Here is a 56,902-nt window from a genome sequence, read left to right as displayed (position 1 = left end):
CGGGTGGCCTTCTCCGACGGGATCGCCGAAGGGTTGTGTGCCGCGACGGACAAGATGGTGAACGGCGCGGATATGGACACCTATCGCGCCTGGCAGCGGGGGATGGTGCTGAAACTGATCGAGGAGCCCGTCGCGAGCGGCCCGCCGCGGGTGCTGGCGACGGTCGACGCCGGGCCGGGTCGCGGACCGCTGACCGTCGAATGGGACAGTTGCGAACGGCGGCTGGCGTTGGTCGCGCGGATGGCGCGGGCGGGGGTGTCGCCGGTGGCGATCTGTGATCGGCTGCTCGCGGATCTGTCGGTGTCCTCGCCGCTGCGTTATTCCGTGCGATGAGCTGCCGGGGGTGTGGCAAAGCCGATAGCGGATAGACCAAGCAAATGCTTGGTTGTACTATGGGCGGGTGCCCACACCCGACGCATCCAAATCCGCACGTCGCGCCGAACTGCTCGCCATAGCGGCAGGTCTGTTCGCCGAGCGTGGGCTGCGCGCGACCACGGTCCGCGATATCGCCGACGCCGCCGGAATCCTGTCCGGCAGTCTCTACCACCACTTCGATTCCAAGGAATCCATGGTGGACGAGATCCTGCGTGGCTTCCTCGACGACCTGTTCGGGCGGTACCGGGAGATCGATGCGGCCGGTCTGCCCGCGCGTGACACGCTCGAGGCGTTGGTCACCGCATCCTTCGAATCGTTCGATCGATCGCACGCTGCGGTAGCGATCTATCAGGCCGAAGCCAAAAGGCTCAGCGGCACAGCGCGTTTCGAATACATCGACGAGTACAACCGGGAGTTCCGGGAGCTGTGGCGGCGGGTGCTCGACAAGGGTGTGGGTGACGGCAGCTTCCGGCCGGAGCTCGATACCGAACTGGCCCTTCGCTTTCTGCGCGACACCGTCTGGGTGTCCGTGCGCTGGTACCAGCCCGGCGGCCGCATCACCGTGGACAACCTGGCCAAGCAATATCTGACCATCGTGCTGGACGGACTCACCAATCCCGAGCCCGGCGCGAAATCCACAGTCCAGCAAGGTAAGTAGGAGTCATCCATGTCAGCACCTGCCCGTCGTCAGTATTCGCCCGTGCGGGAGGCGTATGTCGTCGATGCCGTGCGCACGCCGGTCGGCAAGCGCGGCGGCGCGCTGTCGGGCGTGCATCCGGCCGATCTCGGCGCTGCGGCGTTGCAGGGTCTGTTGGGGCGCAACACGATTGATCCCGCCGCAGTGGATGACGTGATCGTCGGCTGTGTGGACAATATCGGCCCGCAGGCCGGCAATATCGGCCGCACCATGTGGCTGACCGCCGGATATCCCGAGCAGGTGCCGGGCGTCACGGTGGACCGGCAGTGCGGATCCAGCCAGCAGGCAATCAATTTCGGCGCGCAGGCCATCATGAGCGGCACCGCGGAGGTCATCGTCGCGGCCGGCGTGCAGAACATGAGCGCGATCCCGATCTCGTCGGCCATGCTGGCCGGTAAGAAGTACGGATTCGACTCGCCCTTCGTCGGCGCACAGGGCTGGGATCACCGCTACGGCACCGGCGAGGTGTCGCAGTTCAACGGCGCGCAACTGATCGCCGAGAAGTGGGATATCAGCCGCGAGGATATGGAGCGCTGGGCGCTGCGCAGCCACGAGCGCGCCCGCAAAGCCATCGCGGAGGGCACCTTCGATCGCGAGATCGTGCCGGTCGGCGATTTCTGGATCGACGAGGGCCCGCGCGAGACGACGCTGGAGAAGATGGCCGGGCTGAAGCCGCTCAGCGAGAGCAGCCGCCTGACCGCCGCGGTGGCGAGTCAGATCTCCGATGGCGCGAGCGCGACCCTGCTCGCCTCGGATTGGGCCGTCGCCGAATACGGGCTGAAGCCGCGGGCGCGCATCCACCACGTCAGCGCGCGCGGCGCGGACCCGATCTACATGCTCACCGCGCCGATTCCGGCAACCAAGTGGGCGTTGGAGAAGACCGGGCTGAGCATCGAGGACATCGACGTCATCGAGATCAACGAAGCCTTCGCCTCGGTCGTGCTGGCCTGGTTGAAGGAGACCGGCGCCGACCCGGACAAGGTCAACGTCAACGGCGGCGCGATCGCCCTCGGACATCCCCTCGGCGCGACCGGCGCGAAACTGTTCGCGACGCTGCTGAACGAACTGGAGCGGGTCAACGGGCGGTACGGGCTGCTGACCATCTGCGAGGGCGGCGGTACGGCGAACGTCACCATCATCGAGCGGCTGAGCTGAGTTCCGCCGTGGCCGGGGGAGTGCCGCGACGAGCGACTCCGGCAGGCCGAATGGCGGTCGTGGTGGGTGTGAAGTGGCACAGCTGACCGGGCCGACGGGCGCGGTGCGCGTGCGATCGGATCAATTCCGCGCGCGACCGCGGCATCGGTCGGGCTGACCGAAATCGCGCTCTGGCCTGTCGGTTCCGCCCCGATGGGGTGGAACCGGCGAACGCCGCGGTGCGGCAGGGTGACCGGTGCCGCAGTGGATGGTGGGCGTCGGGGTGTGGCCGAATCAGGGTCGCAGTGTGAACCGGTGCCGGTCGAAGTCCCAGAAGTGGTAGAGGGGCCATTGGAGGGTGTGGGTGAACCAGGCTGCCGAGATGAGAGCTCGGTGGACCGGTTGCACCGGTAAGCCGTGGCGGCGGAGGGTGCGCAGGCCGAGCAGGTGGAAATGCCAGCGGTTGACCGGGGAGTCGCGGCGGCGTCTCGCGGAGGTCCGAGCGCGCAGGTGGACGAGCTGATCGATGCGAATTCCGCTCTTGCACAGGCACAATGCCAGGTCCAGGTCCTCGATGACATCGTCTCGCGACTGGGTGTCGTCGCGCACCATCAGCCATGCCTCGCGGCGGATCGCCATATTGGGGCCGTACATGTTGCCGACTCGACCGCCCAGCTTGCCGGTGCGGACGAGTAGCGATTGACCGAACTTCAGGAAGAAACCGATCGGGGAGTCGCGGTAAGTGCACAGGCCGGTCAACGCGCCCGTCTCCGGATGCTCGATGAAGTAGTCTCGAATCGTCGCCGCCCAGTCCCGTGCGACGAGCGTGTCCGCATCGGTGCGGGCGATGAATTCACCGCGCGCCGCATCGAATCCGGCATTGCGAGCAGGAGCGATACCGCGAATCGGTTCGTGGACGAGTTCGACCCGCGGATGATCGGCACGGAAATCGCGGACGATTTCCACGGTGCCGTCGTCACTGCCGTTGTCCACCACGATCACCTCGTCGATCGCCTCCTGAACGACCAGGTGCTCCAGTGTGCGCCGGATGTTCCGGGCTTCGTTGAGAACGGGAACGACGACCGACAGGACCATCGGCGAGTTCTCCACCATCGAATTCCTCCGTCCGAGAAGCCGTGCTCGGTGGAAAGCACCTGGAAGGCGTTGTCCACCAACATTGCTGCTGTCTGTCGTACCGACCGGCAACCGTCGAGTGGGAATGCGGATTCGATCGATCCACAGCTGTGCGACCTATCCCTCGGGGACGTCGCCGAATATGGCGTTCGGCCATCCTCCCAGGACTGGCCGGCACGTGCGGTGATCGGCCACAACCCGGGGTCGCGAGATCGGGCTCGGTGGTTCATATCTGTCGGGACGGCGCTGTCGAAATCGGGGTCGGACTCAATGGGAACATAATTCGCGTCGGTGTGCCGGGTAAGGCGCTGACCGCGTAGGTGAGGGTGGATGTGTATTCGGGCGTGGGATCGTAGCGCGGTGGGACGATGGGCCCGGTCGATAGAATCGACCGGGTGAAGGTGTTCGGGGCTTGTGCGCTGGATTGTCCCGACGGGTGCTCCTGGGAAGTGACCGTCGAGGACGGCGTCGCGGTGGGAATGCGGGGGACCAAGGCGCATCCGGTCACCAGGGGGGCGCTGTGTGTGAAGGTGAATCGGTATCTCGAGCAGTTGAACGCGCCGGATCGGATTCGGTATCCGATGCGGCGAGTCGGGCGTAAGGGGGAGGGGCGATTCGAGCGGATCAGCTGGGACGAGGCGCTGGACGAGATCGCCGGGCGGCTGCACGGAATCATCGATGAGTACGGTGGCGAGGCGATCTGGCCGTTCCTGGGTTCCGGGAATCTCGGATATATCCAGGGGACCGAGGGACTTTCGGTACGGCGGCTGTTCAATGTGCTGGGGGCGTCGCTGCACGATCCGACGATCTGCTCGGCGGCGGGTTCGGCGGGACTGAAGTACACTCTCGGCACGGCAGGGGGCATGAATCCGGAGGATTTCGCGTATTCCGAACTGGTACTTCTCTGGGGGACCAACCCGCTGACCTCGGGGCATCACATCTGGAAATTCATCCAGGACAGCGGGGCGCACACGGTGGCGATCGATCCGGTGCGCACCCGGACCGCCGAGCAGTGTGACGAATATCTTGCGCCACTGCCCGGCACCGATGCGGCGCTGGCGCTCGGATTGATGAACGTCATCGTGTCGATGGGCGCGCACGATGCGGGCTATATCGCCGAGAATACCGTTGGCTGGGATGAATTCCACGGCCGGATAATGGAATTCACGCCGGATCGGGTCGCCGGGATCACCGGGCTGCCGGTCGAGCGGATCGTCGAACTGGGGGAGCGGATCGCCCGCACCCGGCCGACCGCGATCCGCGCCTCACAGGGGATCCAGCGGCATGCCGGGGGCGGGATGGCGCTGCGAACCATGGCCTGCCTGCCCGCAGTGACCGGTGATTGGGCGATTCGCGGTGGGGGACTGCACTATTCGACCAGCGGTCACTTCCAGCTCGACGTGCCGGGGTTGGCGCGGTTCGATCTGCTGCCGCATCCGGTGCGCACGCTATCGCAGACGCGGGTCGGCGCGGGGCTGCTGGAGGCGTCCGATCCACCGGTCAAGGCGCTGTTCGTGATCGCGGCCAATCCGGTGGGTTCCAATCCCGAACAGCGCGCGGTGATCGACGGCCTCTCCCGGGAGGATCTGTTCACCGTTGTGCTGGAACACTTTCCGACCGATACCGTCGACTACGCCGATATCGTGCTGCCCGCCACCATGCAGCCCGAACATACGGATTTCATCGCGGCTTACGGCAATCTGTACCTGGTGTGGAACGAGAAGGCGGTCGAGCCGCCCGACGAATGCCTGTCCACGACGGAGACGTTCCGCAGACTCGCGCGTCGCATGGGCCTGAGTGAGCCCGCGTTGTACGATTCGGACGAGGAACTGCTCCGAATCGTGTTGAAGGGCTACGATATCGACCGTCTGCGCTCGGAGGGGTTCCTCGAGGTCGAGCCCCGGCCGGTTCCCGTCGAGAAGATCAACTTCACCTCTTCCCTCGCCGAGCGAGCCGGGCACGACCGGCTGCCCGGTTACACGCCGCCCGCTGATCCGGGAACCGGCCTGGTACTGATATCCGCTGCGCCACATTACTTTCTGAACACCACGTTCGGCTCGAACCCGGAATTGCGCCGCCGTGCGGGCGAATCCCGCGTCACCGTCAACCCCGACGACGCTGCCGCCCGCGACATCGCCGACGGCACACCCGTTCTGGTCGCCAACGCCCGCGGATCGTTCGAAGCCGTCGCCGAGATCTCCGACCGGGTCCGCCCCGGCGTCGCGGCCACCACCAAGGGCCGCTGGGCCAAGTTCACCAACGGCTCCACCGTCAATGCGACCATCGCCGAACGTGATTCGGATTTCGCCGGCGGAGCGGTGTTCCACGACAACCGGGTGGAGATCACCCCGCGCCGAGCAGGCGGACCGGTCGGCCGAGGCGAAGCGCAGGCCGCCCCGTGAGAGGTGGCCGGGGCAGCCTGCGGTGATCGGTGAACAGTCCGATCACGTTGTGGGGGTGGCGCTTCCCGCGTTGCGCAGTTCGGCGAGGGCGTCGATGCGGGCGACGGCCTCGTCGATGATGCGGTCGATCAGATCGGCCACCGTGGGCAGATCCTCGATGATGCCGGTGACCTGGCCCGCGGCCAGCACACCGGCCTGCGTATTGCCCTCGACCAGACCGGCCTTGAGCAGCATGGGGGTGTTGGCGGCCATGATGACCTGGGACCAGGTGAGGTCCTTCTGCTTGCGCATGGTGAGGCCGTCGCGGATGATCGCCGACCACTTCATGCCGGTCATGGATTTGAACTTCGCGGCGTTCGCGACCGCGGCGGTCAGGCCGCGCCAGCTGCCGGAATGTTCCAGGCGGTCGACGAGTTCGGTGTTGAGCACGCGGTGCGGCATGCCGTCGACCTTGCGGGAGACGACCGTGTCCTGCAGGCCGCGGCGCAGGTACTCCTGTTTCACCGAATCGGGCACGCTGCTGTCCTGGGTGAGCAGGAAACGGGTACCCATCGCGACGCCCGCCGCACCGTAGGACAGGGCCGCGGCCAGTCCGCGACCGTCGAAGAAGCCGCCGCCCGCGATCACGGGAATGTCGACGGCGTCCAGGACCGAGGGGAGTAGCAGGGTCGTCGCGACCGGACCGGTGTGGCCGCCGCCCTCACCGCCCTGCACGATCACCGCATCGGCCCCCCAGGAAGCGACCTTCACCGCGTGTTTGGCCGCGCCGATCGACGGGACGACCACCACGCCGTTGTCCTTCAGGCGCGCGATGAGCTCCTTCTTGGGCGCGAGCGCGAACGAGGCCACCTTGATGCCCTCGCGGATCATCAGCTCGATCCGATCCGCCGCATCGGTGGCGTCGGCGCGAATGTTGACGCCGAAAGGCTTGTCCGTCTTGGCTTTCGTCTTGGCGATCGCCTCCTCGAGTTCGGCGAGCGTCATCGTCGCCGACGCCAGGATGCCCAGTCCGCCCGCATTGGCGGTGCCCGCGACCAGGCTCGGACCGGCGACCCAGCCCATGCCGGTCTGCACGATCGGATGCTCTATGCCGACCAGTTCGGTCAGCGGGGTCCGCAACCGCTGCCCGCTCATGCTGTGCCGATCGGGCATGAGCGGGGGGCCTGCGTGGTGACGCTCCGCTGCCGCCTCCGGCCCTGACCCGCTCATGCCTGGACTTCCTTCTCGCGAATGCCCTTGGGATCCAGAACGTTTCGGATGATGTTCAGTTCCTCGTCGGTGGGCAGCCGGGTTTCGCCCGCCTCCGCCAGGCCCGCGATCTCGAACGAGGTGTTCTCCGCGACCTCCTCGGCGCTCACGCCCGGATGCAGCGACAGCGCGCGCAGCGTGTGGTCCGGTCCGCCGAAGTCGAACACGCCCAGATTCGACACCACCCGGTGCAGGTGGTGGAACCGGTATGCCGGATTATCGGAATCGACCTTGTCGTAACCGATTCCGGAGACGATGTCCACGCTGTCACAGAACACCCGCTTACTGTGCCGGGGCACGAAGTAGCTGGTGGGGTGGTTGATGGTGTTGCCCGGAGCGCCGCGAACCCCGAACATCTGCCGGGTCGGCTGTTGCAGCGGGCCGAACGCGGACAAGTTCTGATTGCCGTGGCGGTCGATCTGATTCGCGCCCATCACCACGTGCCGACGTCCGGAATTCACCACGTCGAACACCTTCGAGAACGGAATCCAGCCCTCGACGGGAGCTTTGCCGCCGATCGGCGGGACCTCGGCGAAGAACAGCGCCTCACCGTCGGACAGCAGCAGATCCGGCTCGAAGGTCAAGCGCGCCAGCCGAGCGCCGATGGTGGTGATGGTGGACATCGGCGATGCCATGATTTCGCCTGCGCCCCGGAAGATCTCGGCCGAGGCGATGACGCAGACCTCGGCCCGGGTGATCGTGTTCGTCTCTGTCATTACTTCTGCTCCTCGGCGAAAGCCTTGACGGCGGCCTGGTATTCGTCCTCGGACACGTCCAGATAGCGGGCCTTGAACTCGGCCCACGACTCGGGAGTCTTGGCGGCCTCGACGTAGTGACGCTGGAACTTCTCGTCGCGGCGGTAGCTGCCGGAGAAGGTGAAGTGCGCGCCGCCGGGCGCCTCGACCACGCCGTCGACCATCATCCGGTTGAGGATGAGTGCCTGCTGCGGAACGGTTTTCACCAGTTCCTCGGTCTCCACCAGCCGATCCACCGACAGATAGCGCTGCTGCGCCGCGAGGGCGTACAGATCGTCCATGTACGGGTCCACGCCGGTGTAGGCGGCGTTGCCGTGCTTGTCGCCCAGATCCAGGTGGAAGAAGGCCGCGTCCAGATTCAGCGCGGGCATGGCGACGAGGGTCTCGGCCTTGCCGTCGGTGGGATACGGCGAGGTGACCGTCTTCAGCTCACCTTCCCAGAAATCGATGACCGCGGAACCCAATCCGGCGCGCACCGGCAGGAACGGCAGCCGCGCCGCCGCGGCCTGCAGGCCGGATTTGACCATGCCCTCGTCCATTTCGCGCACGGTGATCGCGCCCTCGGTGCGGGCCTTGGCGAACCATGGATCGTAGAACGGCGCGGAATCCAGGGATACGAAGCCGTAGTACGCCTTTCGCACCTTGCCCGCCGAGCACAGCAGGCCCAGATCCGGGCCGCCGTAGGTGACGACGGTGAGATCGGTGACGTCCGAGCGCAACAGGGCTCGAACGAAGGCCATCGGCTTGCGCCGCGAACCCCAGCCACCGATGCCGATGGTCATACCGCTGCGCAGCTCGCCGACGACCTCGTCGAGCGTCATTCGCTTGTCGCGCATGCTCTTTACGACTCCTTGTGTTTTGTAGAATGCTGCTGTGTAGAACTCTTCTGTGCGGCCAGATCGTCGTCGAACCGCGCCCGGATCTCGTCGGCCACGCCGGCCAGGTTCAGCTCCATCGTGAAACCCTGCTCGAAACGGTAGGAGCGGTGCACGTCCTGGACGTCGATACCGTTCAGCGCGCGCTTGGCGGCGCGGATGACGCGGCCGTCCTTGTTCGCGATGTTCTTCGCGACTTCCAGTGCGGCAGTGTCGAGTTCGGCCCGCGGCACCACCTGGTACACCGAGCCGAAGTGGTGCAGCTGCTGCGCGGTGAGCTTGCCCGCGGTGAAGAACATGGTGCGCATCAGATGCTGGGGGACCAGGCGCGCGAGATGGGTGGCCGCGCCGAGCGCACCGCGATCCACCTCGGGCAGGCCGAAGGTGGCGTCATCGGAGGCGACGATGACATCGGAATTGCCGACCAGGCCGATACCGCCGCCGAGGCAGAAGCCGTTGACCGCGGTGACGACGGGGACCTGGCAGTCGTAGACGGCCCCGAATGCCTCGAAGCAGCCGTGATTGGCGCGGATCAGCGCGGTGTGCCCGGAATCGGCGTTCATCTCCTTGATATCCACGCCCGCGTTGAAACCGCGACCCTCCGCGCGCAGCACCACCACCCGGGTCTCCGGGGCGCGCCCGGCCTCGCGGATCGCGTCGGCGAGGGCGAACCAGCCGTCGGACGGCAGGGCATTGACCGGCGGGTAGTCGACGGTGACGACCTCGACGCCGTCGGTTTCGGTGTGACGGTTGATCCCCATCTCGAGTCCCATCGTTGGCAAAACAAGCAAGTGCTTGGTAGGTTATCACGGTGGCAATAGAAGTGGACCTCTCCGGATTCGTAGTTCTCGTGACCGGGGGCGTGCGGGGTGTGGGCGCCGGGATCAGCCGGGTCTTCCTGGACGCCGGGGCGACCGTGGTGACCTGCGCGCGCCGTCCCGCCGACGCCCCGGTCGAGAGTTCGGGCCGCGCGGCCGGATATCTGCCCTGCGATGTGCGTGACGGCGAGGCCGTGACCGCGCTCGTCGATGCGATCGTGGCCCGCTACGGCCGACTGGATCATGTGGTCAACAACGCCGGGGGTGCGCCGTTCGCCCCGGCGGCGACGGCCAGCAAGAACTTCCACTCCAAGATCGTCGAGCTGAATCTGCTTGCCCCGCTGCTGGTTTCGCAGGCCGCCAATGCGGTAATGCAGAAGCAATCCGAGGGCGGTTCGATCGTGATGGTCTCCAGCGTCAGCGGGCATCGGCCCTCGCCCGGCAGCGCGGCCTACGGCGCGGCCAAGGCCGGGGTGGACAGCCTGGTGTCCTCGCTGGCCATCGAATGGGCGCCGAAGGTGCGGATCAATTCCGTGATCGTGGGCATGGTCCACACCGAGAGCAGTCATCTGCACTACGGCGATCAGGCCGGAATCGATGCGGTCGGTGCGACGGTGCCGCTGGGACGTCTGGCCACCCCCGAGGAGATCGGCCGGTGCGCGCTGTTCCTGGCCTCGCCGCTGGCCTCCTACGTCACCGGCGGCACCCTGCTCGCGCACGGCGGCGGTGAGCGCCCGGCCTTCCTGGATGCCGCGACGGTCAACGAACCGGCCACCACACCGCGCTGAAATACACTGCACCACAACGGAAATGAGAGCAGGAAAGATGGCTGACCAAGACAAGCTCTGCGCCGGACGCACCGTCATCGTGACCGGGGCCGGTGGCGGCCTCGGCCGGGCGCACGCGCTGGCCTTCGCGGCCGCCGGGGCGAATGTGGTGGTCAACGATATCGGCGCGGAACTCGACGGCACCCCGCGCTCGGACTCCCCGGCCGCGCAGGTGGTGGAGGAGATCCTGGAACTGGGCGGCAAGGCCGTGGTCAACGGTGACGACGTCGCGGACTGGGCGGGTGCCAAACGTCTGATCACGCAGGCCGTGGAGACCTTCGGCCGGCTGGACGTGCTGGTCAACAATGCCGGAATCGTCCGGGACCGGATGCTGGTGAACCTGTCCGAGCAGGAGTGGGACGCGGTCGTGCGGGTGCACCTCAAGGGCCACTTCGCGACCATGCGGCATGCCGCGGAATACTGGCGCGGGGAGTCCAAGGCGGGCAACTCCGTGGACGCGCGCATCATCAACACCAGCTCCGGCGCGGGCCTGCAGGGCAGCGTCGGGCAGGGCAACTACGCCGCGGCCAAGGCCGGTATCGCCGCGTTGACCATTACCGCATCGGCCGAATTCGGGCGCTACGGCGTCACCGTCAACGCGATCGCCCCCTCCGCCCGCACTCGGATGACCGAGACGGTGTTCGCGGACATGATGGCCAAACCCGAGGACGGGTTCGACGCCATGGCCCCGGAGAACGTCTCACCGCTGGTGGTGTGGCTGGGCAGCGCCGATTCGGCGGGTGTGACGGGACGGATGTTCGAGGTCGAGGGCGGTAAGGTCGCGCTCGCGGACGGGTGGCGGCACGGTGTTCCGGTCGATCGCGGCGCGCGCTGGGAACCGGCGGAGGTCGGCGCGGCGGTGCGCGAGTTGATTGCCGGATCGACGCCGCCGGAGGCGGTCTACGGCGCCTGAATCACGCGTCGGGTCCCGGGGCGTCGAGCCCCGGGACGATGCGCGCGGTCCGGATCGTGCGACCTTCCCCGGCAACGATCCGGTCCCGCTCCGGTGCCGAATATCCCTGTGCAAGTTGCGATGACCGCGCGGGCCGCGCGACCCACGGGGCTGACCGCGCAGCCGGGACGCGCTCGCCGCCGAGGTCGTTGCCGACCGGAGAGCGGGACGCCCGCGAACCACGTGCGCCGACCGCGCCAGTGGGATGTCTCACATAATCCCCCTTCGTGAGCAAACAACCCGCAGTTATGATGATCGACATCCGTTCAACTCCCGGATGATTCGCGACCGGGTACAGATCTGCGCTGAACATGATGAAGGGGAAGGCAAGCGCATGGCCATAGGTCGCATGGTGCGCGTCCTGACAGTGACCGGTTTGGCTGCCGGTTACGGGCTACTGGGGGCGTTCGCCGCCCAGGCGCAGCCCGCCCCGTCCTGTCACCAGTGCACTCCGGCGACGCCGAACGGTCCGGCGAAATCGGGCAATCCACTGAAATTCGGCAATCCACTGTCCTCGGGCAGCGCGTCGACGCCGGACAACGCGGTACAGCCGGACAACCCGTCGGAGCCGGGTGATCCGGTAACGCCGAGCGACTCCTCGAACCCCGGCAACGCGGTGCTGCCGGATAGTTCGCCGGTTCCCGACCAGGGCATTCCCCTGAAGATCCCGGGCCGGTCCACGTCACGGTCCGCCGTGCCCGTGCAGCAGTCGCCGCCGCAGCGGAACTCCCCGGCCGGCTCCACGCCCGCGCAGGCCACTCGCCCGACATCGGGCCTGCCCGTCAAACCAACCCCGGCCGCCGGAATCGAAGGGCTGGCGGGACTGCTGGGTCTGCTCGGCACAGGGTCGGCCGCGGCCGGATCGGCTGCGGCGGGGCCCGCCGTGGCACTGGCCGGTACCGGCTCCGCGGCCGTCGGCTCGGCCGCCGCGGGTACCGGTTCGGCACTGGCCGGAACCGGGTCGGCCGCTGCGGGTGCGGGCGTCGGGCTCGGCGCAACCGGTTCCGCCGCAGCGGGTTCCGCGGCTGCCGGCACAGGTTCGGCGCTGGCAGGCACCGGATCCGCAGCCACCACACTACTTGGCATATTGCTCGGAACCGGTTCCGCCGCAGTCGGTTCCGCCGGTGCGGCCACCGGGGCGGCATTGCTCGGCGCCGGTTCGGCCGCGGGCGCGGCGTTGCTGGGCAGCGGTTCCGCGGTCGGCCCGGTGCTGGCCGCCATCCTCGGAACAGGTTCCGCTGCAACGGGTTCCGCATTGGCGGGACTGGCCGGAACGGGTTCCGCGCTGACCGGTTCGGCGGCGCTCGGTTCGGCCGCTGCCGCCTCACCGCTGCTGCTCCTGCTGCTGTTGCAGCCGCCGCAGTCCCCGCCCGCCCCCTCCGCACCGCTGGCCATACCGCCCGCGGGGCCCGGGGCCCCGGTTCCCTCGGTCCCGATTCCGTCGGCGGCACCGCCTGCCGCGCCCGTCACGGCCCCGCCCGCGCCCGCCGCGCCTCCGGTCGCGTCCGCTGCGCCCACCCCGCAGGCCCAGCCCAACCCGGATGTGCGCCCGACCGCGGCGAGCTCCGCGCTGCCCAAGCCCGCGGTGCTGACCGTGATCGGCGGTCTGGTCGCCATGGCGCTGGCCGCGGCCGCGTCCGGCGCGATCAGTTTCCACAGCGCTTCGGCCGCGCAGGCGCGCATCGACGCCGCACGCGCGGAATTCTTCGGACCTCGGGCATAGGGGGTTGAGGTCGTGACCGAGAGTCGTACCCGGAGCGGTCGGTCGTATCGCCGCGTCGCGGCCGCGGTGGACGCGGTCTGCGCGGTGGCAGCCGATTTCGACGCCACCGATCTGGACGAGGTGGTCCTGGCCGTCTCGGCCGAACGCCGCCGCCCGATCGAGATCGCCAGCGCCCGGCTCGGTCCCGGTGTGTGTGGTCAGCGACGGAGTTATCCGGAGAAGGACGTCATCGTGCTGGCCTCGGCGCTGCCGAGTCGCGAGCACACCCTCGCACACGAGTTGGGGCACATCATCTTCGACCATCCGGGCGAGACGGCCACCGAGGTCACCCTCGAGGCCAGCGACGATCTCATCGCCTACATGCTCAGCCAGCGCTCACATCAGCAGATCGTCGACGACGGCGAGGACGAGCAAGCCGAATGGGAAGCCGAAACCTTCGCCAACATGCTGATGACCCGTCTGCGCGTATTCCGCAATCGCGGCGCGGGCGTCTCGGTCCTGCGTTTCGACGAGGCGCTGGGATGAGCGCGCCCGGCCCACACCCGGCGCGGTGCCGGATGACGCTGCGCCACATCGTTACCGGGGACGAAGCGCGGTTCGCGTGGATGCTCTCGGAAACAAATGCGGCGCCGGGGCACGCAGAGCCGCACCGCACCGAGATTCGTGGCGGAGTACAACTCGGCCGGACACCTGGTCGAACAGCAATGCACCGTGCGGGCATCCGCTGTGCCCGACCGATGGTCGGCAAGACGCCCGAACACTGTGGGGCGCCACGAAATTCACGAGGGGAAGCGGCATGACGTTCTGGTTGACCGCGCTGCTGATCTGGATGGCGGCTGGGGCCCGGGTGGGCCGGGTGCTGGTGAAACCGGCGACGACCGCGCGGGTGGCGATCGTCGTCGCGGTGGCCTCGGTGGCGGCCGCGGCGACCGTGTCGGTCCCGGAAATCGCTCTGGCACTGGACAATCTGGTGCCGCACGGCATTCACGGCATGATGTTCGGCGATCGGATGGCCGTTGCGGCCTGGTTGTCGTTCACCGTGGCCACCTCGGTGGTGGCGGCGGCTGCCTGGCCGGTGGTTTCGCGGCGGAATCTGCGCCAGATCGCCCTGGTGATCTACGGCGTCGGTCTGATCGCCATCGTGTTCACGCTGGCCTGGTCGGTGCTGTTCGGCTGGGTGACGACCCTGGCGGGCTGTGCGTTCATCGCCGTGACAGGCTTGCGGAACCTCGACTGGACCGCGCTGGGCCGCGGTATCGCGCTCTACACCTTCGGCACCATCGTGGTCGGGGTGCTCGCGGGCATGTCGATCCGTCGGCTGGCGATCGGCGAGACGCCCGCGCGGCCCTCGACCGCGGGCTGGTACTGGCCGATCTGGCAGATCGCGAGCCTGCTGATCGCGGTGGGCGCGGTGTGGATCGTCATCGAGCTGTGGGTGCGAGCGCGTGTGCTACTGCGGCAGATTCGGCCGCTGCACCACACCATGATCAAGCGTTTCCCGGAGGTCGTCGCACACGACCAGACCGGTTCCACGGCGCAGCTCGAGGCATCGGACCACGTCGCGCAGATCATGGACGCGCTGTATCTGCAGTCGGGCGGCGGCGTCGAGCTGGCCGCAGCTGGAACGCCGCCGGGCTCGGCCTCCGAACGCGCCGAATTCGTCGCGCGCTGGGCTCATAACCCGCTGGGCGACGTGGTGGTCGACGCGCGCTGGATCGCGCCGCCGCAGGGCCTGAGCCCGCGTGGATGGGTGCAAGCGATTGCCCGCGCATTCGATGCCGAACCGGGTAGTCCGGCCATATAGCGACGCGCATGAAATACCCGGGTTGAAAGTCCGGTATGCATGTTTTGTCTTCCGTGTTTATGGGAACACCAATGGATTTTTTCGTGCTGGGTCACAAACGCTCGGTGTTCGCCGAACCAACCGGTATGGCGGTGCTGATCACATCCACTAATCCGTTGTGCACACGCATGCGTGTGCACAACGGATGAACGGAGCACAACCTCCCGGTATGTGCTCGCACTTGTGACCGAAGCGTGTCCGCTTCGGTTTACGACCCAAAAGCGACACAGTGCGGAAACTGGACTCCGCACTGTGTCGCTTTGTGGGACTTCCTATTCCGTGCCGTCCGGCGGGATCTCGGGTAGACCCTCGCTCGCCCGCAGCTTCTCTGCCATGGAGGTCAGGAGGTTCTGCGACTCTTCGGAGAGATCGAACGCCCTACTCGACAGACGACGCAGTCCATAGCCTTGCAGCTGGGACAGCAGCTCGAGATCGTGATCGATCTTGGCCGCGTAGATGTCGTTGAAGAAGTAGTCCGGTTTGACCTTGAAGAACTTCGCCAGCGCGGCCACCGTCTCATCAGAGGGGTTTGTGCGCTGTCCTGACCGCAGCTGTGAGAGATACGGTTTCGAGATCGGATGGCCGGAGGCCGTGAGCGCGGCCGCCACCTCCGCGTTGGTGTGCGGCTTACGCCCCGGGGGATGCACGGTTTCGAACAGCTTGTTCAGCCGCGCCGCGAAATCAGCCATTGTGAGCCGCCCAATTCCCTTCGCTGTACTAACAGTCGTTATCTCGGATACGTATCATTGATATTAGCGGCTGAGTAACTGAAAACCTACGCCTGATTCGCGATTTCCTTGAAGCTTCCAGACGCCCAGTCCGTGAACCGGCGGTGGCGGCTGCGTTTGCGGGCCACCGCAACGGTTGTCGGGAACCGCTGGTAGACGCCGGTTCTGGCCCGTCGCAAGGGTCCTTCGACCCGCATCTTTGATTGCCAGATAATAGCTGACGTCTCATAGTCCTGTCTGTATCGGAGATTGTGTGGCGTACGACACGTTCGGATAATTCGGGCGTGAAGATTCAACAACGGCTGATAAGAGCGCTGATCGGACTCGCGCGGCTCTGATCTGGGCTGTCGCATGTGCGCCAGCGACGCACATGAGGACCATACTCACAACTCCGCCCCGGCGCGCGGGAAGGGTGCGCGCCGGGGCGGAGATGCCGGGATCTTTGCTGACCGAATTGTCGGTATCAGATCCGCTCGATGATGGTGCCGGTGGCCAGGGCGCCGCCGCAGCACATCAGGATCATCGCGGTGCTCTTGTCCGAACGCTCGAGTTCGTGCAGGGCCGTGGTGATCAGGCGAGCGCCCGTGCTGCCGACCGGATGCCCGATCGCGATCGCGCCGCCGTTGACATTCACCCGGTCGAGATCCGGCTTGTGCACCGAGGCCCAGGACAATACGACCGAGGCGAAGGCCTCGTTGATCTCGAACAGATCCAGATCGCCGATGCTCATCCCGCTGCGCTCGAGCAGCCGCGAGCACGCCTGCACCGGACCGTCGAGGTGGGACTCCGGCTCACCGCCCACCAGGCACTGCGCCACGATGCGGGCGCGTGGGCGCAAACCCGTTCGGCCTGCGGCCTTTTCGTCCATCAGCAGGACTGCCGCCGCGCCGTCGGAGATCTGCGAGGAGGTTCCGGCGGTGTGCACGCCGCCCTCGAGGACGGGCTTCAGCTTCGCCAAGCCCTCGCGGGTGGTCTCGCGCAGACCCTGATCCCGGTTGACGTCCAGTTTCTCGCCGGTGAGGTTGCCCTCCTTGTCGACCTGAGGCGCGCCGGTGACGGTGAGCACCTCGCGGTCGAAACGTCCCTGTGCCCATGCCTGTGCGGCCAGGCGCTGCGACCGCTCGCCCCACTCCTCGACATCGTCGCGAGTGAGCCCGCGCCGCTTGGCAATTCGTTCCGCGGCCTCGAACTGGTTGGGCATATCGATATCCCACGACGCGGGGCGGCGCGGTCCGGCGTTCTCGCCGACGTTGGCGCCCAACGGGACATGGCTCATCGACTCGATACCGCACGCGAGTCCGATCTCGATGGCGTCGGTGGAGATGAGCCCGGCGACCAGGCCGGCGGCCTGCTGTGCGGAGCCGCACTGGTTGTCGATCGTCACCGCGCCGGTCTGCCACGGCAGTCCGGCGTGCAGCCAGGCGGTGCGGGTGACATTGTTGCCCTGCTCGCCGACCTGCATCACGCAGCCGCCGACGACCTGTTCGACGAGGGCGGGATCCACCTGTGCCTTGTCGAGCACACCTCGTTGTGCGACGCCGAGTAGTTCGGCGGCGTGCAGGCCGGCCAGCCAACCGTTGCGCTTACCGATCGGGGTGCGCGCTGCCTCGACGATGACGGGTGTTCCCATAACTATCCTCCCGTACACAAACTGTAACAAGTTCCCCAGATGTCCTGCGAGCATGAATCTGGCTTCTTTACTACTGATACCACCTATGCTGCAATGAAGATAGAACGTGTTTCAGTTAGTCGAAGGAGACAAGCTGGTGGTTGACACTCGCGCTGGATCGGATGCGGCATTCACGGGGTCCTCCGTGGTTACGCAAGCTGCTGCCTCTGGACCCGACGCTCATGCCGGGCCGAACCTGCCCAAGGGCTTCGATGTGACCGATCCGCAGATCTGGGCGGAACGGGTGCCGGTCGAGGAATTGGCCGAGCTGCGCCGTAGCGCGCCGATCTGGTGGAATCCCAAGTCGCCCGAGGTGGGTGGGTTCCACGACGACGGCTTCTGGGTTGTCAGCAAGCACGCTGACGTCAAGGAGGTGTCGCGTCGCAGCGACGTGTTCTCCAACTACGAAAACACCGCCATCCCGCGGTTCAACGACGACATCCAGCGCGAGAACATCGAGATGCAGCGTTTCGTGCTGCTCAACCAGGACGCGCCGCAGCACACCCGGATGCGCAAGCTGATCGCCAAGGGTTTCACCCCGCGCGCGGTCAACGGGCTGCGCGACGAGCTGTCCGCACGGGCCAAGGGGATCGTCGAGGCGGCCGCCAAGTCCGGCGCCGGTGATTTCGTCACGCAGGTGGCCTGTGAGCTGCCGCTGCAGGCCATCGCGGAACTGATCGGCGTGCCGCAAGAGGACCGGATGAAGCTGTTCCAGTGGTCCAACGACATGACCGGATACGACGACCCCGAGTCCACCGCCGACCCGCTGCTCGCCTCGACCGAGATCCTGGGTTACGCCTGGCAGATGGCCGAGGCGCGCAAGGCCAGCCCGGCCGGTGACATCGTGACCGAGCTGGTCAACGCCGATATCGACGGTGAGTCGCTGACCTCGGAGGAGTTCGGCTTCTTCGTGATCCTGCTGGCCGTGGCCGGTAACGAGACCACGCGCAACGCCATCTCGCACGGCATGGTCGCCTTCCTGGAGAACCCGGACCAGTGGGAGCTCTACAAGAAGGAGCGCCCGGCCACCGCGGCCGACGAGATCATCCGCTGGGCCACGCCGGTCTCCTCGTTCCAGCGCACCGCGCTCGAGGACACCGAACTGGGCGGGGTGACGATCAAGAAGGGGCAGCGGGTGGTGCTGGTGTACCGCTCGGCCAACTTCGACGAGGAGGTGTTCGAGAATCCCTTCTCCTTCGACATCACCCGGGACCCCAACCCGCACTTGGCATTCGGCGGCACGGGCGCGCACTTCTGCATCGGCGCGAACCTGGCCCGGCTGGAAATCGACCTGATCTTCAACGCCATCGCTGACCACCTGCCCGACATCTCCAAGCTGGGCGACCCCAAGCGACTGCGCTCCGGCTGGCTGAACGGCATCAAGGAATTCGAAGTGAAGTACTGAGAGACAGCGAAAGGGGCGGGCACCGGATGGTGCCCGCCCCTTTCGTCTCGACACCCAGCGGCCGAATCTGCCTTACAGCGCCGAGAACACGCCGTAGCGAAGCGGAGGCAGATATCACCGCATGGTGCGCATGGCGCGGTCGGTCTCCCAGTAGGCGCGCAGGGCGGCGATCTTGCCGTCGTCGTCGACGCGGTAGGTGAAGACGCCTTCCGCGTCGATGATCTGGCCGCCTATGTGGGTGCGGATGAGGCCGGTGAAGGCCACCTCGGCGCCGCAGGCGAAGGAATCACCGAAGACGAAGTCGATGGACTCCGTCGCGGCGATCGCCTTGTCCCAGAACGCCGAAATCGCGTCCCGGCCGCGGTGCCCCTTGCCCTCGGGGTCGAAGCCGGACGGGCCGATCGGGTCCTCGACGATGCCGTCCGCGGCGAACAGGTCGAGCCATGCCTGCTTGTCGCGGGCGCGTACCGCCGCCTGGGAGGCGTAAGCGGCCCGGCGCGCAGGATGTTCGTCCTGCCCGCTCGCAGCGGTGCTCATTTCGCCCCCTGAATGTACTGATCGGCGAAGCGGCGCAGCGAATCCTGTTTCGCCGAGAGTTCGGAATCGAAGCCGAGGCCGTCGAAGATCCACGGGACCACGATGGAGTCGGTGACCCCGGCCGCGGCCAGCTCCTCGTAGCCCGACTTGCCGAAGCGGTCGATGCAGACCACCTGAATCTCGAACGGTTCCGCCGCACGGCCGTATTCGGCGCGCAGCTTGGTCAGTTCCGCGATGGTGCCGACGATATCGTCGTACTTCATCATCGCCGAGGTCCAGCCGTCGCCCACCCGGGCGGCCCGGCGCAGGGCCGGACCGGTGTGGCCGCCGATGTAGAACGGCACGGGCTCGGCGGGCGCCGGGCTCATCTGCAGTTTGTCGAAATCGTAGAACTCACCGTGGAATTCGACCATTCCGCCGCCCAGGACCAGCTTGATCACATCGATCATCTCGTCCACGCGCGCTCCGCGACGCGCGTAGGGCACTCCACACCACTCGAATTCTTCCGGGGCCCAGCCGATTCCGACGCCGAAGCCGAACCGGTTGCCGCTCAGTGCCGCGACGGAACCGACCTGACGCGCCAACAGCAGCGGATTGCGTGAACCGAGTTTGAGCACGTTGGTGTAGAAGTGGATCTTCTCGGTGGCCGCGGCCATGGCAGTCGCGCCGATCAGCGGATCCACCCACGGCGTGTCCGGCCCCCAGAAGCGGTTGCCATCGGGAGTGTACGGATACTTCTCCGACTGGGATTGCATGTAGAACAGCGAATCCGGCAGTGCGATACTCGAAAATCCGCATTCCTCGGCCGTTTTCGCGAGCTCGGGCAGCTGCTCGAGCGGGCTCATCGCGATTCCGACGGTGAATTTCACGGCTGCACCCTGCCTTCGCGGGACACCCGCACCCGAGTCGCGCCCATGAGCGCTTCGCAATTGTGACTCATGGGTGCTCCGTCCCGACCACCCACATCGAGAAGTACTGCGAACCACCGCCGTACGCGTGCCCGAACGCCTTGCGGGCATTCTCCACCTGGTAGTCACCGGCGCGGCCCATGACCTGCTTGGCCGATTCGGCGAAGCGGATCATGCCCGAGGCGCCGATCGGGTTCGAGCTCAGCACGCCGCCGGACGGGTTGACCGGCAACTTGCCGCCGATGCGGGTCTCCCCGGCGTCGGTCAGCTTCCAGCCCTCGCCCTCCGGCGCGAATCCCAGATTCTCCAGCCACATCGGCTCGAACCAGGAGAACGGCACGTAGATCTCGGCCGCGTCGATCTCCTCGACCGGATTGGTGATCCCGGCCTGCTTCCACAGTGCGGCCGAGGCATCCTTACCGGCCTGCGGGCTCACCTGATCGCGGCCGGAATAGGCCAGCGGCTCGGTGCGCATCGCGGTGCCGTGTATCCACGCCACCTTCTTACCCGACGCCTCGACCGCGCGGCCCGAGGACTCGTCACCGAAGACGATCGCGCACGCGCCGTCGGAGGACGGGCAGGTCTCGTCGAAGCGGATCGGGTCCCAGAGCATCTGGGAAGCCAGCACCTTCTCCAGGGTGATGTCCGACTGCTGCAGGTGGGCCAGCGGGTTGCGCGATCCGTTCAGCCGGTCCTTCACCGCGACCATCGCACCGATGTGCAAGGGGGCGTTGGTCCTTCGGATGTAGGCGCGCACGTGCGGGGCGAAATAGCCGCCGGCGCCGGCGCCTACGGGCTTGGTGAATGGAACCGGATTCGACAGCGCCCACATGGCGTTGGATTCGGACTGCTTCTCCCACGCGACCGCGAGCACCTTGCCGTGCACACCGGCCTGTACGTGGTTGACCGCGACGATCGCGGTCGAACCGCCGACCGAACCCGCGGTGTGCACGCGCAGCAGCGGTTTTCCGGTGGCGCCCAAGGCATCCGCCATGAACAGCTCGGGCATCATCGAGCCCTCGAACAGGTCCGGAGCCTTGCCGATCACGACGGCGTCGATCTCGGCCATGGTGACGCCGGCGTCTTCGAGGGCGCGATCGATGGCCTCACGGCACATGCCCGACATCGAGACATCGGTGCGTTTCGTCACATGATGGGTTTGTCCGGTGCCGAGCACCGCGGCGGGCCGAGTCATCGGGCTCCCGCCTTCGACGCCCGGTGGCCAGCGGTGTGACGGTGCGGGTGGGGAGGTTGTCCGTGGTGCATGCCAAGTTCTTTCGATAGTATGTTCGAGTGGATGAGGTGGTGCGGTACACGTATCGGCTGCGCCCCGGCCGCGCTGCCCAGACCGCCCTGCTGGCCGAATGGGGCCGGTGTCGCTGGCTGTGGAATGAAGCGGTGCACCAGCAGAAATCTGGGCAGAAACCGACGTTCGCGCGGCTGGGTAAGCTGCTCACCCAAGCGCGGGCGAAGCTCACATGGTTGCGCGAGGGGTCGCAGGTTGCCCAACAACAGATGCTCCGCGACTACGCGCAGTCGCTGGACCGCTCGTTCACGGCCGCCGGTCGTGGCCGTCCGAGGATGAAGGCCCGCAAGACTTCCCGGCCGTCGTTGGAGTACACGACCCGTGGCTTCTCGATACGTGACGATCGTTTGGTACTGGCGAAAGGTATTGCGATTCCGGTTGTGTGGTCGCGCGAGCTGCCCTCGCCGCCCACGTCGGTTCGCATCTACCGCGACGGCCTTGGCTATTGGTACGCCTCGTTCGTGGTGCGTCGAGAGGTACCGGCACATTCGGATGGTGAAGGAGGGATCGGTATCGACTGGGGTGTGTCCACCACGGCGACGACCACCGATCCCCTGTTCGACTTGCCATACCGCGGACACCGCAGACGGTGCTCCGCCGAACTGGCCAGAGCTCAACGGAAAATGGCGCGCCGGTACCGTAAAGGCCAACCGCAGTCCCGGGGTTACGGCGAGGCCAAGCGGCAGGCTGGTCGTCTGGCGAAGAAAGCCGCTCGCCAGACGGCCCACGATTCCCGGGTGTGGGCCAAACGAATCATCGACACTCATGACCTGATCGCGGTCGAGGACTTCAAGCCGCTGTTTCTCGCCAAGTCCTCTATGGCGCGCAAGGCCGCTGACGCCGCGATCGGTGCAGCGAAGCGCGAACTGATCGAGCGTGCCGTGCGGGCCGGGCGGAAGGTGGTGATGGTCCGGCCCACATACACGACCATGACGTGCAGTGCCTGCTTTGCGAGAGCCAAGCGAAGACTGGAGCTGCACGAGAGGGATTTCTGGTGCGAGGACTGCGGATTCGCGGACAGTCGCGACCGGAACGCTGCCAGAGTGATTCTGGCCGTGGCAGAACGGGGCCACGTCGGTGTCGAGGATGTAAGACAATCCGATCACCTCCTCCGGGTGGGTAGTTCGGTTGCGGTCTGAGCTGGGAATCTCCTGCCGTCAGGCGGGAGAACCGTTAATTGGCCTCCAGGGTGGCGACGAGGTTCTGCTGCAGGGCCGGGCCGCTCGAGGCGTGCGCCAGGGCGCGATCGGCGGTGCCGTTGATGATTTCGGTTGCCGCGTAACCGATCCGCTCGAGTCCCGCGGAGAACATCGGATTACCGGACAGTGCACCGCCGGACGGGTTGATCCGGGTCTTGTCGCCCAAACCGATGGCCTGCTTCAGAATCAGCTGCTCGTGGCTGTACTGCGCATGCAGCTCGGCCACATCGAAGTCGGCCGAATTCATCGTACCCAGCGCCGCCTTCGCCGCCGCGGCGGTCGAGGGGGAGGTGCTCAGATCACGCGCGCCCAGCATCGGGGTATCGATGCGATGCGCGATACCGGTCAGCCAGGCGGGGCGCTCGCACAGTTCGCGGGCGCGATCTCCGGCCGCCAGCACGATGGCCGCGGCGCCGTCGGTGATCGGCGCGATGTCGTGCTCGCGCAACGGGTCCGCGACGAACGGCGCGGACAGCCGCTTGTCGATTTCAGCGGAGTCGACGGCCGCGGACGATTTCGCCGCTGCCGCGGCGGCGACCGCGGCCATGTCACGTTCGGTCCACCGTCCGGCGTCCAGACCCGCGCGGGCCTGCAGTCCGGCCATCGAGACCGCGTCCGGCCACAGCGGGGCGACCAGATACGGATCGGTCTGTAGCGTCAGCACCTGACGCAGCGTGCCCGCCGAGGCCTTGCCGAAGCCGTACACCAGCGCCGTTTCCACCTGTCCGGAGCGGAGTTTCACGTACGCCTCGTACAGGGCCCAGGCCGCGTCCATCTCCACGTGCGATTCGTTGATCGGCGGCACCGCGCCGATCGAGTCGATCGCCGAGATGAACGAGAAGGCGCGTCCGGCAAGGTAATCCGAGGATCCGGAGCACCAGAAGCCGATATCGGACACGCCGATGCCGAGCTTGTCGTAGATGGTCTGGAAACAGGGGATCAGCATTTCGACACCGTTGGTGGTGCCGTAGGTCTCCGGGACATGCGGGGCGTGGGCGAAACCCACCACCGCGATGTCAGTCGTGTTGTCGCTCACGCCTGCACCTCGCTGGCGCTCGGTTCCGTCGTGCGCGATGCGCGCTGTGTCGATGATTCGTTCGCAAGCTCACTCATTGGCTCTCCTACAGATGCTGCGAGAAGGACTCGTAGTCGGCGTCGGGCTCGCCGCTGGGTTCGAAGTGGGAGACGTTGTCCAGACCGTCGTAGGTCCACTCCTCGCGGGGCTTCCACACCGCCTTGACCCGCATGCCCATGCGGACCTCGCTCGCCTCGCAGCCGAGCACCAGGTGCAGGAACGGGATGTCGCTGCCGTCGAGCAGCACATAGGCGGCCACGTACGGCGGTTTGATGCGCTGGCCCTGGAACGGCACGTTCACGATGCAGAACGTGGTGACGATGCCGGTGTCGGCCAGTTCGACGTAGTCCTCGGTCGGATCGCCGGTGCGCGGATCCGCGCCGCGCGGCGGGAAGTACACCTTGCCGTCGCCCGCGCGTGCGCCCAGCAGGCGGCCCTCGGCGATCGCCTTCAGGAATACCGTCTCCTGAGGCGAGGCGGTGTGCTTGTAACGCAGGTCGATCGGGGTGATGATGCCGGTGACCGGGTCGGCGGCCGCGCCCGGCGCGGCGGGCGCGGCGGAGGTCTCACCGGGTTCGAAGGCGGCGATGTCGTGGATGTCGCCGGTGCGTTCGGCGGCCCAGCGCACCCGCACCCGCAGGCCGGTGTGGATCTGATCGGGGGAGGCGACGTCGACCGCGTGCAGCAGTGCGGTATCGGCCCCGTCCAGCTTGATCAGCGCCCAGGCGAAGGGACGGTCGAACGGCTGGCCCGGCAGTGGATCGGCCACCCAGCTCCAGCTCTGCACCGTGCCGACATCGGCGACGTCGACGAAGTCCGTCAACGGCTCGGCGGTGCCGGGATCGAATTCGGCCGGCGGAACGATCACCCGGCCGTCGGAGCCGCGCACGCCGACGATGCGGCCCTCACGCAGTCCGGTCAGGAATCGTCCGATGGTCGGGCCGACCGATCGGGTGTAGTCGAACTTCATCCGCAGCTCTGCGGCCAGTACTTCGGGAGCGGGTTCCGATTTCGAACCGCTTCCTTTCGCAATTGTGCCGGTCATGGTGTTCCCCTGAGTCACGATATCGAGTAGAACAGGTTCTTATTCTGGTGGCAAGAGTAGCGCGGGCAAGGAGATGATCATGCGGTTCGGGTTGCAGCTCGGATATTGGGGCGCGAGCCCGCCGGTCAATGCGGCACAGGTGGTGACCGCCGCCGAGGAGGTCGGATTCGACGCGGTGTTCACCGCCGAGTCCTGGGGTTCGGATGCGTTCACGCCGTTGGCGTGGTGGGGCGCGGCCACGCAGCGGGTGCGGCTGGGCACCTCGGTGGTGCAGATGTCCGCGCGCACTCCGACCGCGACCGCGATGGCGGCGCTGACCATGGACCATCTCAGCGGCGGACGGCACATCCTGGGCCTCGGCGTGTCGGGGCCGCAGGTGGTCGAGGGCTGGTACGGGCAGCCGTTCGCCAAACCGCTGGCGCGCACCCGTGAGTACGTCGGGATCGTCCGGCAGGTCTTGGCGCGTGAGGCCAAGGTGACCAGCGACGGAGCGCACTATCCGCTGCCGTACAACGGTCCCGGGTCCACCGGTCTGGGCAAACCGCTCAAGCCGATCACCCATCCGCTGCGGGCGGATCTGCCGATCTGGCTGGGTGCGGAGGGTCCCAAGAACGTCGCGCTGACCGCGGAGATCGCCGACGGCTGGCTGGCCATCTACTACACCCCGCGACTGGCCGGAATGTACGACGAATGGCTCGAGGAGGGCTTCGCGCGACCGGGAGCGCGGCGCTCGCGGGAGGAGTTCGAGATCGCCGCGAGCTGCCAGGTCGTGATCACCGACGACGCGCGTGCGGAGATCGACCGGATCAAACCGGTGATGGCGCTGTACATCGGCGGTATGGGTGCGGAGGAGTTGAATTTCCACGCCCAGGTCTACCGCCGGATGGGGTACGGCAACGAGGTCGACGAGATCACCAAGCTCTTCCGGTCCGGGCGCAAGGAGGAGGCCGCCGCGGTGGTGCCGGACGAGTTGATCCTGGACACCATGATCGTCGGCGACGAGGCGCAGGTCCGCAGCCAGTTGCAGGTGTGGGAGAAGGCCGGGGTCGACATGCTGCTGGTGTCGGCGCGCGATACCGAACAGCTGGCCAGACTGGCCCCACTGGTGCAGGGGTAGATCTCGGATGCGTGGCCGAATCCGATGGTGAACATCGGATTCGGCCACGTCGATTCTGGGCGATCAGATCCATCACTCGTTGCGTCACCCGGCTGTCGGCACCTGGAAACGCCAGCTCCGAGGCCGCGGCCCGGGTCGATTCTGGACCGACGGAGCGGGGGAGCGCCAGGAGGGAAGAATTCGGCCCTGGAGGGCCGCGGACCGCCGGAGCGGAGCGGAGGCCAAAGGGTCAGCTCAATTAGTAAACCCCGTAAATCAAGTCTTGTCAGGGCCGAGAACACGTTCTATTTTTGTCGTGTGAGCCATAACATAGCGGACCTTGTCGAACACACGATCGACCTCGTGCCGGAGCGCGTCGCGCTGGCCGATGACACCCGCTCGGTGACCTATGCCGAGTTGGAGGATCGGGCCAACCGGCTGGCACATCACCTGCTGGAGCGCGGTGTGCAACCGGGCGACAAGGTCGGCATCTACTCGCGCAACACCATCGAGGCCGTCGAGGCCATGGTGGCGGTGTTCAAGGCGCGGGCGGTCATGGTCAACGTCAACTTCCGGTACGTCGAGAACGAACTGCAGTACATCTTCGACAACTCCGACATGGTCGCGCTCATCCACGAGCGCCGTTACACCGATCGGGTCAGCGCGGTGCGGCCGAACACCCCCAAGCTGAAGGCCGTCCTCGCGGTGAACGACGGTACCGAGGATCAGTACCCGCTCGCGGCTGCTTCGGTGGAATACGAAGCGGCCCTTGCCGCCTCGCACGGGGAGCGGGACTTCGGCGACCGCTCGCCCGACGACATCTTCATGATCTACACCGGCGGCACCACCGGCATGCCCAAGGGCGTGATGTGGCGGCAGCAGGACTGGTGGCGAGTGCTCGGCGGCGGCATCAACTTCGTCACCGGCGAATACATCGAGGACGAGTGGCAGCAGGCCAAGAACGGCGCGAACGGCGCGCAGATGGTGCGGTATCCGATTCCGCCGATGATCCACGGCGGTTCTCAGGCGGCGACCTTCCACAGCCTGTTCGACGGCGGTAAGGCCATCATGCTGCCGGAGTTCACCGGACACGGCGTGTGGCAGGCCATCGACCGGCACAACGTGAACCTCATCTTCATCACCGGCGACGCCATGGCGCGCCCGATGCTCGACGCGCTCGAGGCGGGCCACCCGGAAACCGGTGAGCCCTACCAGCATTCGAATCTGTGGGCGATGGCCAGCAGTGCGGCGCTGTTCTCGCCCGCGCTGAAGGACAAGTTCATGGAACACCTGCCCAATACGGTCATCACCGATTCGATCGGTTCCTCGGAGACCGGCTTCGGCGGACTGTCCATCGCGGCCAAGGGCGCCACGCACACCGGCGGACCGCGGGTGAAGATCGATTCGGCCACAGAGGTTCTCGACGAGGACGGCAATCCGGTGACGCCCGGCTCCGGTCAGGTCGGCATCCTCGCGCGCAAGGGCCACATCCCGCTCGGGTACTACAACGACCCGGTCAAGACCGCGGCGACGTTCAAGGAGTTCAACGGGACTCGCTACTCCATTCCCGGTGACTTCGCCCGCGTCGAGGAGGACGGCACCGTCACCATGCTCGGCCGCGGTTCGGTCAGCATCAACAGCGGTGGCGAGAAGATCTATCCCGAAGAGGTCGAGGGTGCGCTCAAGTGCCACCCGGAGGTCTTCGACGCGCTGGTGATCGGCGTTCCGGACGAGCGCTGGGGGCATCGGGTGGCCGCGGTGGTGCAGTGCCGCGGTGCGGTCCGGCCGACGCTGGAACAGCTGCGTCCCGTTCTCTCGCAGGAGATCTCGTCCTACAAGCTGCCGCGCAGCCTGTGGTTCGTGGACGAGATCAAGCGCTCGCCCGCGGGTAAGCCCGACTACAAGTGGGCGCATGCGCACGCGGAGTCGCGTCCCGCCGACGAGGAAGCGCACGCTCCCGCGACGAAGTAGTTCTCGCGAGAAGTGCGCCCTTCCGGCCGGAGATGTCCTGCGTGCGGGGGTTTTCGGCCGGAACCCGTTGTGCGCTCGGCGGTGCGGCGACCGGAAGGGACGTCGCACGTCGCCGCCACCCATAGGCAGGCCGATGGATGGGATCGGAAACTCTATTGGCACGCGTCGGGCCGCCCAGCGATCATGAGGGCATGCGACAACGCACTCTCGGTAGCTCCGGACCGGCGGTTTCCGCGATCGGTCTGGGTTGTATGGGTTTCTCCCAGGGTTACGGTGCGGTGGACGACGACGAGTCGGTCACCGCGATCCACACGGCGATCGATTCCGGCACAACGCTTTTCGACACCGCGCAGAGTTACGGCAGCGGGCACAACGAGCGTCTGCTGGCGCGGGCGCTGCGCGACGCGGGCCCGGATGTGCGGGTGGCGACGAAATTCGGCATCGTGCGCGGCGAGAACGGCGTGTATCTGGACGCGAAACCCGAACGGGTGCACGAGTATTGCGACGCCTCGCTGGCACGGCTCGGGCGCGAGGTGATCGATCTGTACTACCTGCACCGGGTCGATCCGGAGGTGCCGATCGCCGAAACCATCGGCGCGATGGCCGATCTCGTGCACGCGGGCAAGGTTCGTCACCTGGGCGTGTCCGAGGTGAATCCGGAGCAGCTCGCACAGGCGGCGGCGGTGCATCCGATCGCCGCGGTGCAGTTCGAATGGTCGCTGCTGTGGCGCGAACCGGAGAACGACGTGGTGCCCGCCGCGCGCGAACTGGGTGTCGGGCTGGTGCCCTACAGTCCACTCGGCCGCGGATTGCTCACCGCGACACTCACTTCCGAGACCGTCGCCGCCAGTGACTTCCGGCGCAACGATCCGCGGTTCTCCGGTGAGAATCTGGCGAGCAATCTGACGCGGGTAGCGGCGTTGCGCGCACTCGCGGACCGGCTCGGGATCACGACCGGACAGCTCGCGCTGGCCTGGCTGTTGGCGCAGGGCCCCGATGTGGTGCCGATTCCGGGCAGCCGCCGGGCGGAGCGAATCGTGCAGAACGCCGCGGCGGCGGCGATCGAGTTCGATGCCGAGGATCGCGCCGAACTGGAGAAGATCGTCTCGGCGGGCTGGGCGGGGGATCGGCAGTCCTTCGCCGCGCACGGCACGTCCCGGTCGGACTCCTAGACGCTCGGATTCGCGGAGATTCTCGGATTCGCGCGCCGCCGGGCCGGTCGGATCGCCCTGCGGGTTCGAGCTGGGATTTTCCGCGATTCTAAAGTGATGTGAATCACGTTTGGATTCGTGTCGCCCCGGATTCGGGGGTATTTACTTGTCGGTGCCCTGTGCCAGAGTGTGTGACATGAGTCATCGAATCAGATTCACAGCCGAGCGCTAGCGGGGTCGGGCATGAACCAGACGCGTTCCACCGGCGCCGTCGACGAGGTGCTGCAGCAGTTCGAGGGGTATCGGCGGGAGCTGTGCGCTTACGCCTACCGGATGTTGGGGTCCTCGTTCGAGGCCGAGGACGCCGTTCAGGAGGCCTTCACCCGGGCGTGGAAGTCCTACGACTCGTTCGAGGGCCGGGCCAGCGTGCGGTCCTGGTTGTACAAGATCACCACCAATGTCTGCCTGGACATGCTCGACGGCCCGCAGCGCCGCGCCCGGCCGATGGACCTGAACGGTCCCTCCAGCCCCGGCAGTCCGATACCGGCCCCGCAGCCGGACTACGTCTGGATCGAGCCCATCCCCAACGGCCTGGCCTTCGGCGCCGATCCGGCCGAGCACGCCACCGCGAAGGATTCGCTGCGGTTGGCGTTCGTGGCAGCGGTGCAACATCTTCCGGCCACCCAGCGCGCGATCCTGATCATGCGCGAGGTGCTGCGCTTCTCCGCCAACGAGACCGCCGACCTGCTCACCATGTCACCGGCCTCGGTCAACAGCGCACTGCAGCGGGCGCGGGCGACCATGTCCAAGGTGCAGCCGGACAGCGGCGGCGGTTACGACGAGTCGGACGAGAAGCAGCGCCGGCTCGTCGACGGTTTCGTCGAGGCGTTCGAGGCATACGACATGGACGCGCTGACCTCCCTGCTGAAAAATGATGTGGCGCTGTCGATGCCGCCGATCGAGCTGTGGGTCTCGGGGCCCGGTCACGTCGCGGACTTCATGCTCAGTCCAGGGCCCTCGGCCTGCCGTGGTTCCCGGCTGGTCCCGCTCGAGGGGGCCAACGGCCTGCCCGCCTTCGGTCAGTACAAGCCGGGGGAGCGGCCGGGTGTGCTCGAGCCGTGGGCGGTGATCATCCTGGAACTCGACGGCGACGGCATCGGCGGGCTGAACTTCTTCCTCGACACCGACCGGATGTTCCCGTTGTTCGGGCTGCCGCCGGAGTTGCGGGTGTAGGCCGGATCAAGCGCTCGGGCCGGCCATGTAGAACGGTTCCCACTGATGGCCGTCCGGATCGGCGAAGGTCCGCCCGTACATTCCGACCCCGCGTTCCTGGGCGCGCTTGTCCGCATTGACCTCTTCGGCCGCACCGGCGCGCAGGGCAGCGCCGGTGAGGTCGTCGACCTCCTGCGCGCTGCTCAGGGCCAGCGCGTAGATGGATCCGACCGAGGCTGTGGTCTCGGCCAGGGGGCGGCGGGTGAAGGTCTCGAAGAACGGTTTGATCAGCAACATCAGGCAGATGTTGTCATCGATCACCACGCAGGCGGCATTGTCGTCGGTGAACTCCTGGTTCACCGTCCAGCCGAGGGCCGCGTAGAAGCTCTTGGACCGTTCCAGATCGTCGACCGGGAGATTCACGAAGATCATCTTGCTGGCCATATCGGTCCTCTCGGCACGCAGTCCCGTCGTTGTCACCTATGCCGACGATGCGAGCGGACCAAACTCATCGGATGTTTCGCAGGCCGTCCATGAGTAGATCCATCATTCGGCCCGCCTGCTCGCGTTGTTCGGGTGCGCCGCAGGCCAGGAAGATGCCGAGCAGGCTCGCGACCACGTCCTGTGCGGGCACATCCGGGCGCAGGGTGCCCTGGGCGGCGCCCGCCTTGATGAGTTTCTGTACGGCTGTGGACAATTCGGCGCGCGCCTCCTCCGCGGTGATCGCGCCGGAGGCGATGATCGCGCGCACGGCGTCGGCCATCTCGCGTTTGGCGGAGATGTAGTCACCGAAGCGGTCCATCCAGGCCCGCAGCGCCACCGCGGCGTCGGGACCGGTGACCAGGTCGTCGACGGCCTCACAGAGGCGTCGGCGTTCGGCCCGGTAGACGGCCTCGATCAGATCCTCGCGGGTGGGGAAATGCCGGTAGAGCGTGCCGATGCCCACTCCGGCCGCGCGTGCGATCGATTCCAGGGACACCTTGTCGCCCTCGGCGAAGGCGGTTTTCGCGGCCTCGAGCAGGCGCTCTCGGTTGCGATGCGCATCGGCGCGCGGGGCTCGGGTTCTGTTCACCAAGCGGAGGTCCCTCCGTTTCTGCTACGCTCGAACTATGCGGAGGGTCCTCCGTATAGCTGTCGAACTCCACTATCCCACTCAGAACAGGATCATGTAGATGGCAGTCCAATCCGAATCCACCGCGCCCGGCGGCGTCGCACCGCTCGGCCCGCGGACCGTCTCCCGGATCGGTTACGGCGCAATGCAATTGACCGACCACGACGGCCGCTCCTACGACCGGCAAGCGGGTATCGATATGCTCCGCCGGGCCGTCGAGCGGGGGGTGAACCACATCGATACCGCACAGTTCTACGGGGCCGGTGCGGTCAACGAGCTGATCCGCGCGGCGTTGTCACCGTATCCGGCGGATCTGGTGCTGGCGACCAAGGTTGGCGCGGTGTACGACGCCGACGTTCGGCTGCTGGCGGCGCAGCGCCCCGAGCAGTTGCGTGCCCAGGTGGAGGCCAATCTTGTTGCGCTGGGCGTGGATTCGCTCGGCGTGGTCAATATGCGCCGCGCCGACGTGCCGCCGGGCATCGTCGCCGAGGGCGATCAGATCGTCGACCTGGACGACCAGCTCGCCGAGTTGGCGGCGCTGCGGGACGAGGGCAAGATCGCCGGAATCGGCCTGAGCCACGTCTCCGCCGAACAGCTACGTCAGGCCCTGCCCGCCGGAATCGTCTGCGTACAGAACCTTTACAGCCTGCTGAACCGCTCCGCCGAACCCGTCCTGGACCTCTGCCGCGCCAACGGCATCGCCTGGGTTCCGTACTTCCCGCTCGGTTCGGCCTTCCCCGCCTTCCCCAAGGTCACCGAACACCCGGCCGTCGTATCCGCCGCCGCTGCCCTGGAGGCGACCCCTGCCCAGATCGGCCTGGCCTGGCAACTGGCCCACTACGACCACACCCTCCTGATCCCCGGCACCTCCAACCCCGCCCACCTGGACGAGAACCTCGCCGCGGGTTCGGTACATCTGCCCTCGGACGTGATCCGGACCCTCGACGACCTGGCCACATCCGAAAAGTAATGCAGCACTGCGACATCACGGAAGTTCAGCGGCGTCGGCTGGTTTCGCTCACTCCCGAAGGTGTGAGGCCTCTGGACGGCGCTGCGAGTTCGTGATCGCGTTGGTTGCGACGCCCAAAGCAGAAATAAGTCGTTCGGCAACCTCATCGCACCCGAGGGCTGAGTGCGGCACATCCATCCAGTTGTCGGCACTGCGCGGTACCATCCGGTACCATGAGAGTCATGGCGGGTCTCAATGTCAGGTTCAGTGATGATGAACTGAGCGCCTTGCGCACGCGTGCCGAGGCGGAGGGGGTCAGTATGCAGGCGTTCGTGCACGATGCGGTGATCACAGCGATCAACGAACGAGCCCGTCTGTTCAACGAGGCGGCCGAGCATGTATTACGAGTCAGTGAGGAGCTGAACCGGAGACTGGCCTGATGCAGTACCTCACATTGCAGGAATTGTTGAATCTGGCGGAACGACTGGGCGAGGCAGAGGTTCGGGACTACGGTCTGCTCGACTCGGCATTGGCTCGGCCGCAGGCGAGTGTCTTCGGCCAGGATGCATACCCCGATGTATGGCATAAGGCCGCCGCGTTGATGGAGTCGCTGGCCCGCAATCGCGCTCTGATCGATGGCAATAAGCGGCTCTCCTGGTATGCGACCTGGGTTTTTCTGCAGATGAACGGGCACAAGCTGGACGCGAACTTCGATGTGGACAGTGCTGAGCAGTTCGTCCTGGAAGTGTGCCAGGGGCACTGGGAGGTGCCGATGATCGCGGAGCGGTTGCGGCGGTTCGGTATGTGATGGCGGCTTCGCCGACTATGCCGGAACGTCCGCGCCGAGGGGTGGCGCGGGCGTTCCGCTGTATCGAGAGAGGTTGCGCCTCAGTGTGATTCGGCCAGTTCGGCGCCGAGGGCGCGCAGGTGGTCGGTGGCGCCGCCGAGGGCGAATTCGTTGTGCTTGGCGGCGGTGAAGAACTGGTTGACGATGTGGTCGCGGTCGATGCCGACGCCGCCGTGGACGTGCACGACGGTGTGTGCGACGCGATGACCGGCCTCGGCGGCCCAGAACTTGGCGGTGTGGATCTCCGCGGTGGCGGGCAGGTTCTCGGACAGGCACCAGGCGGCCTGCTGTACGGCCAGGCGGATGCCCTGCACGTCGATGTAGCTGTCCGCCAGACGCTGTGCCACGGCCTGGAAGCTGCCGATCTTGCGGTTGAACTGCTCGCGTTCGCGGGCGTAGTCGGCGACCAGGTCCAGTCCCTTCTCCACCACGCCCAGCTGGTGTGCGGACAGGCCCAGCCAGGCCCGGCGCAGCAGCCAGTCCAGAATCTCCGCGCCCTGCTCGACAGTGCCGACCAACTCCGCCGGGGCGCCGGAGAATTCGATCTCCGCCTCGGGCGTACGGTCCGTGACGATCTGATCGGTGATCCGCACCCCGGCCTCGGCCGGATCGACCAGGAAGACCGCCGCCTGCCCGGATGCCGGGTTGGATGCCCCCTCCGTGGTTACGCTCGCCGCCGCCTCCGGGCCTGACGGGAACACCATGGCGGGCACCAGAATTCGTGTCGCCTGCCGCGCGAACGGCACGGTGATCTTCAATCCGGTGACGCGCCAGGCGTCGCCTTCCCGCGCGGCGGTGGTGACCGGTTTCGACGGCTCCCAGTTGCGCTCCTCGCTCAGCGCGACGGTGAGAATCTTTGCGCCCGATGCGGCTTCGGCCGCGAGCGCGCGCTGCGTCTGCGAGCCGAACTCCGCCAGCGCCCCCGCGCCGAGCACGATCGACCACAGATAGGGCACCGGCGCCACCGAACGTCCGAGTGCACGCAGCACGGCCGTCTGCTCCAGGACGCCGAAACCGCCGCCGCCCACGGACTCAGGCAGTGCCGCGGCCAGAATGCCGGTCTCGGCCAGCGAGTTCCAGAGCGGTTCGTCGAAGCGCGCGGTGTCCGAATCGGAGTCCAGCTCGCGCAGGCGATCGGCGGTGACCAGCTTGCCGGTCACCTCGGCGGTGAGCCGCGCCAGATCCTGCTGTGCTTCGGTGAGAGTGAAATCCATTGTGTTACTCAGCTTTCCTATCAGCGCGCAGCGGCGGGCTGCTTCAGGGCGGTCATCGCGATGATGTCGCGCTGCACCTCGTTGGTGCCGCCGCCGAAGGTGAGAATCAGGCAGGCGCGGTGCATACGCTCGAGGCGGCCGAGCAACTGCGCACCGGCCGAACCCTGGCGCAGATAGGCCTGCGGTCCGAGCACTTCCATCAGCGTGCGATATGCCTCGGTGGCCAGTTCGGTGCCGAGCACCTTGCAGGTGGAGGCATTCCACGGTTTTGGCGCGGAGTCGCCGCCCGCGTCCGCACCGGACGCTATCTCCCAGTTCAGCAATTTGAGGTATTCGACCTTCGCGTGCACGCGGGCCAGGTTCAGCCGCACCCATTCGCTGTCGATGACGCGGCCACCGTTGGAATCCTTGTTGTTCTTGGCCCACTCCACCGTCTGGGCCAGCGCCAGCTGCAGGGAGGCGGCCGAGGTCAGCGCGACGCGCTCGTGGTTGAGCTGGTTGGTGACCAGGGGCCAGCCGCCGTTCTCCGGGCCCACCATGTTCGTGTGCGGGATGCGCACGTCCTGGTAGTAGGTGGCGCTGGTGTCCGGACCGGCCATGGTGTGCACCGGCGTCCAGGAGAAGCCCTCCGCGGTGGTCGGCATGATGAACATGCTGATGCCCTTGTGTTTCTTGGCGGTCGGGTCGGTGCGCGCGGCCAGCCAGACGTAGTCGGCGTACTGGATGAGGCTGGTCCACATCTTCTGCCCGTTGACGATCCAGTCGTCGCCGTCGCGAACCGCGCTGGTGCGCAGCGAGGCCAGGTCGGTGCCCGCGCCCGGTTCGGAGTAGCCGATGGAGAAGTGCAGCTCACCAGCGGCGATCTTGGGCAGGAAGAACTTCTTCTGCTCCTCGGTGCCGTAGTGCATGATCGTCGGCGCGACCGAGTTGATGGTCAGGAACGGCACCGGTGCGCCGGCGATGGCGGCCTCGTCGGTGAAGATCAGCTGATCCATCGTGGAGCGGTCCTGGCCGCCGTACTCCTTCGGCCAGCTCAGCGTGAGCCAGCCGTCGTGGCCCATCTGCTGGACCACCTCGCGATAGACGTTGCCCTGGCCGTATTCGCCGGTCTGCGAGGAGAGCGCCGCGCGGCGTTCGGGGGTGATCAGCGTGGCGAAATAGTCGCGCAGTTCCGCGCGTAGCTGTTCCTGTTGCGGGGTATACGCAATCCGCATGGCAATCACCTCGTCGTCTACTGGTAGCCGGCTCGTTCCATAGCCAGCCGATATGGGCTGGGCCGGTTTCCCCGATCATTGCACAACCACTGAAACATGTTCCAGTATGGACTCCGAATCGGACCGCTTCCGCCGCCTTGGCCGAGGCGGGCTTGTAGGCTCGGGTCATCAGTGGCGAAGGAGTTGTCAAAATGAAGGTCAGTGTGGATTTCGACCAGTGCGAGGCCAATGGCATCTGTGTCGGATACGCCCCCGACGTGTTCGAACTCGACGACGAGGACAACCTGCACGTCACCTCGGGTGATGTGCCGGACGACCAGCTCGACGCCGTGAAGACCGCGGTCGCGCAGTGCCCGAAGGCGGCGTTGAAGCTCGTCTGAACCGATGCTTGCCGTTAACTGGAACGCGTTCTAGAGTCACCGTGTGATCGAATCTGAAATCAGCTTGTCCGGTCGGGTGGCCATTGTGACTGGCGCCGGTGCCGGGCTGGGGCGGGCGGATGCGCTCGCCCTGGCCGCTGCTGGCGCCTCGGTCGTCGTGAACGATCTCGTCGAGAACGAGGCGGTATCGGCGACTCTCGCCGATATTCGCGCACTGGGCGCCAAGGCTGAATTCGTCGCCGGCAGTATTGCGGAACGAGCTACCGCGGATGCGCTGATCCGCACCGCGGACGAGACGTTCGGCAGCGTCGACATCGTGGTGAACAACGCTGGAATAGTCCGTGACGGAATGCTTTTCAATCTCACCGACGAGGACTGGGATTCGGTCCTCGCTGTTCATCTGCGCGGACATTTCTTGTTGTCTCGCAATGCCGCCGCATACTGGCGCGGCAAATCCAAAGCGGCCGGTGCGCCGATCTACGGCCGTTTGATCAACACCTCGTCCGAGGCCGGTCTGCTCGGCCCGGCCGGGCAGCCGAACTACGGCGCCGCCAAGGCCGGAATCACGGCGCTGACCCTGTCCGCGGCACGCGGGCTCGAGCGATATGGCGTGCGCACAAACGCAATCTGCCCCCGGGCGCGCACCTCGATGACCGAGAAGGTCTTCTCCGACGCGCCCGATGAGGGCGTCGATCCGCTCTCGCCCGATCACGTCGGACGATTGGTCGCCTATCTCGCCTCGCCCGCCGCGGACGCGGTGAACGGGCAGGTATTCGTCGTCTACGGGCCGATGGTCGCACTGATGGCGGCGCCGGAAGTAGAACGGCGTTTCGATGCCGCGGGTGCGGAATGGTCCCCCGAGGATCTGGCCGACACGCTCGGCGGATATTTTGCCGAACGTCCGGCGGGGCGTACGTTTTCGGCGTCATCGTTGAGCGAACTGGGCCAGTAGCGAACAGTTACGGGCCACGTTGTTGATTGCCGGTCCACCAGTTGGTAGACATGGGGATCGACGCTGTGGAGCGGCTCACACGAGCCTTCCTTACGTCGTATGAACAAGTTCTAACTTCCGATCACCGTTCGGCGGAAAGGGCAGTTCAAAATTGTCAAACGGTGCTCGACAATAGAGTGAACGTGTTCTAATCATCCAGATCGACAGGCCGGTTGAGGCCGCCGTCGCAAGCTCGACGTGCTAGGCATGGCAAGGAGGAATCGGGAATGAACGAGGTTCTTGCCGTGCCGTTGCGAGCGGTCGGCGGGTTCTTCGAACTCACTGCCGCGGTGGCCAGGGCGACCGTGCGGCCGCCCTTTCAGCGTCGTGAATTCGTCGACCAGGCATGGTTCATCGCCCGGGTTTCGATCTTTCCGACCTTGCTGGTCGCCATCCCCTTCACCGTTCTGGTGAGCTTCACGCTCAACATTCTGCTCCGCGAGATCGGTGCGGCCGACCTGTCCGGCGCGGGCGCCGCATTCGGCACGGTGACCCAGGTCGGCCCGATCGTCACGGTGCTGATCGTGGCCGGTGCCGGAGCAACCGCGATCTGCGCGGATCTGGGCGCCCGCACCATCCGCGAGGAGATCGACGCGATGAAGGTGCTGGGCATCGACCCCATCCAGCGGCTGGTGGTGCCGCGGGTGCTGGCGTCGATGTTCGTCGCGGCGCTGCTGAACGGCCTGGTGTGCGTGATCGGCATCGGCGGCGGTTTTCTCTTCTCGGTCTACCTACAGGGGGTCAATCCGGGCGCGTTCGTCAACGGCATCACGCTGCTGACGCATCTGCCCGAGCTGGTCATCGCCGAGGTCAAGGCCACCCTGTTCGGCTTGGCCGCCGGAATGACGGCCTGCTATCTGGGGCTGAACGTCAAGGGTGGGCCCAAGAGCGTCGGCGACGCGGTCAATCAGACGGTGGTGTTCTCATTCATGGTTTTGTTCGTGCTGAACGTGGTGGTCACCGCGGTCGGTATCAAGTTCACGGTCCGGTAGTCCCATGGCATTCGTGATACACGCCCGCTTCCCGCGTACAGTTCGACGAGTGCGCCGGCTGTCCGAATCGCTCGACAATGTCGGGCGGCACGCGCTCTTCTATGCCGAATCATTGCGCTCGGTGCCCAAGGCGTTCTACCAGTATCGCACCGAGACGATTCGGCTCATCGCCGAAATCAGTATGGGCACCGGCGCTTTGGCTGTGATCGGCGGTACCGTGGTGATCGTCGGCTTCCTGACGCTGTTCGCCGGCGGCACCATCGCGGTGCAGGGCTACAGTTCGCTGGGCAATATCGGCGTCGAGGCGCTGACCGGCTTCTTCGCAGCCTTCCTGAACGTGCGCATCGCGGCGCCGGTGATCTCGGGCATCGGTCTGGCGGCCACGATCGGGGCCGGCGCCACCGCGCAACTCGGCGCGATGCGGGTGTCCGAGGAGATCGACGCGCTCGAGGTCATGGCCATCAAACCGGTGCCGTTCCTGATCGGCACGCGGGTGCTGGCCGGGATGATCGCGATCGTCCCGCTGTACGCGCTCGCGGTGATCGCCTCCTTCCTCGCGAGTCGCTTTGCCACAGTGGTGATCTACGGCCAGTCGGCCGGTGTGTACGACCACTACTTCTCGACCTTCCTGATTCCCAGCGACATTCTGTGGTCGTTCGTACAGGCGATCTTCATGGCCTTGGCGGTCATGATGATTCACACCTACTACGGCTACCACGCGTCCGGCGGTCCGGTCGGGGTCGGCGTTGCGGTCGGCAACGCGGTGCGCGCCTCGCTGATCGCGGTGGTGATGGTGACCCTGCTGGTCTCGCTGGCCATCTACGGCACCTCCGGCAATTTCCATCTCTCCGGGTAGGGCGGTATGGCGAGAAATAGACTTGTCGAAAAAGACGGCGCCGGGAGGGTTTTCGGTGCCGGCTGGGGCATCAAACTCGCGGGTGTGGCCTTCGTGCTCAGCCTGGCCGCGGTGGTCGCGATCGCGCTGACCATGTTCGCGGGCGGATTCACCAGCACCGAGGCGATCTACATCGACGCTCCCCGCGCGGGCCTGGTGATGGACAAGGACGCGAAGGTGAAGATGCGCGGTGTCGACATCGGCACCGTCGAGCAGATCACCTTCACCGGCGACGGGGCACGGCTGAAACTGGCCGTCAATCCCGATCAGCTGAAACTGGTTCCGTCCAATGCGGGCGTGGATATCAACTCCACCACCGTATTCGGCGCAAAATACGTGAATTTCACCGCGCCGCAGCATCCTTCGAGCCAGCCGCTGCAGCCCGGCCAGACCATCGACGCCCGTCACGTCACCGTCGAATTCAACACGCTGTTCGAGCAGCTTACCCAGGTGCTGGCAATGGTGAAGCCGGAGAAGCTGAACGCGACGCTGACCGCGCTGGGCACCGCCCTGCAGGGACGCGGGGACAAGCTGGGGCAACTGCTCGCCGACAGCGATACGTACCTGAAGAACATCAATCCGAGTCTGCCCACGCTGCAACGTGATCTGCGATCGACCGCGGGCGTGACCGACCTCTACGCCGATACCGCGCCGGATCTGTTGCGCACCACGAACAATGCCGTGGTCACCAGCAAGAGCATCGTCGCGCAGGAACACGATTTCGACGCGATGCTGGCCAACCTGATCGGCCTGGCGAATACGGCCCAGCCGATCCTGTCCGCCAATCAGAAACCACTGGTGACGGCGCTGGATCTGCTGCGCCCGACCACGGATCTGCTCTATCAGTACCAAGGTTCGCTGCCGTGCGTCATCAACGCATTCGGCGACAACTGGGCGCTGTACCAGCAGATCTTCGGCGGTTCGGGGCACGGATTGCTGTTGGACGCGGGCTTCATGCCCGGCGGCGAGCCTTACAAATATCCGCAGGACCTGCCGAAGGTGAACGCGACCGGTTCCACGCTCTGCCAGTCCCAGACGATGAAACCGGGTGACCACGCCAAATATCTGGTGACCGACAGCTCTCAGGGACATGTATGGACTCCCGAGCTGCGTACACACCAGGACGCCGGGAAGGTCTTCCAAATTCTGTTCGCCGGGCTGCCCGGGGTGCCGGGGGTGCCGAAGCGATGAGATTCAAACCGCACGCCACAACCGTCAAATTGGGGATCTTCACCCTGGTGATGGTGGTCGTCCTGGGTTTCCTGGTCGTGATCTTCAGCCAGATGCGATTCTCCAGCGAGACCGGATACCACGCGGTGTTCACCCAGTCGTCCGGCATGCTGCCGGGCGCCAAGGTCCGCATCGCGGGTGTACCGGTGGGGACCGTGAAACGGGTCTACGTCGGCAAGGACGATCTCGCGCACGTGGATTTCGATGTCGACAGCAAATACCGGCTGCTGCAAAGCACGCACGCCGCCATCCGGTACGAGAATCTGGTCGGCGACCGGTACATGGAGTTGCTGGACAGCCCTGGAAGCGATCGGGCCCTGTCCGAGGGCGGCACCATCGGCACCGACAAAACCAAGCCCGCCCTGGATCTGGACATGCTGCTGGGCGGATTCAAGCCGCTGCTGCAGGGCTTGGATCCCACCCAGGTCAACTCGCTGACAAGTGCGCTGCTGCAGGTTTTCCAGGGGCAGGGCGGCGCCCTGGTGGCGCTGTTGAACAGCTCCGGTTCGTTCGCCAAGACGATCGCCGATCGGGATGCGCTGATCGGCAACGTCATCAATGACCTGAACACGGTGCTGGGCACGATCGACGCGCACAGCAAGGAATTCGACACCACCCTGACCGAACTGCAGCGGCTGATCAGCGGGCTGGCCGCGGATCGGGATCCGATCGGCGCGGCGCTGCCGAAGCTGGCCGGCGCCACCACCGATCTGCAGGGCCTGCTGCAGGAGGCGCGGCCCGACCTGCAACAGACCTTCACACAGCTGGGACGGGTCGCGACGAACCTCGACGATCATTCCGCGGATGTGCAGACGCTGTTGAACAAGCTGCCCCAGGCGTACAAGCAGTTGGTCCGGGTCGGATCGTACGGGTCGTTCCTGAACATGTACGTCTGCGGTACGCAAATGCTCGCCGACGGTCCCGATGGGAAGCCGATGGAAATCCATCTGCCCGGCAACCAGACGACCGGAAGGTGTGCGAGCAATTGAAAGAGAACCGGTCACTCATTTCCATCGGCATCGTCGGCCTTGCCATGGCGGTCGCGATCGCATTGTCCGCGTTGCAGTTCGATCGACTTCCCTTCGTCCGATCCGGCGCTGAGTACACCGCCTATTTCGCCGACGCGGGCGGGCTGCAACCGGGCGATCAGGTGCAGGTGGCGGGCGTGCGCTCGGGACGGGTGGAATCGCTGCGGCTCGACGGTCCCAAGGTGCTGGTGAAGTTCTCCCTCGACGAGACGATCCGGCTCGGGGACGCGACCAGCGCGGCCATCAAGACGAATACGGTGCTCGGTCGCAAATCGTTGGCGGTCCTGCCCTCCGGTGACGGGTCGATCCGGGTCGGCAACACGATTCCGTTGAGCCGCACCACATCTCCGTATTCGCTGACCGATGCGCTCAGCGATCTCTCCGGCACCGTGCAGGGCCTGGATCTGGATCAGGCGAACAAGACGCTGGACGCGCTGTCGAAGACCTTCGCCGATACTCCCGCGCCGCTGCGGTCCGCGCTCGACGGCATCACCGCGTTGTCTCGAAGCCTGAACAAGCGCGACGACGCCCTCACCCAGCTGCTCGGTCACGCCCAGAACGTCACCAAGGTGCTCTCCGATCGCAAGCTGCAACTCGACGCGCTGCTGATGGACGGTGACAACCTGCTCGGCGAGCTGAACGCCCGGCGGCAGGCGATCAGTCAGCTGATCGTCTACGTGAACGGTCTGGCGCAGCAGCTGACCGGTTTCGTCAACGACAACGAGGCGCTGTTGAAACCCGCGCTGGACAAGTTGAATTCGGTGCTGCAACTGCTGCAGAAGAACAAGGACAACCTGGACAAGGCATTGGACGAGGTGGGTCCGTACGCGGCCGCGCTCGGTGAGCAGGTCGGCAGTGGTCCGTACTTCCAATCGATGCTGGCCAATATCGAGAGCAAGCCGCTGCGGCCTCTGGTCGATGCACTGGCTTGGCCGCAACACCTGCCGCAGTCGCTGGAGGAGTATTTGAACGGCGGCGTCACGATCAACCCGGCGACACAGGAGCCACCGCGATGAACGTATTGCGCAGCATGTCCCGGCTGCCACACTGGGTGCGTTATGTCGCCGCGGCGCTGGTCGTGGGCCTGGCCGGCTGGATCGCCTACGCCGCGGTGACCAATATCGGCAAGACCCACATCACCGCGTACTTCCCGTCGACCAATGCCATCTACGCCGGCGACAACGTCGAGATACTCGGGGTCAAGGTCGGCAAGATCAATTCGATCGAGCCGGGCAAGGACGACGTGAAAGTGACCATGACGGTCGATCGCGGTGTCGACATCCCGGCCGACGCCCGCGCGGTGATCATCTCTCCCTCGCTGGTGTCCGCGCGGTTCGTGCAACTGGCCCCCGCCTACAACGGCGGTCCGAAGATGCACGACAACGCGGTGATCCCGATCCAGCGCACCGCCGTTCCCGTGGAGTGGGACGACATCAAGACCCAGCTGACGAGGCTGTCCAAGGCACTGGGGCCGGAAGGCAACGATAAGAAGGGCTCGTTCGGCCGATTCGTCGACACCGCGTCGGCCAACCTCGGCAACGGCAATGCCCAGTCGCTGCGGGACACGTTGAAGGAGCTGTCCAGCACGTTCAACACCCTGTCCGACAGTCGCACCGACCTGTTCGGCACGATCCGGAATCTGCAACAGCTGGTTGATGTCCTGTCCAAGAGCAACGAGCAGATCGTCCAGTTCGGCGGGCGGCTGGCCTCGGTCTCCTCGGTGCTGGCCGGGGTGTCCACGGATCTCGGTGCGGGACTGGACAATCTGTCCTCCGCGATCGCCGATGTGAAACGGTTCCTGGACGAACGCGGCGGGGCCCTCACCGAGGGAGTACAGCGCCTGAGCGACGTCACCAAGACGGTCGTCGACAAACGCGGCGACCTGGAGAACCTGCTGCACGCCGCGCCGAACGGCCTGGTCAACTTCTATCAGATCTACAAGCCCGCGCAGGGCTCTCTGGCGGGTGCGATCACCTATTCCAACTTCGCCAATCCGATCGAATTCCTGTGTGGTTCGGTCGAGGGCATCGGGGCCGATGATTCCGACAAGTCGGGACAGCTGTGCCGCCAATATCTGGCACCGATCGTCAATTCCCTGCTGGTCAATTATCCACCGCTACTGGTCAATCCGGCGTCCACCCAGACGGCCTTCCCGAGCCAGCTGCAGTTCAGCACACCCGAACTCGCGCAGCAGGCGGCCCGGCAGGGCATACCCGTCAGCGTGCCGAAAGGCGTTTCGGGCCTTGCACTTCCGGGAGGCGGGCGATGAACGCACGGGTACGCAAACGGATCGCGGCGGCCGTCGTCGGGTTCGCGGTACTGCTCGGCGCTACGGGATGTGAGTGGGACGGCCTGAACACGCTGCCCATGCCCGGCGCCGCGGGAACCGGCGCGGGCTCCTGGCAGGTACGCATCCAAATGCCCAATGTCACCACGCTGACCCGCAATTCGCCGGTGATGGTCAACGACGTCACCGTCGGCACCGTGAGCGGAATCGAGGTCCAGGACTGGCATGCCCTGGTCACCGTCAGTCTCGACAAGAGCGTGCACCTGCCCGCGAATGCGATCGCGCGGATCGGACAGACCAGCTTGCTGGGCAGTAACCATGTGGAACTCGCGCCGCCGACCGACACCCCGCCGCAGGGACAACTGAAGAACGGCGATGTCATTCCGCTGGCCCGCGCCGGTGATTTCCCGACCACCGAGCAGACACTGTCCTCGCTGTCGGTGGTGCTCAACGGCGGCGGAATCTCGCAGCTGCAGACCATCACCCACGAGTTGAACGCGACGTTCACCGGACGTGAGGGCGCCATTCGTGACCTGATCCCCCAGCTGAACCAGCTCACGACATCGCTGAACCAGCAGACCAACGACATCATCGCCGCGATGTCCGGACTCGATCGCTTCGGCGGAGTCCTGGCCAAGCAGAAGGACGACCTCGCCAACGCGGTCCAGAACATCCATCCGGCGTTGACCGAACTCGCGGATCGTCGCGAGACGATCACCAAGACGATCACCTCGCTCGGCGATCTCAGCGACGTCATCCATCAGATCATTTCGCAGGGTGGCGGCAATCTGAAGGCGGAGCTGGCCGATCTCGGGCCGGTGCTGAAGGGACTCGCCGACACCGGCAACAATCTGACGACCGCACTGCAGGCGCTGTTCACGTTCCCGTTCCCGGCCAACCAGCTGGACAAGGCGATCAAGGGCGACTATTTCAATATCTTCGTCACCTACGACCTCACCGGCTCGCGACTGGATTCGAACTTCCTCACCGGCACTCCGCTCGGCGGCCACTTCGGTGGTGTCCAGGCGAAATACGGCGTGGAGGCCGCGCTGGGCACCATTGCCGGAACCGCCGGCGAGAAGGGTGATCCCGTGACCGGGCCGCTGAACAAACCGCCGGCCCAGCCGAGCATTCCGGGGCTGCCGCAGATTCCCGGTTTTCCCGCCATTCCCGGTCTGACGGTACCGAATCCGCCGAAGGGAGGGCCGGTTCGATGAAACTCACTCGCTTCGTCCGCAACCAGTTGATCATCTTCGCGGTGCTCACCGTGGTCGGCCTGGTGGTGATGTCCGCGGTGTATGTCCACCTGCCGGCGATGTTCGGTATCGGGCGGTACACAGTGACGGTCGATCTGACCACGACCGGGGGGCTGTACCCGACCGCCAACGTCGCCTACCGGGGCACGAACATCGGCAAGGTCGAGCAGGTTCAGCTCACCCCCGACGGGGTGCACGCGAGGCTGTCGATCAACAGCAGCGCCAAGGTCCCCGCCGACGTGAACGCGAATATCAGAAGCGTGTCCGCGATCGGTGAACAATATGTCGACCTGGTGCCACCGGCGTCGCCGAGCAGCGGCTACCTCACCGACGGAACGGTCATTCCGGTGGAGCGCACGACGTTGCCGCAGGATGTGGGCGCCATGCTCGATCAGGCGAACCGCCTGCTGGCGAGCATCTCCGACACCAAGTTGCGGGAGTTGCTCGACGACGCGTTCACCGCGTTCGACGGCGCCGGACCGGATCTGGGCAAGCTCATCGACTCCGCCTCCCTGCTGGTGCAGGACGCCAACGCGAATACCGACCAGACCAAGGATCTGATCAACAAGATCGGGCCGCTGCTGGATACCCAGACCCGCTCGGACGCGGCGGTCCGGGCGTGGACCCACAACCTGGCCACCGTCACCGACCAACTGCGCCAACACGATCCGTCGTTGCGCAAGTTGATCGAGCGGACCCCGTCGGCGGCACAGAAGATCACTTCGACCTTCCAGGATCTGCAACCGACACTGCCGCTGCTGCTGTCGAATCTGGTCAGCCTCGGCCAGGTCGGTGTCACCTATCACGCTGGGCTACAACAGGTCCTGGTCGTCTTCCCGCCCTTGATGGCGGCGTTGATGACCGCCGCGAAGGACGGTATGAGCCCGACCAAATACGGCGTCCATGTGGACTTCGCGCTCCAGCTCAACGATCCGCCCGGCTGCCTGACCGGCTTCCTGCCGCCGAGCCAACGGCGTTCCGCGGGTGATCTGAGCGTTCCCGATACGCCGCCAAATCTTTACTGTAAGGTTGCCCAGGACTCCAACCTCGCGGTGCGAGGTATCCGCAACTTCCCGTGCGAGAACCATCCCGGCAAGCGGGCACCCACGGTCGAGCTGTGTGACGATCCGCGTGGCTACGTACCGTCCGGCAACAATCCGCCGTTCGGTAATCCGACGCCGGGACCTGCCGCGATGAATCCTCCCGCACCTGCGGCCGCCAACCATCCGGCGTCCTTCCAGAACCAGCAGTACGACCCGGGCACCGGCACTTTCATCGGACCCGACGGCCGCACCTACCGCGAGGGTGACATAGGTTCCAACGGTTCGGGCACGGAACCTTCGAGTTTGCAGGCGATGTACGAGGAGCAGCAGAAGTGACCGAGCTGAACGAACCGGGGGCAGGAGGACGGAGGCCGCGGCGGCGCGCGATACGGGAGTCCGGGCCGCCGACCGAGGAAACCACCGAGGTCGTCGAGTTCTCGGCGGCGCGGACGGTGAAGCGTGCCGCGGCGCACGACGATGCCGGGGCGACGGCTGCCGTGCGTGCGGCCGAGCCGGTGGATGCTCATGCTCCCGTGGACGAACCGGTCGTCGAGCCGGGCACGTCCGAGGCCGAACTCGGCAAGCCTGTGCCCGTGGCCGCCGCACCCGGGGATTCGGCCGTGACCGGCGATCCGGGCCCGGCCGCCGACGAGGGGGCCGAACGCGTAGCCGGCAGGCTGGGATGGCTCGGCTGGATCGCGGCGGCCGTCGCGGCGGTATCGGCGCTGGTCCTGATCGGCTCGGGTGGATTTCTGATCTATCACGAGTACCACGTGGACGCGTTGCAGCAGCAGCGCGCCGACTACATTCAGACCGCCAAGCAAGTCGTGCTCAACCTGACCAATATCTCCGGTGACACCGCGCCGAAGGATATCGATCGGGTGCTGTCGGTCGCGTCGGGCCAGCTCGAGCAGGAGTACTCCGAGCGCAAGGACGCTTACGCCCAGGTCGTACAGCAGGCGAAGGTGAAGGCAAGTGGTCAGATCATCGAAACTGCCCTGGAGAGCCAGGACGATCACACCGCTCGTGTTCTCGTCGCCGCCGCGCAGACTCTGACGAATGCGGGTTCGCCCGACCCGCAGCAGCGGTACTACCGGTTCAGGGTCACCGTCACCCGGGACGACTCGGGACATCTGACCGGCTCGCAAGTGGAGTTCGTGGCATGAAAAACAATCTCCGCGCCATTCTGATCGTCTGTGCGGCAGTCCTTTTCGTGGCGGCCGGAGTCCTGGGCGGGTTCACCGGCTTCAAGTACTGGTCCGACGGTCAGGCCGAGCAGGCTCGCGCCCAGTCCGTCCAGGCCGCCCGTAACACGGTTCAGGCCATGTTCAGCTACGACTTCCATACCGTCGACACCGAACTGCCCAAGGTCGGCCCCAGTCTCACTCCGGGTTTCCGCTCGGACTACCTCAAACTGGTCGACAGCGTGATTGCCAAGGGCGCCAAGGAAAAACAGCTCACCGTGCGCGCGAACACCACGGCCGCCGGAATCGTCTCCGCCGACCGCTCGCACGCGACGGTGCTGCTGTACCTGAATCAGGTGACCACGAGCAAGGATTCGCCGCAGGGCATGGTCACCCCCAGTCGTGTGCGGGTGACCCTCGACAAGGACGACGGTCACTGGCTCGTATCCGGCGTCACCCCGATCTGACTTCTCTCGGCCGAACTCGGCGCAGATCGTGCGACGGGTACGAGAGCATTGTCAGCGGCCGGGATCCAGGTCGGCATCGGACAGCAGTGCGCTGCCCGCCACCTGTCCCTGGGCGAGCGCGTCGAGAAACGCTCTGGCCCAACGGTCCACGTCGTGCGCGAGGACCTGGCGTCGCAACGCGCGCATGCGGCGGCGACGGGTGTCGGGATTGTCGGTGAGCGCGGCCATGATGGCGTCCTCGACGCTGTCCAGGTCGTGCGGGTTGCACAGGTATGCCTGGCGCAATTCGGCTGCGGCGCCGGTGAATTCGCTCAGCACAAGGGCGCCGTTGAGGCCGCTGTGGCTGGCCACGTACTCCTTGGCGACCAAATTCATACCGTCGCGCAGCGGGGTCACCAGCATCGCGTCGGCGGCGACGAAGAAGGCGAGCAGTTCCTCGCGCGGAATCGGCCGGTGCAGATAGTGCACGACCGGATAACCCACCCGTGCGAATTCGCCGTTGATGCGACCGACCTGGCGTTCGATATCGCCGCGCATCTGGATGTAGCTCTGCACCCGCTCCCGGCTGGGCGTGGCCAGCTGCACCATGGCGATCTCGGCCGGATCGATCCGGCCCTCGCGCAACAGCTCCTCGAGCGCGGCCAGGCGGATATCGATGCCCTTGGTGTAATCGAGCCGATCCACCCCCAGCAGAATGTGCTTCGGGTTACCCAGCTCGTCGCGGATCTGCGCGGCCCGCTCGCGCACCGAACGTCGCCGGGACTGCTCGTCGAGTTCGGCCGAGGAGATCGAAATCGGGAAGGCGCCGACCCGTACCGTGCGGAAACCCACTTGCACCACACCGAGTTTCGAGCGAACACCGACGGTGCCGCGGGAAGTCGGTTGTCCGGCAAGGCGTTTGGCCAAGTACAGAAAATTCTGGGCGCCGCCGGGTAAGTGGAAGCCGATCAGGTCCGCCCCCAGCAGACCCTCGACGATCTCGGTCCGCCACGGCATCTGCATGAACAGTTCCACCGGCGGGAACGGGATGTGCAGGAAGAAGCCGATGGTCAGGTCCGGACGCAGCATCCGGAGCATCTTCGGCACCAGCTGCAGTTGGTAGTCCTGCACCCAGACCGTGGCTCCCTCGGCGGCGACCTTCGCGGTGTACTCCGCGAAACGCCGGTTGACCTCGACATACGCGGTCCACCAGTGCCGCCGGTACTCCGGCCGCACGATCACGTCGTGATACAGCGGCCACAGGGTGCCGTTGGAGAATCCCTCGTAGTAGTCCGCGACCTCGGCCGAGGACAGCGGCACCGGATGCAGTTCCAGCCCGTCCTCGACGATCGGATCCAGATCCATGTCGGGAACGCCGGCCCAGCCCACCCAGGCGCCGTTGTTGCTGCGCAGCACCGGTTCCAGAGCGGTGACCAGGCCGCCGGGACTGCGCTTCCAGCGGGTCGTGCCGTCGGGCAGCTGCTGCAAATCCACCGGCAGGCGGTTGGCGACCACGACGAAACCGGAACCCGCGCCATGTGGAGCTGTCGCGGGCGGTTGGGCCCCCGCATCCGATCGTCGCTGATCCGATGGGTTTGCGCTCATCTGGTCCATTACTGGAACCTCCGGTTTGCCGCGGGCCGGGAGAGCCCTGTGGAGTTGTAAGTGCGGTGGGTCGGGGTCGGTTATTCGCCCCGGCCGCTGGGACCGATACCGAGCATCGACAGCAGCATCCGGCATTCGTCCGCGTCTTCAGCGTAAGCGGCGACGACTCGTTGGGCCTGTCGAGCAGTCTCGTCGGCGAGCGGCTCCAGATCGTCGTCCGCGATGTCGTTGGCGCCCTTCGCGGCCATCATCGTGTCCTCTCGACTATGGGTTGAGTTCTCACGGTTGCGAGAAGTCAATCGTATCGGTCATGGGAATGGGACCGGTTCGGCGGCAACCCGTGAAGCGACAACCCTGAAACGGAAAGGCTCGCTGTGGCTATACCGTGAGAAGACAGTCGAATGTGTAAGCAGAAAGGGTTTGGAACATCATGCCGTTGGCCACGGTGAACGGAATCGCACTGAACTATCAGGTGAAGGGGGACAAGGCCAAGGGCAGCGAGATCAAGGGCGCCGCCCCGCTGGTCGTCCTGATCATGGGGACCGGGAGTCCGGGCCGGGTGTGGGAGCTGCATCAGGTTCCCGCGCTGGTCGCGGCCGGATATCGGGTGTGCACCTTCGACAACCGTGGCATCGCCCCGTCGTACGAGGCCGCGACCGGGATGACCATCGACGATCTGGTGCGCGACACCGCCGGGCTGATCGAATTCCTGGACGAGGGGCCGGCGCTGCTGGCCGGGACGTCGATGGGTGCGCGGGTGGCGCAGGAGCTCGCGCTGGTCCGTCCCGACCTGGTGCGAAAGGCGGTGTTCCTGGCCGGCCACGGGCGGCTGGATCAGTTCCAGAAGACGCTCTCGCTGGGCGAACACGAACTCGACGCCAGTGGGGTGAAGCTGCCGCCGAAGTACGAGGCCGCGCTGACCGCTGTGATGAATCTTTCACCGGCGACCCTGTCCGAAGTCAACGCGGCGCGGGATTGGCTGGATCTGTTCGAGTTCACCGGCGGGCCGGTAGCGCCCGGGGTCCGGGCGCAGCGCGCGATGGATCACGATTTCGACCGCTTGCAGGCCTATCGCGGGATCAAGGTGCCGTGCCTGGCGGTCGGATTCGCCGACGACCGGATGATTCCGCCGTATCTGGCCCGCGAGGTCGCGCAGGTCATTCCGGCCGCGCGGTATCAGGAGATTCCGGATGCCGGGCATTATGGTTATCTGGAACGCCCCGATGCTGTGAACAAGGTGCTGCTGGAATTCTTCGGCGGCTGAGGCGATCCGCTCGCGAAGGCCCCCCGGCGTCGTGGTGGCCAGGTAATTCCCGGTGGTAACACCGGTCTTGCTAGGGTCGATACCAGGTATGGGGTCGCTCCGCTCGGAGGGCCATCAGTGTTTCGTACCCGTAGCGCATGCCCAACACACAGTGCCAGTATCAGTGAGGTGAGATGAGCACCAACCCCTTCGACGACGAAGACGGCCGCTTCTTCGTTCTGGTCAACGACGAGGAGCAGCATTCCCTCTGGCCAGCTTTCGCGGAGGTTCCCGCCGGGTGGCGGGTCGTGTTCGGTGAGGACAGCCGGGCAGCCTGCGTCGAGTACGTCGAGAAGAACTGGACCGATATGCGTCCCAAGAGCCTGCGCGACGCGATGGCCGCCGACGACGCGGCCCGCCAGGCCTCCCAGTCCTGATCCCGGCCACTCGACACCGCGTGGGCACGACGACCCGGCGACCGCATGCATCCCGCATGCGGTCGCCCGGCCTTGCCCATCCCCACTGACCACGTTTTTTCTCCCCCAGCCATCCCCCCGGTTATGATGGCTCCGCTTTTCCCGCCTCCTTAGCTCAGTGGTAGAGCACTCGCCTTGTAAGCGAAAGGTCGTCAGTTCAATCCTGACAGGGGGCTCGACGACTTCAGGCGCCCGCGCCGCCGTCCACGGGGATGATGGCGCCGGTGATCATTGCGGCGCGGTCGCTCAGGAGCCAAGCGGCCGGTTCGGCTACTTCGTGGGGGGTGGCCATACGGCCGAGGGGGATTGATGCGGATATCTGTTCGGTGATGCCGGGGGTCAGGGCGTTGACTCGGATGTTGTCGGGCGCCCAGGTGACGGCGGCGGTTTCGGTGATGCTGTTGAGGGCGCGCTTCATCGCGCCGTAGGCGGGCAGGGCCGGGTTCGCGCGACGGCTGCCGATGCTGGAGGTGTTGACGATCGCGCCACCGCCGGTGCGCCGCATCAGGGCCGCCTCGGCGGTCATGGCCGTCCAGTGGGCGCGGAAGTTCACGGTGAACTGTTCGTCGATGTCGGCGTCGCTGGTCGTGTCGAGGGGACCGGGTTGCTGGATCGTCGCGCCGTTGTTGAACGCGCCGTCGAGCCGGCCGTGCAATTCCTCGACGCGGTCGAGTGCGGTGCGAATACTCGCGCTGTCGGCGAGGTCCACGGTCACCGCATCCGCGACGCCGCCGTCGGCGCGGATCTCGGTGACGATGCGTTCGAGGGCGTCGGCGCCGCGGGCGGCGAGGACGACGGCAGCACCCTCTCTCGCGAACAGGCGGGCCGCGGCCGCCCCGATGCCGCGGCTCGCGCCGGTGATGAAGACGACCTTGCCGGTCAGCAGGCCGAGGGGTGCGCTATCGATGTCATTGGTCATGGCGACAGTGTCGGGTCGGTGCGGGAACCGGATTCAGGTACACGTGGTACCAGGATCCGTCGCCGCGCGGCGGGCAGACTCGGGGTATGGACAGACATGAACTCGGGGCTTTCCTCCGCAGCCGCCGGGAGCGGCTGCGGCCGCAGGATGTCGGTCTGCCGTCGGGTGCGCGGCGACGAACGCCGGGCCTGCGGCGTGAGGAGGTCGCGGTGCTCGCGCACATCTCCACCGAGTATTACGTCCGGCTCGAGCAGGGGCGTGCGCCGCGACCGTCGAGTGAGGTGCTCGCCGGGATCGCGGGCGCGCTGCGCCTGACCGACGCCGAGTCCGATCATCTGCACGTGCTCGCGGGCAGTGCGCCGAGCCGGACCGGACTGCATCGCCGCGACGTCCGGCCGAGCATCCTCGCGCTACTCGAAAGATTGCCGCAGACAGCGGCTTTCGTGATATCCGCAGCCTTCGAGGTGCTCGCGTGGAACGACCTGGCGGTCGCGCTCATGGAGGATTTCGGCCGACTCGACGAGCGCGATCGCAATCTCGCGCGTCGCGCATTCCTCGGGTCCACGGTCGGCGATACGCCGCTGTACGGCATCTCCGATGCGGCGGAATTCCGGCACCATGTCGTGATGGGGTTGCGGTCCACCCTCGCCCGCTATCCGTCGGATCCGGCGGTGATCGATCTGATCGACGAACTACGTTCCGGCAGTTCGGAATTCGACCGGCGGTGGGCGCGGCACGACGTGCAGGCCGGGCCGATGCTCAGCAAGACCTTCGATCATCCCGCTCTCGGGGAGATCACCGTCGACTGCGACTCCCTCGCACTCGTCGACCGCGACCAGAACCTGGTGCTCTACAGCGCGCCGCCGGGCTCCCGCGGTGCGGAGGCGCTGGCGTTGCTGAATGTTCTCGGTGCCGAGGTCGGTGATTATCGACGGTAGCGCCGCGCGAAGTCCTCAGCTCTTGCGGGCGACGCCCGCCCAGCAACCCGCCTCGGCGTCTCGCCAGTCGGGCAGGTCGGCCTCGGGCCGCCAGCGGTGCACGCCGACCACGCCGGGATCGAGGAGTTCGTAGCCGTCGAAGAAGCGGGTGACCTCGTCGCGGTTGCGATTCTGGGCGTGCACGCCGCTGGCTCGGTAGGTGGCCAGGGCGCGGCGCATGGTCTCGGGGTCGAAATCGGCGGTGATGTGCGAGATGACCAGGTAGGAGCCGGGGGCCATGGCCTTCATCAGGGTGTCGACGATGCCGTAGGGGTCCTGTTCGTCGCGGACGAAGTGCAGGACCGCGACCAGGCTGACGGCGACCGGTTCGTCGAGGTTCAGGGTTTCGGCGAAGGATGGTGCGGACAGGATGCCCCCGGGATCGGTGGCGTCGGCGTCGATGTAGGCGACCTTGCCCTCGGCGGTACTCGTCATCAGGGCTTGCGCGTAGGCCAGCACCAGCGGGTCGTTGTCCACATACACCACGCGGGCGGCGGGATTGAGCTCCTGGGCGATCTGGTGCAGGTTCGGTTCGGTCGGGATGCCGGTGCCGATGTCGAGGAACTGCCGCACCCCGAGATCGCTCAGCGTGCGCACCGCGCGGGCCATGAAGTCGCGGTTGTGGTGGACGCCGGAGGCGACGGTCGGCCACACCTCGAGGATCTTGGCCGCGGCCTGACGGTCGACCTCGTAGTTGTCCTTGCCGCCGAGGAAGTAGTCGTAGATGCGAGCGCTGCTGGGTTTGGTGGGATCCACGACCCGGTTGTTCGCAATCACTCGACCTCCTAGTCGACAGGTGTTGCTGCGGAAGAGTCAATATCGAGCGGACGCAATGCAATTCGCATGATAATACGTCCTCGGGAGGCGCGTTTGGGGAACGCTCGGCGTTGCCGCACCCGCATCGGGCGCGCTGCGCGCGGGGATGACCGGGGTCGACGCCGCACCTCCTCCGGACGCCGGATGATTTCCGCGACCACGCGATATTCCCTTGTGCGGGAGGGATTCCCGGAGGTGGAAAAAGCATGCGACAGATCAACCCGCCTCCTCTAGCGTCTCCTGCACGCACCCATTCGGGGCAAGTCAATGGGAGGAATCGAAGCAATGAAATTCGGAAAGATCACCGCTGTCGTATTCATGGCGATCGCGGCCACTGGAATAACGGCGGCGACGGCCGCTGGGCAACCCGCCGTAGCGACGCAGCAACAGCCGGCACCGGTTGCCGCCGCGAGTAATGCGAGCTCTGGCGTCGATCACGGAGTCGCATATCGCACAACTGTTTCCAAGGCCGATATGGCCATCACCACCACCGTGCAGAACGGCAAATTCGAGCTGGCCGACAATGGTCATGTCGTACTGCATTCCGCGGACGGCACGACATTGGCCGACGTGCCGCAGACCTATCAGCTCGGCGGCCGTTCGCTCGCCATCGCGCGCACCATCGCCGCGGACGGCAAGACCCTCACGGTGACGCCTGAGCCGACCGCCGAGGACGTCGCGGTTCTGAAGAACATCGCCTATGAACATCTCCGGGACGAAGTCGTCAAGAACGGTGTCGGCATCATTCTGGGCGTACTCGTGGGCGGATTCATCGGCGCGCTGCTCGGATTCGGGTTCCTTTCCCTGATCACCGCGCCCATCGGCTGGGTCGTCGGCGGGATCGCCGGTGGATACATCGAGGGCGGACAGGAATTCCTGGACGCGGTGCAGGGTGCGGCCGGCGGTCGCTGACGGACGCGGCACCGACGAATTCTACGGTGCGCGAACGCTTCCGGCGTTCGCGCACCGTCGCTGGGCCATCCGCTCGCGGCGGGTTCCGAGCAATGACCCGGAGGCTTCCCAGGAAACTCCCAGGCAACGTTCAGCAGGTTCCGCACTCGACGAGGGACGATGTCCCCCATGAATGGTGTGCCAGCGGACCGGGCGCCCGAGGCCAGGATTCTGGTCGTCGACGATGAGCCCATGATCGTCGAACTGCTGTCGGTGAGCCTGCGTTACCAGGGCTTCGAGGTGACCTCGGCGGTCAACGGCGCCGAGGGGCTCGACCGGGCCAAGACCTTCCGGCCCGATGCGCTCATCGTCGATGTGATGATGCCGGGAATGGACGGCTTCGGCCTGCTGCGCCGGCTGCGCGCCGACGGCATCGAGGCGCCCGTCCTGTTCCTGACCGCCCGCGACGAGGTGGAGGACAAGGTCACCGGCCTGACTCTCGGCGCGGACGACTACGTCACCAAACCCTTCAGCCTGGAGGAGGTGGTGGCGCGATTGCGGGTCATTCTGCGCCGCTCCGGGCATGCGGTGGAGGAACGCAAATCCTCGCGAATCCGGTTCGAGGACATCGAACTCGACGACGATACGCACGAGGTGTGGAAGGCGGGGGAGCCGGTTTCGCTGTCTCCGACCGAGTTCACCCTGCTGCGCTATTTCATGGTGAATGCGGGCACGGTGCTGAGTAAGCCACGCATTCTCGACCACGTCTGGCGCTATGATTTCGGCGGTGAGGTCGGAGTGGTCGAGACCTATGTCTCCTATCTGCGCAAGAAGGTGGACACCGGCCCGGATCAGTTGATTCACACGCTGCGCGGCGTGGGCTATGTCATGCGTTCACCCAGCCGCAGGAATTCCCCGGCGAAATGAGTGTCCGCGGAATCGCCCGCATCGGAGGTTCTCGGCCATAAACGACACTGCTTCGGCCGATATGGAGAACGCGGGCATGGCTGTTGGCGTTGCGAGAGTTCGCAAGGCAATAACGCATCGTCTGGCCGCGGTGCCGTTGCGCGTGACGCTGGTCCTCGCGCTGGTCATTCTCGCGGCCCTGGGACTGCTGATTTCCGGCGTGGTCGTCACCTCGGTCATGCAGCGCGTCGTACTGGGCGGTGTGGACCGCCAACTGTTCGACGCCGCGCATATCTGGGCGCGCCCGGAGGCGCATCTGCCGGGCCGTCTGCCGCCGATGTTCTACGTGCGCACGACGAATGCGCAAGGCGTGGTGGAATTGCGCTCCGCGCCGTCGGCGCCGGTGCCCGATCTGCCACCCGACCTGGACAATCATCCCCGAACGGTCGGCTCGGTGGGCAAACCGTCCGATCGCTGGCGGGCGCTGGAGGTCGTACACCCCGACGGCGTCAGCGTGGTCGCGGTGCGTCTGGATCAGGGCAAGAACATCGTCGACCGTCTGCTGGGTTTGCAGATCGTGGTCGGTCTGGCCGTGCTCGCGATCCTCGCGGCCGTCGCGCAACTGGTCATCCGGCGCAGTCTGCGGCCCCTGCGCAAGGTGGAGGAGACCGCTTCCGCGATCGCCGGGGGCGATCTGCATCGCAGAGTTCCCGTGCGCGGCACCCGCACCGAGGTCGATCTGCTCTCGCAATCGCTGAACAGCATGCTCGCGCAGATCCAGCAGGCATTCGCCGCCACCGAGGCATCCGAGGAGGCCGCGCGGCGTTCGGAGGCCAAGATGCGGCGGTTCGTCGCCGACGCCAGTCACGAACTGCGCACGCCGCTCACGACGATCCAGGGTTTCGCCGAACTGTACCGGCAGGGGGCCGTGCCGGAATCGGACCTGCTCATGGATCGGATCGAGCGCGAGTCCAAGCGGATGAGTCTGCTGGTGGAGGATCTGCTGATGCTGGCACGGCTGGATGCGCAGCGTCCGCTGGAACGCCGGCCGGTGGATCTGCTGGCGATCGCCAGCGATACGGTGCACAATCTGCGCGCGGTCGACGCGACCCGGCACCCGGACGGCCCGCCGCGGCCCATCGATCTCGAAATCCGTTCCGGCGAGGGAACTCTGGAGGTTTCCGGCGACGAGGCGAGACTGCGTCAGGTGCTGGGAAATCTGGCCGGTAACGCGCTCGTGCACACACCGCCGGGCACCTCGGTGACGGTTCGGCTGACCCCCGCCGAGCACGAGGTGCTGATGGAGGTCGTGGACACCGGCCCCGGCCTGCCGCCGGAGGAGGCCGAGCGCATCTTCGAGCGCTTCTACCGCACCGACACCTCACGCAGCCGGGACAGCGGCGGCACCGGCCTGGGGTTGTCCATCGTGCAGGCGCTGGTCGCCTCGCACGGCGGCACGGTGTCGGTGGACAGCACCCCCGGCGAGGGCACGACCTTCACCGTGCGGTTGCCGCGCGAGGCGCCCTGAGCCGGTTCAGTCCGGGACGTTCGCGCCGTAGCCCAGTTCGCGCAGGGCCTGCTTGATCTTGGCCTGCGCCTCGTCGAGGGATTCCTTGCTGGGTTCGGGATCCGCGCCGGAGATGTTGAAATCGCCGAGTTCGAACGCCGGGAAGACGTGCAAGTGCAGGTGCGGGACCTCGAGTCCGGCGATCAGCAAGCCCGCCCGGGGCGCGCCCCACGCGGCGCGCACGGCCTTGCCGATCTTCTGCGCCACCGCGTTGATCCGGGCGAAGACCTCGGGGTCGAGATCCTGCCACTGATCGACCTCCTGGCGCGGCACCACCAGCGTATGCCCCTGGGTGATCGGGTTGATGGTGAGGAATGCGACGAATTCCTCGTCCTCCCAGACGAACCGTC

The 56,902-nt window shown here is 66.2% G+C and carries 57 protein-coding genes and 1 tRNA gene (2 of these 58 only partly in view); 37 read left to right on the top strand and 21 right to left on the bottom strand.

Annotated elements, in window-relative coordinates:
* From NV1_RS07715 to NV1_RS07705, 3 genes are all read left to right on the top strand, one after another.
* Positions 1-333, top strand: partial view of a hypothetical protein gene (locus tag NV1_RS07715; protein ID WP_067887078.1) — the end only. It extends 399 nt beyond the left edge of the window; 333 of the gene's 732 nt are visible here — the last part of the coding sequence; its start codon lies beyond the left edge, outside the window; its stop codon occupies positions 331-333.
* A 67-nt stretch (positions 334-400) separates the two neighbouring features.
* Entirely contained in the window at positions 401-1,033 is a 633-nt protein-coding gene (locus NV1_RS07710) for a TetR/AcrR family transcriptional regulator (RefSeq protein ID WP_067887264.1), read from the top strand.
* A gap of 42 nt (positions 1,034-1,075) precedes the next feature.
* Positions 1,076-2,227, top strand: coding sequence for an acetyl-CoA C-acetyltransferase (locus NV1_RS07705; RefSeq protein WP_067887076.1), 1,152 nt, complete (start codon positions 1,076-1,078; stop codon positions 2,225-2,227).
* 273 nt (positions 2,228-2,500) lie between these two features.
* Here the strand turns inward: NV1_RS07705 and NV1_RS07700 are convergent, their stop codons facing one another.
* Positions 2,501-3,319 (bottom strand): glycosyltransferase family 2 protein, encoded by an 819-nt coding sequence (locus NV1_RS07700; protein ID WP_067887074.1) that lies wholly within the window; start codon positions 3,317-3,319, stop codon positions 2,501-2,503.
* Positions 3,320-3,735: 416 nt separating this feature from the next.
* Between NV1_RS07700 and NV1_RS07695 the strand changes: the two genes are divergently transcribed.
* Positions 3,736-5,742, top strand: coding sequence for a molybdopterin-containing oxidoreductase family protein (locus NV1_RS07695; RefSeq protein ID WP_245713605.1), 2,007 nt, complete (start codon positions 3,736-3,738; stop codon positions 5,740-5,742).
* A 42-nt stretch (positions 5,743-5,784) separates the two neighbouring features.
* On the opposite strand, the gene NV1_RS07690 is transcribed toward NV1_RS07695, so the two are convergent.
* From NV1_RS07690 to NV1_RS07675, 4 genes are all read right to left on the bottom strand, one after another.
* Positions 5,785-6,876 carry an NAD(P)H-dependent flavin oxidoreductase gene (locus tag NV1_RS07690; protein WP_067887261.1) on the bottom strand — a complete coding sequence of 364 codons (1,092 nt, stop codon included), beginning with the start codon at positions 6,874-6,876 and terminating at the stop codon, positions 5,785-5,787.
* 71 nt (positions 6,877-6,947) lie between these two features.
* On the bottom strand, positions 6,948-7,706 hold the full coding sequence (locus tag NV1_RS07685) for a CoA-transferase subunit beta (RefSeq protein WP_067887068.1): 759 nt from the start codon (positions 7,704-7,706) through the stop codon (positions 6,948-6,950).
* Positions 7,706-8,581 carry a CoA transferase subunit A gene (locus tag NV1_RS07680; protein ID WP_067887065.1) on the bottom strand — a complete coding sequence of 292 codons (876 nt, stop codon included), beginning with the start codon at positions 8,579-8,581 and terminating at the stop codon, positions 7,706-7,708. Before NV1_RS07680 ends, NV1_RS07685 begins: the two co-directional genes overlap by 1 nt.
* 5 nt (positions 8,582-8,586) lie before the next feature.
* Entirely contained in the window at positions 8,587-9,381 is a 795-nt protein-coding gene (locus tag NV1_RS07675; protein ID WP_067887061.1) for an enoyl-CoA hydratase family protein, read from the bottom strand.
* A 50-nt stretch (positions 9,382-9,431) separates the two neighbouring features.
* Here NV1_RS07675 and NV1_RS07670 point away from each other — a divergent pair, with 50 nt between their 5' ends.
* The 5 genes from NV1_RS07670 (at position 9,432) to NV1_RS07650 (ending at position 14,744) form a co-directional block, all read left to right on the top strand.
* A complete protein-coding gene (locus NV1_RS07670) occupies positions 9,432-10,226 on the top strand; it encodes an SDR family oxidoreductase (protein ID WP_373864593.1) in 795 nt (264 codons plus the stop codon).
* 37 nt (positions 10,227-10,263) lie between these two features.
* On the top strand, positions 10,264-11,178 hold the full coding sequence (locus tag NV1_RS07665; RefSeq protein WP_067887058.1) for an SDR family oxidoreductase: 915 nt from the start codon (positions 10,264-10,266) through the stop codon (positions 11,176-11,178).
* A gap of 373 nt (positions 11,179-11,551) precedes the next feature.
* A complete protein-coding gene (locus NV1_RS07660; protein WP_157116670.1) occupies positions 11,552-12,940 on the top strand; it encodes a hypothetical protein in 1,389 nt (462 codons plus the stop codon).
* Between the two features lie 12 nt (positions 12,941-12,952).
* On the top strand, positions 12,953-13,465 hold the full coding sequence (locus NV1_RS07655) for an ImmA/IrrE family metallo-endopeptidase (RefSeq protein WP_084525175.1): 513 nt from the start codon (positions 12,953-12,955) through the stop codon (positions 13,463-13,465).
* A 271-nt stretch (positions 13,466-13,736) separates the two neighbouring features.
* Entirely contained in the window at positions 13,737-14,744 is a 1,008-nt protein-coding gene (locus tag NV1_RS07650; protein ID WP_067887052.1) for a hypothetical protein, read from the top strand.
* Positions 14,745-15,055: 311 nt separating this feature from the next.
* Here NV1_RS07650 and NV1_RS07645 read toward each other — a convergent pair whose 3' ends face one another.
* Entirely contained in the window at positions 15,056-15,472 is a 417-nt protein-coding gene (locus NV1_RS07645) for a helix-turn-helix domain-containing protein (protein WP_011207048.1), read from the bottom strand.
* Between the two features lie 502 nt (positions 15,473-15,974).
* Positions 15,975-17,141 carry a steroid 3-ketoacyl-CoA thiolase gene (locus tag NV1_RS07640; RefSeq protein WP_067887050.1) on the bottom strand — a complete coding sequence of 389 codons (1,167 nt, stop codon included), beginning with the start codon at positions 17,139-17,141 and terminating at the stop codon, positions 15,975-15,977.
* A 184-nt stretch (positions 17,142-17,325) separates the two neighbouring features.
* Between NV1_RS07640 and NV1_RS07635 the strand changes: the two genes are divergently transcribed.
* A complete protein-coding gene (locus tag NV1_RS07635) occupies positions 17,326-18,585 on the top strand; it encodes a cytochrome P450 (RefSeq protein ID WP_067887047.1) in 1,260 nt (419 codons plus the stop codon).
* A gap of 114 nt (positions 18,586-18,699) precedes the next feature.
* Here NV1_RS07635 and NV1_RS07630 read toward each other — a convergent pair whose 3' ends face one another.
* The 3 genes from NV1_RS07630 to NV1_RS07620 form a co-directional block, all read right to left on the bottom strand.
* Positions 18,700-19,122 (bottom strand): nuclear transport factor 2 family protein, encoded by a 423-nt coding sequence (locus NV1_RS07630; RefSeq protein WP_067887044.1) that lies wholly within the window; start codon positions 19,120-19,122, stop codon positions 18,700-18,702.
* Entirely contained in the window at positions 19,119-19,991 is an 873-nt protein-coding gene (locus NV1_RS07625; RefSeq protein ID WP_067887040.1) for a TIGR03619 family F420-dependent LLM class oxidoreductase, read from the bottom strand. The genes NV1_RS07630 and NV1_RS07625 overlap by 4 nt, the downstream gene beginning before the upstream one ends.
* Positions 19,992-20,058: 67 nt before the next feature.
* Entirely contained in the window at positions 20,059-21,225 is a 1,167-nt protein-coding gene (locus NV1_RS07620) for a thiolase family protein (protein WP_067887038.1), read from the bottom strand.
* Between the two features lie 98 nt (positions 21,226-21,323).
* Here NV1_RS07620 and NV1_RS07615 point away from each other — a divergent pair, with 98 nt between their 5' ends.
* The gene (locus NV1_RS07615; protein ID WP_067887034.1) at positions 21,324-22,475 is read left to right on the top strand and encodes an RNA-guided endonuclease InsQ/TnpB family protein; all 1,152 of its coding nucleotides are present in this window, start codon (positions 21,324-21,326) and stop codon (positions 22,473-22,475) included.
* A gap of 34 nt (positions 22,476-22,509) precedes the next feature.
* Here the strand turns inward: NV1_RS07615 and NV1_RS07610 are convergent, their stop codons facing one another.
* Entirely contained in the window at positions 22,510-23,571 is a 1,062-nt protein-coding gene (locus NV1_RS07610; protein WP_067887032.1) for a thiolase family protein, read from the bottom strand.
* Between the two features lie 85 nt (positions 23,572-23,656).
* Positions 23,657-24,655, bottom strand: coding sequence for a Zn-ribbon domain-containing OB-fold protein (locus tag NV1_RS07605; RefSeq protein WP_157116668.1), 999 nt, complete (start codon positions 24,653-24,655; stop codon positions 23,657-23,659).
* Positions 24,656-24,734: 79 nt separating this feature from the next.
* On the opposite strand from NV1_RS07605, the gene NV1_RS07600 reads away from it, so the two are divergent.
* The 4 genes from NV1_RS07600 (at position 24,735) to NV1_RS07585 (ending at position 30,106) form a co-directional block, all read left to right on the top strand.
* Positions 24,735-25,772: an LLM class F420-dependent oxidoreductase gene (locus NV1_RS07600; protein WP_067887250.1), complete on the top strand. Its 1,038-nt coding sequence runs from the start codon at positions 24,735-24,737 to the stop codon at positions 25,770-25,772.
* 297 nt (positions 25,773-26,069) lie between these two features.
* Positions 26,070-27,722: an acyl-CoA synthetase gene (locus NV1_RS07595; protein WP_067887029.1), complete on the top strand. Its 1,653-nt coding sequence runs from the start codon at positions 26,070-26,072 to the stop codon at positions 27,720-27,722.
* 191 nt (positions 27,723-27,913) lie between these two features.
* A complete protein-coding gene (locus NV1_RS07590) occupies positions 27,914-28,894 on the top strand; it encodes an aldo/keto reductase (protein ID WP_218026936.1) in 981 nt (326 codons plus the stop codon).
* Between the two features lie 222 nt (positions 28,895-29,116).
* On the top strand, positions 29,117-30,106 hold the full coding sequence (locus NV1_RS07585; protein ID WP_067887024.1) for a sigma-70 family RNA polymerase sigma factor: 990 nt from the start codon (positions 29,117-29,119) through the stop codon (positions 30,104-30,106).
* A gap of 6 nt (positions 30,107-30,112) precedes the next feature.
* Here the strand turns inward: NV1_RS07585 and NV1_RS07580 are convergent, their stop codons facing one another.
* Both NV1_RS07580 and NV1_RS07575 read right to left on the bottom strand, forming a co-directional pair.
* Positions 30,113-30,565 carry a VOC family protein gene (locus NV1_RS07580; RefSeq protein WP_245713604.1) on the bottom strand — a complete coding sequence of 151 codons (453 nt, stop codon included), beginning with the start codon at positions 30,563-30,565 and terminating at the stop codon, positions 30,113-30,115.
* 28 nt (positions 30,566-30,593) lie between these two features.
* The gene (locus tag NV1_RS07575) at positions 30,594-31,157 is read right to left on the bottom strand and encodes a TetR/AcrR family transcriptional regulator (protein ID WP_067887247.1); all 564 of its coding nucleotides are present in this window, start codon (positions 31,155-31,157) and stop codon (positions 30,594-30,596) included.
* A 100-nt stretch (positions 31,158-31,257) separates the two neighbouring features.
* On the opposite strand from NV1_RS07575, the gene NV1_RS07570 reads away from it, so the two are divergent.
* From NV1_RS07570 to NV1_RS07560, 3 genes are all read left to right on the top strand, one after another.
* Positions 31,258-32,166, top strand: coding sequence for an aldo/keto reductase (locus NV1_RS07570; protein ID WP_067887018.1), 909 nt, complete (start codon positions 31,258-31,260; stop codon positions 32,164-32,166).
* A gap of 221 nt (positions 32,167-32,387) precedes the next feature.
* Positions 32,388-32,585, top strand: a complete 198-nt coding sequence (locus tag NV1_RS07565) for a hypothetical protein (RefSeq protein WP_067887016.1) — start codon at positions 32,388-32,390, stop codon at positions 32,583-32,585.
* Positions 32,582-32,953, top strand: a complete 372-nt coding sequence (locus NV1_RS07560) for a type II toxin-antitoxin system death-on-curing family toxin (RefSeq protein ID WP_373864595.1) — start codon at positions 32,582-32,584, stop codon at positions 32,951-32,953. Before NV1_RS07565 ends, NV1_RS07560 begins: the two co-directional genes overlap by 4 nt.
* Positions 32,954-33,033: 80 nt before the next feature.
* Here NV1_RS07560 and NV1_RS07555 read toward each other — a convergent pair whose 3' ends face one another.
* Together NV1_RS07555 and NV1_RS07550 are read right to left on the bottom strand one after the other, a co-directional pair.
* Positions 33,034-34,206 carry an acyl-CoA dehydrogenase family protein gene (locus tag NV1_RS07555; RefSeq protein WP_067887010.1) on the bottom strand — a complete coding sequence of 391 codons (1,173 nt, stop codon included), beginning with the start codon at positions 34,204-34,206 and terminating at the stop codon, positions 33,034-33,036.
* Positions 34,207-34,226: 20 nt separating this feature from the next.
* Entirely contained in the window at positions 34,227-35,420 is a 1,194-nt protein-coding gene (locus NV1_RS07550) for an acyl-CoA dehydrogenase family protein (RefSeq protein WP_067887007.1), read from the bottom strand.
* A gap of 191 nt (positions 35,421-35,611) precedes the next feature.
* On the opposite strand from NV1_RS07550, the gene NV1_RS07545 reads away from it, so the two are divergent.
* The 12 genes from NV1_RS07545 to NV1_RS07490 all read left to right on the top strand — a co-directional run bounded on the left by NV1_RS07545 (position 35,612) and on the right by NV1_RS07490 (position 47,173).
* Positions 35,612-35,800 (top strand): ferredoxin, encoded by a 189-nt coding sequence (locus NV1_RS07545; RefSeq protein WP_067887004.1) that lies wholly within the window; start codon positions 35,612-35,614, stop codon positions 35,798-35,800.
* Between the two features lie 43 nt (positions 35,801-35,843).
* A complete protein-coding gene (locus tag NV1_RS07540; protein WP_067887001.1) occupies positions 35,844-36,752 on the top strand; it encodes a 3-oxoacyl-ACP reductase in 909 nt (302 codons plus the stop codon).
* Between the two features lie 266 nt (positions 36,753-37,018).
* Positions 37,019-37,783 (top strand): MlaE family ABC transporter permease, encoded by a 765-nt coding sequence (locus tag NV1_RS07535; protein ID WP_067886997.1) that lies wholly within the window; start codon positions 37,019-37,021, stop codon positions 37,781-37,783.
* A gap of 4 nt (positions 37,784-37,787) precedes the next feature.
* Positions 37,788-38,639 carry an MlaE family ABC transporter permease gene (locus NV1_RS07530; protein ID WP_067886994.1) on the top strand — a complete coding sequence of 284 codons (852 nt, stop codon included), beginning with the start codon at positions 37,788-37,790 and terminating at the stop codon, positions 38,637-38,639.
* Positions 38,640-38,645: 6 nt separating this feature from the next.
* Complete coding sequence (locus NV1_RS07525; protein ID WP_067886991.1) at positions 38,646-39,869, top strand: MCE family protein; 1,224 nt, start codon at positions 38,646-38,648, stop codon at positions 39,867-39,869.
* Entirely contained in the window at positions 39,866-40,897 is a 1,032-nt protein-coding gene (locus NV1_RS07520; protein WP_067886988.1) for an MCE family protein, read from the top strand. Before NV1_RS07525 ends, NV1_RS07520 begins: the two co-directional genes overlap by 4 nt.
* Positions 40,894-41,952: an MCE family protein gene (locus NV1_RS07515; protein ID WP_067887243.1), complete on the top strand. Its 1,059-nt coding sequence runs from the start codon at positions 40,894-40,896 to the stop codon at positions 41,950-41,952. Before NV1_RS07520 ends, NV1_RS07515 begins: the two co-directional genes overlap by 4 nt.
* A complete protein-coding gene (locus tag NV1_RS07510; protein ID WP_067886985.1) occupies positions 41,949-43,205 on the top strand; it encodes an MCE family protein in 1,257 nt (418 codons plus the stop codon). The genes NV1_RS07515 and NV1_RS07510 overlap by 4 nt, the downstream gene beginning before the upstream one ends.
* Positions 43,202-44,440, top strand: coding sequence for an MCE family protein (locus NV1_RS07505; protein ID WP_067886980.1), 1,239 nt, complete (start codon positions 43,202-43,204; stop codon positions 44,438-44,440). The genes NV1_RS07510 and NV1_RS07505 overlap by 4 nt, the downstream gene beginning before the upstream one ends.
* On the top strand, positions 44,437-45,858 hold the full coding sequence (locus NV1_RS07500; protein ID WP_067886977.1) for an MCE family protein: 1,422 nt from the start codon (positions 44,437-44,439) through the stop codon (positions 45,856-45,858). The genes NV1_RS07505 and NV1_RS07500 overlap by 4 nt, the downstream gene beginning before the upstream one ends.
* Positions 45,855-46,688: an Rv1363c family protein gene (locus NV1_RS07495; protein WP_067886974.1), complete on the top strand. Its 834-nt coding sequence runs from the start codon at positions 45,855-45,857 to the stop codon at positions 46,686-46,688. The genes NV1_RS07500 and NV1_RS07495 overlap by 4 nt, the downstream gene beginning before the upstream one ends.
* Entirely contained in the window at positions 46,685-47,173 is a 489-nt protein-coding gene (locus NV1_RS07490) for an Rv1363c family protein (protein ID WP_067886971.1), read from the top strand. Before NV1_RS07495 ends, NV1_RS07490 begins: the two co-directional genes overlap by 4 nt.
* Positions 47,174-47,224: 51 nt before the next feature.
* On the opposite strand, the gene NV1_RS07485 is transcribed toward NV1_RS07490, so the two are convergent.
* Both NV1_RS07485 and NV1_RS44485 read right to left on the bottom strand, forming a co-directional pair.
* Positions 47,225-48,757 carry an alpha,alpha-trehalose-phosphate synthase (UDP-forming) gene (locus tag NV1_RS07485; protein ID WP_373864592.1) on the bottom strand — a complete coding sequence of 511 codons (1,533 nt, stop codon included), beginning with the start codon at positions 48,755-48,757 and terminating at the stop codon, positions 47,225-47,227.
* 80 nt (positions 48,758-48,837) lie between these two features.
* Positions 48,838-49,005: a hypothetical protein gene (locus tag NV1_RS44485; protein WP_169813300.1), complete on the bottom strand. Its 168-nt coding sequence runs from the start codon at positions 49,003-49,005 to the stop codon at positions 48,838-48,840.
* A 182-nt stretch (positions 49,006-49,187) separates the two neighbouring features.
* Here NV1_RS44485 and NV1_RS07480 point away from each other — a divergent pair, with 182 nt between their 5' ends.
* The 3 genes from NV1_RS07480 (at position 49,188) to NV1_RS07470 (ending at position 50,652) form a co-directional block, all read left to right on the top strand.
* Entirely contained in the window at positions 49,188-50,021 is an 834-nt protein-coding gene (locus NV1_RS07480; protein ID WP_067886965.1) for an alpha/beta fold hydrolase, read from the top strand.
* A gap of 173 nt (positions 50,022-50,194) precedes the next feature.
* Positions 50,195-50,437, top strand: a complete 243-nt coding sequence (locus NV1_RS07475; protein WP_025346909.1) for an MbtH family protein — start codon at positions 50,195-50,197, stop codon at positions 50,435-50,437.
* Positions 50,438-50,580: 143 nt separating this feature from the next.
* Positions 50,581-50,652 (top strand) — tRNA-Thr (locus NV1_RS07470).
* A gap of 8 nt (positions 50,653-50,660) precedes the next feature.
* Here the strand turns inward: NV1_RS07470 and NV1_RS07465 are convergent.
* The gene (locus NV1_RS07465) at positions 50,661-51,395 is read right to left on the bottom strand and encodes an SDR family NAD(P)-dependent oxidoreductase (protein WP_067886963.1); all 735 of its coding nucleotides are present in this window, start codon (positions 51,393-51,395) and stop codon (positions 50,661-50,663) included.
* An 86-nt stretch (positions 51,396-51,481) separates the two neighbouring features.
* On the opposite strand from NV1_RS07465, the gene NV1_RS07460 reads away from it, so the two are divergent.
* On the top strand, positions 51,482-52,333 hold the full coding sequence (locus NV1_RS07460) for a helix-turn-helix transcriptional regulator (RefSeq protein WP_067886960.1): 852 nt from the start codon (positions 51,482-51,484) through the stop codon (positions 52,331-52,333).
* 15 nt (positions 52,334-52,348) lie between these two features.
* Here NV1_RS07460 and NV1_RS07455 read toward each other — a convergent pair whose 3' ends face one another.
* The gene (locus NV1_RS07455; RefSeq protein WP_157116666.1) at positions 52,349-53,149 is read right to left on the bottom strand and encodes an SAM-dependent methyltransferase; all 801 of its coding nucleotides are present in this window, start codon (positions 53,147-53,149) and stop codon (positions 52,349-52,351) included.
* A 324-nt stretch (positions 53,150-53,473) separates the two neighbouring features.
* Between NV1_RS07455 and NV1_RS07450 the strand changes: the two genes are divergently transcribed.
* The 3 genes from NV1_RS07450 (at position 53,474) to NV1_RS07440 (ending at position 56,513) form a co-directional block, all read left to right on the top strand.
* On the top strand, positions 53,474-54,100 hold the full coding sequence (locus NV1_RS07450) for a DUF8020 domain-containing protein (RefSeq protein WP_067886957.1): 627 nt from the start codon (positions 53,474-53,476) through the stop codon (positions 54,098-54,100).
* Positions 54,101-54,268: 168 nt separating this feature from the next.
* Positions 54,269-55,006: a response regulator transcription factor gene (locus NV1_RS07445; protein WP_067886954.1), complete on the top strand. Its 738-nt coding sequence runs from the start codon at positions 54,269-54,271 to the stop codon at positions 55,004-55,006.
* Positions 55,007-55,082: 76 nt separating this feature from the next.
* On the top strand, positions 55,083-56,513 hold the full coding sequence (locus tag NV1_RS07440; RefSeq protein WP_169813299.1) for a sensor histidine kinase: 1,431 nt from the start codon (positions 55,083-55,085) through the stop codon (positions 56,511-56,513).
* A gap of 6 nt (positions 56,514-56,519) precedes the next feature.
* On the opposite strand, the gene NV1_RS07435 is transcribed toward NV1_RS07440, so the two are convergent.
* Positions 56,520-56,902, bottom strand: partial view of an HIT family protein gene (locus tag NV1_RS07435; protein ID WP_067887240.1) — the 3' portion only. The gene runs 43 nt beyond the window's last position; 383 of the gene's 426 nt are visible here — the last part of the coding sequence; its start codon lies off the right edge, out of view; its stop codon occupies positions 56,520-56,522.

The sequence above is a fragment of the Nocardia vaccinii NBRC 15922 genome, assembly GCF_001613305.1.
In the GTDB taxonomy this organism is placed as follows: Bacteria; Actinomycetota; Actinomycetes; order Mycobacteriales; family Mycobacteriaceae; genus Nocardia; species Nocardia vaccinii.
Note: the sequence above shows the minus strand (reverse complement) of the source record. Positions and strands in the feature narration are given on the sequence as shown.

Coding starts and splice junctions, on each gene's coding strand:
- NV1_RS07520 (WP_067886988.1), top strand. CDS start 39,866: ATGAGATTCAAACCGCACGCCACAACCGTCAAATTGGGGATCTTCACC.
- NV1_RS07440 (WP_169813299.1), top strand. CDS start 55,083: ATGGCTGTTGGCGTTGCGAGAGTTCGCAAGGCAATAACGCATCGTCTG.
- NV1_RS07490 (WP_067886971.1), top strand. CDS start 46,685: ATGAAAAACAATCTCCGCGCCATTCTGATCGTCTGTGCGGCAGTCCTT.
- NV1_RS07500 (WP_067886977.1), top strand. CDS start 44,437: ATGAAACTCACTCGCTTCGTCCGCAACCAGTTGATCATCTTCGCGGTG.
- NV1_RS44485 (WP_169813300.1), bottom strand. CDS start 49,005: ATGGCCGCGAAGGGCGCCAACGACATCGCGGACGACGATCTGGAGCCG.
- NV1_RS07535 (WP_067886997.1), top strand. CDS start 37,019: ATGAACGAGGTTCTTGCCGTGCCGTTGCGAGCGGTCGGCGGGTTCTTC.
- NV1_RS07675 (WP_067887061.1), bottom strand. CDS start 9,381: ATGGGGATCAACCGTCACACCGAAACCGACGGCGTCGAGGTCGTCACC.
- NV1_RS07700 (WP_067887074.1), bottom strand. CDS start 3,319: ATGGTGGAGAACTCGCCGATGGTCCTGTCGGTCGTCGTTCCCGTTCTC.
- NV1_RS07620 (WP_067887038.1), bottom strand. CDS start 21,225: ATGACTCGGCCCGCCGCGGTGCTCGGCACCGGACAAACCCATCATGTG.
- NV1_RS07630 (WP_067887044.1), bottom strand. CDS start 19,122: ATGAGCACCGCTGCGAGCGGGCAGGACGAACATCCTGCGCGCCGGGCC.
- NV1_RS07465 (WP_067886963.1), bottom strand. CDS start 51,395: ATGACCAATGACATCGATAGCGCACCCCTCGGCCTGCTGACCGGCAAG.
- NV1_RS07590 (WP_218026936.1), top strand. CDS start 27,914: ATGCGACAACGCACTCTCGGTAGCTCCGGACCGGCGGTTTCCGCGATC.
- NV1_RS07530 (WP_067886994.1), top strand. CDS start 37,788: ATGGCATTCGTGATACACGCCCGCTTCCCGCGTACAGTTCGACGAGTG.
- NV1_RS07570 (WP_067887018.1), top strand. CDS start 31,258: ATGGCAGTCCAATCCGAATCCACCGCGCCCGGCGGCGTCGCACCGCTC.
- NV1_RS07605 (WP_157116668.1), bottom strand. CDS start 24,655: ATGACCGGCACAATTGCGAAAGGAAGCGGTTCGAAATCGGAACCCGCT.
- NV1_RS07665 (WP_067887058.1), top strand. CDS start 10,264: ATGGCTGACCAAGACAAGCTCTGCGCCGGACGCACCGTCATCGTGACC.
- NV1_RS07510 (WP_067886985.1), top strand. CDS start 41,949: ATGAACGTATTGCGCAGCATGTCCCGGCTGCCACACTGGGTGCGTTAT.
- NV1_RS07565 (WP_067887016.1), top strand. CDS start 32,388: ATGGCGGGTCTCAATGTCAGGTTCAGTGATGATGAACTGAGCGCCTTG.
- NV1_RS07645 (WP_011207048.1), bottom strand. CDS start 15,472: ATGGCTGATTTCGCGGCGCGGCTGAACAAGCTGTTCGAAACCGTGCAT.
- NV1_RS07600 (WP_067887250.1), top strand. CDS start 24,735: ATGCGGTTCGGGTTGCAGCTCGGATATTGGGGCGCGAGCCCGCCGGTC.
- NV1_RS07485 (WP_373864592.1), bottom strand. CDS start 48,757: ATGAGCGCAAACCCATCGGATCAGCGACGATCGGATGCGGGGGCCCAA.
- NV1_RS07685 (WP_067887068.1), bottom strand. CDS start 7,706: ATGACAGAGACGAACACGATCACCCGGGCCGAGGTCTGCGTCATCGCC.
- NV1_RS07660 (WP_157116670.1), top strand. CDS start 11,552: ATGGCCATAGGTCGCATGGTGCGCGTCCTGACAGTGACCGGTTTGGCT.
- NV1_RS07450 (WP_067886957.1), top strand. CDS start 53,474: ATGAAATTCGGAAAGATCACCGCTGTCGTATTCATGGCGATCGCGGCC.
- NV1_RS07585 (WP_067887024.1), top strand. CDS start 29,117: ATGAACCAGACGCGTTCCACCGGCGCCGTCGACGAGGTGCTGCAGCAG.
- NV1_RS07525 (WP_067886991.1), top strand. CDS start 38,646: ATGGCGAGAAATAGACTTGTCGAAAAAGACGGCGCCGGGAGGGTTTTC.
- NV1_RS07505 (WP_067886980.1), top strand. CDS start 43,202: ATGAACGCACGGGTACGCAAACGGATCGCGGCGGCCGTCGTCGGGTTC.
- NV1_RS07690 (WP_067887261.1), bottom strand. CDS start 6,876: ATGAGCGGGCAGCGGTTGCGGACCCCGCTGACCGAACTGGTCGGCATA.
- NV1_RS07545 (WP_067887004.1), top strand. CDS start 35,612: ATGAAGGTCAGTGTGGATTTCGACCAGTGCGAGGCCAATGGCATCTGT.
- NV1_RS07680 (WP_067887065.1), bottom strand. CDS start 8,581: ATGCGCGACAAGCGAATGACGCTCGACGAGGTCGTCGGCGAGCTGCGC.
- NV1_RS07550 (WP_067887007.1), bottom strand. CDS start 35,420: ATGCGGATTGCGTATACCCCGCAACAGGAACAGCTACGCGCGGAACTG.
- NV1_RS07555 (WP_067887010.1), bottom strand. CDS start 34,206: ATGGATTTCACTCTCACCGAAGCACAGCAGGATCTGGCGCGGCTCACC.
- NV1_RS07650 (WP_067887052.1), top strand. CDS start 13,737: ATGACGTTCTGGTTGACCGCGCTGCTGATCTGGATGGCGGCTGGGGCC.
- NV1_RS07480 (WP_067886965.1), top strand. CDS start 49,188: ATGCCGTTGGCCACGGTGAACGGAATCGCACTGAACTATCAGGTGAAG.
- NV1_RS07475 (WP_025346909.1), top strand. CDS start 50,195: ATGAGCACCAACCCCTTCGACGACGAAGACGGCCGCTTCTTCGTTCTG.
- NV1_RS07460 (WP_067886960.1), top strand. CDS start 51,482: ATGGACAGACATGAACTCGGGGCTTTCCTCCGCAGCCGCCGGGAGCGG.
- NV1_RS07640 (WP_067887050.1), bottom strand. CDS start 17,141: ATGGGAACACCCGTCATCGTCGAGGCAGCGCGCACCCCGATCGGTAAG.
- NV1_RS07445 (WP_067886954.1), top strand. CDS start 54,269: ATGAATGGTGTGCCAGCGGACCGGGCGCCCGAGGCCAGGATTCTGGTC.